This is a genomic window from Neisseria sicca (assembly GCF_003044565.1).
Classification (GTDB): domain Bacteria; phylum Pseudomonadota; class Gammaproteobacteria; order Burkholderiales; family Neisseriaceae; genus Neisseria; species Neisseria sicca_A.
The window spans coordinates 1-57671 of the sequence record NZ_POXG01000003.1 but is presented as its reverse complement, the minus strand read 5'-3'; the positions used below and the strand labels follow the sequence as shown (position 1 = coordinate 57671).

General features: G+C 50.9%; 49 protein-coding genes and 1 tRNA gene (1 of these 50 running past the window's edge). 27 read left to right on the top strand and 23 right to left on the bottom strand.

All coding sequences use genetic code 11. The annotated features are described in order from the left end of the window. From yciA to DBZ16_RS07335, 6 genes are all read right to left on the bottom strand, one after another. Positions 1-147: the 5' portion of an acyl-CoA thioester hydrolase YciA gene (yciA, locus tag DBZ16_RS07360; protein ID WP_107813517.1), read on the bottom strand. It extends 291 nt beyond the left edge of the window; only the first 147 of its 438 coding nucleotides appear in the window; the start codon lies at positions 145-147; the stop codon falls past the left edge of the window. Positions 148-299: 152 nt separating this feature from the next. Beyond that, positions 300-1172 (bottom strand): NAD(P)-dependent oxidoreductase, encoded by an 873-nt coding sequence (locus tag DBZ16_RS07355; RefSeq protein WP_107813516.1) that lies wholly within the window; start codon positions 1170-1172, stop codon positions 300-302. 231 nt (positions 1173-1403) lie between these two features. Beyond that, positions 1404-2702: an adenylosuccinate synthase gene (locus DBZ16_RS07350; protein WP_167390273.1), complete on the bottom strand. Its 1299-nt coding sequence runs from the start codon at positions 2700-2702 to the stop codon at positions 1404-1406. A gap of 105 nt (positions 2703-2807) precedes the next feature. Beyond that, positions 2808-3959 (bottom strand): ATP phosphoribosyltransferase regulatory subunit, encoded by a 1152-nt coding sequence (locus DBZ16_RS07345; protein ID WP_107813514.1) that lies wholly within the window; start codon positions 3957-3959, stop codon positions 2808-2810. 422 nt (positions 3960-4381) lie between these two features. Further along, positions 4382-5230 (bottom strand): RnfABCDGE type electron transport complex subunit B, encoded by an 849-nt coding sequence (locus tag DBZ16_RS07340; protein ID WP_107813513.1) that lies wholly within the window; start codon positions 5228-5230, stop codon positions 4382-4384. A gap of 147 nt (positions 5231-5377) precedes the next feature. After that, positions 5378-6499, bottom strand: coding sequence for a porin (locus DBZ16_RS07335; RefSeq protein WP_107813512.1), 1122 nt, complete (start codon positions 6497-6499; stop codon positions 5378-5380). 497 nt (positions 6500-6996) lie between these two features. Here DBZ16_RS07335 and DBZ16_RS07330 point away from each other — a divergent pair, with 497 nt between their 5' ends. From DBZ16_RS07330 to DBZ16_RS07300, 7 genes are all read left to right on the top strand, one after another. Then, positions 6997-8133 carry a polyamine ABC transporter substrate-binding protein gene (locus tag DBZ16_RS07330; protein ID WP_070493298.1) on the top strand — a complete coding sequence of 379 codons (1137 nt, stop codon included), beginning with the start codon at positions 6997-6999 and terminating at the stop codon, positions 8131-8133. 604 nt (positions 8134-8737) lie between these two features. Next, positions 8738-11014, top strand: coding sequence for a NosR/NirI family protein (locus DBZ16_RS07325; RefSeq protein WP_205836786.1), 2277 nt, complete (start codon positions 8738-8740; stop codon positions 11012-11014). A gap of 153 nt (positions 11015-11167) precedes the next feature. After that, positions 11168-13138 carry a TAT-dependent nitrous-oxide reductase gene (gene nosZ, locus DBZ16_RS07320; RefSeq protein ID WP_107813511.1) on the top strand — a complete coding sequence of 657 codons (1971 nt, stop codon included), beginning with the start codon at positions 11168-11170 and terminating at the stop codon, positions 13136-13138. A gap of 208 nt (positions 13139-13346) precedes the next feature. Continuing rightward, on the top strand, positions 13347-14702 hold the full coding sequence (locus tag DBZ16_RS07315) for a nitrous oxide reductase family maturation protein NosD (protein WP_107813510.1): 1356 nt from the start codon (positions 13347-13349) through the stop codon (positions 14700-14702). Between the two features lie 277 nt (positions 14703-14979). Continuing rightward, complete coding sequence (locus DBZ16_RS07310) at positions 14980-15876, top strand: ABC transporter ATP-binding protein (protein WP_107813509.1); 897 nt, start codon at positions 14980-14982, stop codon at positions 15874-15876. Continuing rightward, positions 15873-16703, top strand: a complete 831-nt coding sequence (locus DBZ16_RS07305) for an ABC transporter permease (protein ID WP_003759052.1) — start codon at positions 15873-15875, stop codon at positions 16701-16703. Before DBZ16_RS07310 ends, DBZ16_RS07305 begins: the two co-directional genes overlap by 4 nt. Beyond that, the gene (locus DBZ16_RS07300; protein WP_107813508.1) at positions 16700-17194 is read left to right on the top strand and encodes a nitrous oxide reductase accessory protein NosL; all 495 of its coding nucleotides are present in this window, start codon (positions 16700-16702) and stop codon (positions 17192-17194) included. The genes DBZ16_RS07305 and DBZ16_RS07300 overlap by 4 nt, the downstream gene beginning before the upstream one ends. Positions 17195-17286: 92 nt before the next feature. On the opposite strand, the gene cysE is transcribed toward DBZ16_RS07300, so the two are convergent. Beyond that, positions 17287-18105, bottom strand: coding sequence for a serine O-acetyltransferase (gene cysE, locus DBZ16_RS07295; protein ID WP_107813507.1), 819 nt, complete (start codon positions 18103-18105; stop codon positions 17287-17289). A 331-nt stretch (positions 18106-18436) separates the two neighbouring features. Between cysE and grpE the strand changes: the two genes are divergently transcribed. Both grpE and dnaK read left to right on the top strand, forming a co-directional pair. Then, positions 18437-19009 (top strand): nucleotide exchange factor GrpE, encoded by a 573-nt coding sequence (grpE, locus tag DBZ16_RS07285; protein ID WP_205836783.1) that lies wholly within the window; start codon positions 18437-18439, stop codon positions 19007-19009. A 303-nt stretch (positions 19010-19312) separates the two neighbouring features. Continuing rightward, positions 19313-21244, top strand: a complete 1932-nt coding sequence (dnaK, locus tag DBZ16_RS07275) for a molecular chaperone DnaK (RefSeq protein WP_107813505.1) — start codon at positions 19313-19315, stop codon at positions 21242-21244. Between the two features lie 386 nt (positions 21245-21630). On the opposite strand, the gene alr is transcribed toward dnaK, so the two are convergent. From alr to DBZ16_RS07255, 3 genes are all read right to left on the bottom strand, one after another. Further along, positions 21631-22689: an alanine racemase gene (gene alr / locus DBZ16_RS07265; protein ID WP_107813504.1), complete on the bottom strand. Its 1059-nt coding sequence runs from the start codon at positions 22687-22689 to the stop codon at positions 21631-21633. Positions 22690-22940: 251 nt separating this feature from the next. Continuing rightward, on the bottom strand, positions 22941-23690 hold the full coding sequence (gene gloB / locus DBZ16_RS07260) for a hydroxyacylglutathione hydrolase (protein WP_107813503.1): 750 nt from the start codon (positions 23688-23690) through the stop codon (positions 22941-22943). A 177-nt stretch (positions 23691-23867) separates the two neighbouring features. Next, a complete protein-coding gene (locus tag DBZ16_RS07255) occupies positions 23868-24995 on the bottom strand; it encodes a PilT/PilU family type 4a pilus ATPase (RefSeq protein WP_003742946.1) in 1128 nt (375 codons plus the stop codon). 187 nt (positions 24996-25182) lie between these two features. Here DBZ16_RS07255 and DBZ16_RS07250 point away from each other — a divergent pair, with 187 nt between their 5' ends. The 3 genes from DBZ16_RS07250 (at position 25183) to lepB (ending at position 28838) form a co-directional block, all read left to right on the top strand. Continuing rightward, positions 25183-25884, top strand: a complete 702-nt coding sequence (locus DBZ16_RS07250; protein ID WP_107813502.1) for a 5'-methylthioadenosine/adenosylhomocysteine nucleosidase — start codon at positions 25183-25185, stop codon at positions 25882-25884. A 141-nt stretch (positions 25885-26025) separates the two neighbouring features. Beyond that, a complete protein-coding gene (lepA, locus tag DBZ16_RS07245; protein ID WP_107813749.1) occupies positions 26026-27819 on the top strand; it encodes a translation elongation factor 4 in 1794 nt (597 codons plus the stop codon). Next, entirely contained in the window at positions 27819-28838 is a 1020-nt protein-coding gene (gene lepB / locus DBZ16_RS07240) for a signal peptidase I (protein ID WP_107813501.1), read from the top strand. Before lepA ends, lepB begins: the two co-directional genes overlap by 1 nt. A gap of 610 nt (positions 28839-29448) precedes the next feature. On the opposite strand, the gene DBZ16_RS07235 is transcribed toward lepB, so the two are convergent. Together DBZ16_RS07235 and DBZ16_RS07230 are read right to left on the bottom strand one after the other, a co-directional pair. Beyond that, the gene (locus DBZ16_RS07235) at positions 29449-30471 is read right to left on the bottom strand and encodes an SPFH domain-containing protein (protein WP_107813500.1); all 1023 of its coding nucleotides are present in this window, start codon (positions 30469-30471) and stop codon (positions 29449-29451) included. A gap of 86 nt (positions 30472-30557) precedes the next feature. Next, a complete protein-coding gene (locus DBZ16_RS07230; protein ID WP_003765161.1) occupies positions 30558-30956 on the bottom strand; it encodes a DUF350 domain-containing protein in 399 nt (132 codons plus the stop codon). A gap of 70 nt (positions 30957-31026) precedes the next feature. Here DBZ16_RS07230 and DBZ16_RS07225 point away from each other — a divergent pair, with 70 nt between their 5' ends. After that, positions 31027-32598 carry a polyamine aminopropyltransferase gene (locus DBZ16_RS07225; protein ID WP_276308306.1) on the top strand — a complete coding sequence of 524 codons (1572 nt, stop codon included), beginning with the start codon at positions 31027-31029 and terminating at the stop codon, positions 32596-32598. A 58-nt stretch (positions 32599-32656) separates the two neighbouring features. On the opposite strand, the gene DBZ16_RS07220 is transcribed toward DBZ16_RS07225, so the two are convergent. Together DBZ16_RS07220 and DBZ16_RS07215 are read right to left on the bottom strand one after the other, a co-directional pair. Then, positions 32657-33685 carry a T6SS immunity protein Tli4 family protein gene (locus tag DBZ16_RS07220; protein ID WP_107813498.1) on the bottom strand — a complete coding sequence of 343 codons (1029 nt, stop codon included), beginning with the start codon at positions 33683-33685 and terminating at the stop codon, positions 32657-32659. 267 nt (positions 33686-33952) lie between these two features. Next, a tRNA-Leu gene (locus DBZ16_RS07215) sits at positions 33953-34037 on the bottom strand. A 289-nt stretch (positions 34038-34326) separates the two neighbouring features. On the opposite strand from DBZ16_RS07215, the gene DBZ16_RS07205 reads away from it, so the two are divergent. From DBZ16_RS07205 to DBZ16_RS07170, 7 genes are all read left to right on the top strand, one after another. Beyond that, complete coding sequence (locus tag DBZ16_RS07205) at positions 34327-35040, top strand: SCO family protein (RefSeq protein ID WP_205836782.1); 714 nt, start codon at positions 34327-34329, stop codon at positions 35038-35040. 281 nt (positions 35041-35321) lie between these two features. After that, positions 35322-35975 carry an ATP phosphoribosyltransferase gene (gene hisG / locus DBZ16_RS07195; protein ID WP_016688026.1) on the top strand — a complete coding sequence of 218 codons (654 nt, stop codon included), beginning with the start codon at positions 35322-35324 and terminating at the stop codon, positions 35973-35975. Between the two features lie 103 nt (positions 35976-36078). Continuing rightward, positions 36079-36975: an endonuclease gene (locus tag DBZ16_RS07190; protein WP_107813497.1), complete on the top strand. Its 897-nt coding sequence runs from the start codon at positions 36079-36081 to the stop codon at positions 36973-36975. Beyond that, complete coding sequence (gene hisD, locus DBZ16_RS07185; protein WP_107813496.1) at positions 36972-38264, top strand: histidinol dehydrogenase; 1293 nt, start codon at positions 36972-36974, stop codon at positions 38262-38264. Before DBZ16_RS07190 ends, hisD begins: the two co-directional genes overlap by 4 nt. Before the next feature lie 91 nt (positions 38265-38355). Further along, entirely contained in the window at positions 38356-39114 is a 759-nt protein-coding gene (locus DBZ16_RS07180) for a nucleotidyltransferase domain-containing protein (protein ID WP_107813495.1), read from the top strand. 52 nt (positions 39115-39166) lie between these two features. Further along, on the top strand, positions 39167-39613 hold the full coding sequence (locus DBZ16_RS07175; RefSeq protein WP_107813494.1) for a hypothetical protein: 447 nt from the start codon (positions 39167-39169) through the stop codon (positions 39611-39613). Positions 39614-39812: 199 nt separating this feature from the next. After that, the gene (locus DBZ16_RS07170) at positions 39813-40874 is read left to right on the top strand and encodes a DNA polymerase beta superfamily protein (RefSeq protein ID WP_107813747.1); all 1062 of its coding nucleotides are present in this window, start codon (positions 39813-39815) and stop codon (positions 40872-40874) included. Positions 40875-41038: 164 nt separating this feature from the next. Here DBZ16_RS07170 and DBZ16_RS07165 read toward each other — a convergent pair whose 3' ends face one another. Next, complete coding sequence (locus tag DBZ16_RS07165; protein ID WP_107813493.1) at positions 41039-42079, bottom strand: zinc-dependent alcohol dehydrogenase family protein; 1041 nt, start codon at positions 42077-42079, stop codon at positions 41039-41041. Between the two features lie 162 nt (positions 42080-42241). Here DBZ16_RS07165 and mutY point away from each other — a divergent pair, with 162 nt between their 5' ends. The 3 genes from mutY (at position 42242) to DBZ16_RS07150 (ending at position 45653) form a co-directional block, all read left to right on the top strand. Beyond that, a complete protein-coding gene (gene mutY / locus DBZ16_RS07160) occupies positions 42242-43321 on the top strand; it encodes an A/G-specific adenine glycosylase (RefSeq protein WP_167390272.1) in 1080 nt (359 codons plus the stop codon). 78 nt (positions 43322-43399) lie between these two features. Next, the gene (locus DBZ16_RS07155; protein ID WP_107813491.1) at positions 43400-44869 is read left to right on the top strand and encodes a protein adenylyltransferase SelO; all 1470 of its coding nucleotides are present in this window, start codon (positions 43400-43402) and stop codon (positions 44867-44869) included. Between the two features lie 160 nt (positions 44870-45029). Next, positions 45030-45653 (top strand): phosphoribosylanthranilate isomerase, encoded by a 624-nt coding sequence (locus DBZ16_RS07150; RefSeq protein ID WP_107813490.1) that lies wholly within the window; start codon positions 45030-45032, stop codon positions 45651-45653. Positions 45654-46250: 597 nt separating this feature from the next. On the opposite strand, the gene DBZ16_RS07140 is transcribed toward DBZ16_RS07150, so the two are convergent. The 4 genes from DBZ16_RS07140 to DBZ16_RS07125 all read right to left on the bottom strand — a co-directional run bounded on the left by DBZ16_RS07140 (position 46251) and on the right by DBZ16_RS07125 (position 49667). Beyond that, entirely contained in the window at positions 46251-46715 is a 465-nt protein-coding gene (locus tag DBZ16_RS07140; RefSeq protein ID WP_107813488.1) for a ProQ/FINO family protein, read from the bottom strand. Between the two features lie 288 nt (positions 46716-47003). Next, positions 47004-47597, bottom strand: a complete 594-nt coding sequence (locus DBZ16_RS07135; protein ID WP_107813487.1) for a type II secretion system protein GspG — start codon at positions 47595-47597, stop codon at positions 47004-47006. 103 nt (positions 47598-47700) lie between these two features. After that, positions 47701-48792: a chorismate synthase gene (gene aroC / locus DBZ16_RS07130; protein WP_107813486.1), complete on the bottom strand. Its 1092-nt coding sequence runs from the start codon at positions 48790-48792 to the stop codon at positions 47701-47703. A gap of 104 nt (positions 48793-48896) precedes the next feature. Then, positions 48897-49667: a sulfite exporter TauE/SafE family protein gene (locus DBZ16_RS07125; protein WP_107813485.1), complete on the bottom strand. Its 771-nt coding sequence runs from the start codon at positions 49665-49667 to the stop codon at positions 48897-48899. 420 nt (positions 49668-50087) lie between these two features. Between DBZ16_RS07125 and DBZ16_RS07115 the strand changes: the two genes are divergently transcribed. From DBZ16_RS07115 to DBZ16_RS15390, 4 genes are all read left to right on the top strand, one after another. Next, positions 50088-50552 carry an Lrp/AsnC ligand binding domain-containing protein gene (locus tag DBZ16_RS07115; protein ID WP_003764370.1) on the top strand — a complete coding sequence of 155 codons (465 nt, stop codon included), beginning with the start codon at positions 50088-50090 and terminating at the stop codon, positions 50550-50552. Positions 50553-51155: 603 nt separating this feature from the next. After that, on the top strand, positions 51156-51866 hold the full coding sequence (locus DBZ16_RS07105) for a phosphoglycolate phosphatase (protein ID WP_107813484.1): 711 nt from the start codon (positions 51156-51158) through the stop codon (positions 51864-51866). 200 nt (positions 51867-52066) lie between these two features. Next, entirely contained in the window at positions 52067-52537 is a 471-nt protein-coding gene (recX, locus tag DBZ16_RS07100; RefSeq protein WP_107813483.1) for a recombination regulator RecX, read from the top strand. 74 nt (positions 52538-52611) lie between these two features. Next, positions 52612-52773: a hypothetical protein gene (locus DBZ16_RS15390; RefSeq protein ID WP_167390271.1), complete on the top strand. Its 162-nt coding sequence runs from the start codon at positions 52612-52614 to the stop codon at positions 52771-52773. A gap of 379 nt (positions 52774-53152) precedes the next feature. On the opposite strand, the gene DBZ16_RS07095 is transcribed toward DBZ16_RS15390, so the two are convergent. The 4 genes from DBZ16_RS07095 to DBZ16_RS07080 all read right to left on the bottom strand — a co-directional run. Continuing rightward, entirely contained in the window at positions 53153-53755 is a 603-nt protein-coding gene (locus DBZ16_RS07095; RefSeq protein ID WP_107813482.1) for a DUF4112 domain-containing protein, read from the bottom strand. Between the two features lie 176 nt (positions 53756-53931). Next, positions 53932-54981, bottom strand: coding sequence for a T6SS immunity protein Tli4 family protein (locus DBZ16_RS07090; protein ID WP_240600275.1), 1050 nt, complete (start codon positions 54979-54981; stop codon positions 53932-53934). A 16-nt stretch (positions 54982-54997) separates the two neighbouring features. Then, complete coding sequence (locus DBZ16_RS07085) at positions 54998-57262, bottom strand: hypothetical protein (protein WP_107813481.1); 2265 nt, start codon at positions 57260-57262, stop codon at positions 54998-55000. After that, positions 57259-57671, bottom strand: a 413-nt coding sequence (locus DBZ16_RS07080; protein WP_159070312.1) for a DUF2345 domain-containing protein, incomplete at its 5' end; no start/stop codon positions are given. The genes DBZ16_RS07080 and DBZ16_RS07085, both read right to left, overlap by 4 nt.

Sequence of the window (57671 nt, the reverse complement as noted above, 5' to 3'; positions counted from 1 at the left end):
CGCCAAAATACCGCCGCCCAGATCCATTTGCGACATAATCCAGCCGCCGAAAATATCTTGATTGGGATTGGTATCTCGCGGCATAGCAACGGTGCGCAGTAGAAGCTCGCCTTGTGGTTTAGCATGTTGTTTTTCATTTTGCGTCATGGGAAATATCCTTTTAGAGGTGCAGCTTTAGTGTGAAGTTGAGAAACTGATTGAAGCAGTATGGGGTTATTGCCTGCGATCACAAGGTCGTCTGAAAACTTCAATACCGTTTTCAGACGACCTCAAACCGATATTCTGAGATAAGGCTATTTCTAACATTCTGCAAATTTCAAATAAACACCGGTAACGTCCTGTTCTCCATAACCTGCTGTTACTGCTTGGCGATAGTTCTCAGCAACGGTTTCGACAGCAGGCAGCGACTTACCGGCCTGCTCCAGCTCTTTAACAGCCAGATTAAGGTCTTTGGAAGCATGTTTGAGTGCGAAGGCAGGTGGGAATTCACGGTTTGCCCACAGCGATTTTTTGGTTTGGAACATAGGCGAATCCATAGCGGAATTACCAATGGCTTCGATGATGGTACCCGTATCGACACCGAATTGTTGGGCCATCAGCATAGCCTCGCTGTATGCTTCGCCGAAAATACCCAGCAGGGAGTTGAGCACGAGTTTTGCGCCCGAACCTTTCCCTACCCCGCCAAAATGGAAAGTTTGTTTGCCAACAATGGAAAATACTTTTTCCAAAGGCGTTAAAACGCTTTCTTCTCCACCAAACAAAATCAGCAACGTACCGTTGGCAGCAGGACCGACCGAACCGGAAACAGGCGCTTCTGCAAACTGCCCGCCCGCAGCTTCGACCAATTCTTTAACGGCAAGATTTTCAGACGGAGCAATAGTGCTCATGTTGACAATGATTTTGCCCGCAAGCTCCTTGCGAACTTCCTCACTCAAAATATCGCGCACAGCTGCGAAATCCGAAACCATCAGAAAAATAACGGGAAAAGCGCGGATAAGTTCGACGGTGCTTGCGTACACTTTCGCACCTTTATCGGCAAGGTCAGCGGTTTTATCGGGCGAACGGTTGTAAACACCGACTTCAATACCGGCGTTCAAAAGCCGCGTTACCATCGGATTGCCCATTTGACCTAAACCTATCCAGCCGATTTGCGTGTATTCGTTTGTTGACATTGAATTTGCTCCTCTGTTTGTATCGCCGTGCAATCATATAGGTTTACAGGTCGTCTGAAAAGTTTTTCAGGCGATTGGATGAGATGTTTATATTGACGTGAACAAAATCGCCTTTCGTTTGCTGAGGTATATGCGCATGTTTTTCATATTAACACTGCCGATTAAGCCCGCTTAATGGCAAAAGGTCGTCTGAAAACCCAAGTTTTCAGACGACCTTTTACAATCAAACCATTATGCGAACGGATGATGCAAAACGATGGTTTCTTCGCGGTCGGGGCCGGTGGAGACGATGGCTACCGGCGCGCCGCAGACTTCTTCGATACGTTTCAAATATGCTTTGGCATTGACAGGCAATGCGTCGTAGCTTTTCACGCCGAAAGTGGATTCGCTCCAGCCGGGCATAGTTTCGTAAATCGGTTTGCAAGTTTCTACCGCATCGGAACCGCAAGGCAGGATGTCAGTTTTGCTGCCGTCGGGCAATTCGTAGCCGACGCAGATATTGATGGTTTCAATACCGTCCATCACGTCCAGTTTGGTGATGCACATACCGGAAATGCCGTTGACTTGGATGGAGCGTTTCAACGCGGCGGCATCAAACCAACCGCAACGGCGGGCGCGGCCGGTTACGGAGCCGAATTCGTGTCCGCGTTCTGCCAAACCTGCGCCTACTTCGTCAAACAATTCAGTCGGGAACGGACCTGAACCGACGCGCGTGGTATAGGCTTTGACGATACCCAAAACATAATCCAGCATTTGTGGACCTACGCCCGCGCCTGCGGAAGCGGCTCCCGCCAAGCAGTTGGACGAGGTAACGAAGGGGTAAGTGCCGTAGTCGATGTCCAACAGCGTACCTTGCGCGCCTTCAAACAGCAGTTTTTCGCCGTTTTTGTTTTTCTCGTTCAACACGCGGGATACGTCGGTAATCATCGGCGTAATGCGCGGCGCGACTTTTTCGATAACCGCCATCACGTCTTCCACTTGAACCGGCTCGGCATTGTGCAGATGTTGCAATTGAACGTTGTAATAAGCGAGGATGGCATCCAGTTTTTCACGCAGTTTTTCAGGATGCAGCAAATCGACGACGCGGATGGCGCGGCGTGCCACTTTGTCTTCGTAGGCTGGGCCGATGCCGCGGCCTGTGGTACCGATTTTGCCTTTGCCGCGCGATGCTTCGCGGGCTTGGTCAAGCGCGATGTGGTAAGTCAGGATCAGCGGGCAGGTCGGCGCGATTTTCAGACGACCTTCGACGTTTTTCACGCCTGCTGCGTTCAGCTCGTCGATTTCGCCCAACAATGCTTCGGGGGATACGACAACGCCGGAACCGATGAAGCAATCCAAGTTTTCATGCAGGATGCCGCTCGGAATCAGGCGCAAAATGGTTTTCTTGCCGCCGACGACCAAAGTATGACCCGCATTGTGGCCGCCTTGAAAACGTACGACACCGCTGGTTTCTTCCGCCAGCCAGTCAACGATTTTACCTTTGCCTTCATCGCCCCACTGGGCGCCGATTACTACAACATTTTTAGCCATAGCCATATAACCTATTAATATTAAAAAATTATCGTGAATCAATTCCAAACCAAGACGGCTTTGCGCCCTACCCTGATTTGCCTTTAATCCGCTATGAATGGGTATTTAAAGTTTCTCAACCTGCCAAACGCCGTCCGACTTTTTCAGACGACCTGTAATCTCTTCCGAAGCGTTGTGTCCGATACCGTAGTCAATCACGACACACTGCCCTTGTTCACGCAAGGCTTCGACTGCTTCACGAGCCGCTTCGGCATCATCCGCATCGACCAACACGACGGGTTGCCGCTCAATGGCGGGCAAACGTCCGATAAAGCTGCGCAAGTCGAAACTGAATCCCGTTGCCGGACGCGCACGGCCAAAATATTCGCCCAATCCGTCATAACGACCGCCCCGTGCAACCGCGTCATGGAAATTGGAACCGTATGCCGCATACAGTAAGCCCGTGTGGTAATTGTCCACACGCAGTTCGGATAAATCGATATGGACTTTCTGATTCGGGAAGGCGTCGCATACTGCCTGCAATTCATCCAACGCGCTGCCGACCGCAGACAAATCCGGCAATCGTTCGCGTGCGGCGGACAACACTTCACGTCCGCCATACAGACGCGGCAGCAGCGAGAATGCTTTTGCCCACATACCGTCCAGCTTCCAAGCCTTAACCTGCGCTTCGACCGCCTCGGTATCTTTATCCTGCATCAAAGCAAGCAGCGTTTTGGACTGCTCCGCATCCAAATGCGCCGCATCGGACAAAGCGCGGAATACGCCGATATGACCCAGCGATAGCAAAACCTCGCCCATATCGGCAATCTTCATGCTTTTGAGCATCAAGTCAATCAATTCGATATCCGCCTGAATGTCGGCGAAACCATACATCTCCGCCCCCGCCTGCAAAGGTTCGCGCATATTGAGCAAACCTTCCGGCCGCGCGTGCAACACAGGACCTGCGTAACACAATCGGTTAATCCCTTGATTGGCGGACAAAAGATGCGCATCGATACGCGCCACTTGCGGCGTAATATCGGCGCGGATGCCCAACTGCCGACCGCTCAGCTGATCGACCACCAAAATGGTTTTCAAAGACAAACCCGCGTCAATGTGCGTCAGCAGGGAATGGCTGTATTCCATCAGCGGAGGCTGTACCAGCTCGTAACCGTGCACTCGGAACAAAGTCAACAACTGCTCTCGCGCGCTTTCCAACTGTCGGGCGTTGGTCGGCAACACATCGGCAACATGTTCGGGAAGCTGCCAAGATTGCATGGAAATCTACCTTCTATCTGTTTTTGTAAACGCAAAGGGCTGCTTGAATTTAAAACCAGACAGGCAAATAGCCCGTTTCTCGAAATACGCCGCGCAAACGATGCAGCGTTTCCAACAAATCTGATTTTAAATTCAAACAGCCCCTGAATGACGGCTTTAAACCGCCGAGTTATTAAAAGCAAACTTTACCATACAAAACAGTTTTGTGCAGCCTGTTTTCATACGGGACAGCACGAGACTTCGCGCAAATCAGGTTTTGTGTGCGGGAAATGATAAGTTTAGAAGGCGTACCGGCAACTGGGGATTTCACAGTAAAGATGCTGCTTATTATTCCTCGATACCTCATCAATCCCATACTTGATTTAGCTTAAAGGTCGTCTGAAAACCTATTTCAGACGACCTTTAAAGTCTATCCACCAAAATCACCGTATTTCTTTGGCTGCTTCCTGCTCCGCTTTATAACGGCGCAGATAGGCAAGTGCGGCGGCTTTTTCTTCTTCGTTGCCATATTTGACATCGCGTTGGGCGCGGCGCAATTCAGCGCGCTCTTTGGCTTCTTCGATTTGTCGGTTTTTGAATGCTTCACGGTTGTCGGAAGCAACCAGTTTGTCTTGCTGGGATTGGGCTTTCGCCATGGCTTTGGCAATTAAATCCATGGGATTGAAGGCAGGTTTGGCGGCAGCTTGGGTTTCGGCTTGAATTTGCGCCTGCTTGGCTTTAACGGCGGCTTCGCGCTCGGCAAGCATGGCTTTGCGTTCCGCCTCGTCGCGCGCTTTGCGCTCGGTGTGCCAATCAAAGCGGCTTTGCGCGTGTTCGGCGGCGGCGAAACGCGCTTCGGAAGAGCGGCTCAGGCTGCGTGCAGCGGGAAGGTATTCCTGTTCGGAAGGTATCATGTCGATACAATCCACCGGACAAGGCGGGAGGCAGAGTCCGCAGCCTGTGCATTCGTCGCTGATGACGGTGTGCATGAACTTGCTTGCGCCCATAATCGCATCGACAGGGCAAGCGCGGATGCAGGCGGTACAGCCGATACAGGCGGCTTCGTCTATCAAGGCGACGGCTTTGGGCTGCGTTTTGACCGGTGCAACGCGCGGCTTGCCCAATAAGGCGGCAATGTCTACCATCACCGCTTCTCCTCCGGGTGCGCACAGATTAACAGGCGCATCCTCGTGCAGCAAAGCTTGTGCATAAGGCAGGCAGCCTTGATAGCCGCATTCTCGGCACTGGGTTTGCGGCAGCAGGCGGTTGATGGCTTGAAGGTCGGTCGGCATGGCAGATAGAGTCAAAATCGAAAGCGTGTATTTTATCGGGAAACGGAATACAGGGAAACAAAAGACCAAATTAAGAAAGGTCGTCTGAAAACCCAAACTGAGTTTTCAGACGACCTTTTATATTTTCTGACTACTTGTCCTGCTTAATCAGAATTTATGTGCCAAGCCGAAAGAAACGGCTTTTTGCTCAACAGAGCCTGTGTGATCAGGAGTCAGGCGGGTTTTGCTGCCCAGTTTCATATAGCCGGCATGAGCAAGCATAGAAGTGCGTTTGCTGAATTTGTATTTGGCACCAACCACAACTTGGTCGAATTTATCAACCAGTTTCTCACCGCTGTTCACGCCTTTTGCCGCCCAACCGTGAGCGTAGCTGATTTGCGGGGTCAAGTTACCGAAGGTATAGCCTACGGTAACGGCTGCATCTACAACCTTAACAGCTTCTTCTTTACCTGAATCTTTGGTGATGTCCACACCTTTGTAGGTATTGAAATCATCGGTAAAGTGCGCCAAATATTTGTTCGCGCTTTCATGGCCTTTGGCGTATTGCGCACCTACGCCGACAAACAGGTTGTCTTTGTCGTAGTAGCTTTCAATCTTCGCGATTTGGGCGGCTTTGACTTTGCCGTCTTTGTTGGTGTACGCGCCTTTATAATGACCGTAGCCCAGTTTGGTGGCGAAACCGTTGTTTTCGTAGATCAAACCGGCAGTATATTGCTCTTTGCTCGGTTTTTCGTGTACGTATTTATCGTCCGGATTGCGGTTGTCGCGCGGAGCGTAGGAGGCATTGAACTTGAATCCGCCGAACGAAGGGCTGTCATAACGCAAAGAGGTCGTACGTACGCCGGTGCGGGTGTTGATACCCAAACCCATGGCGTCGGTTTTGTACATCCACGGATCAATGGTGTCCATCTCGTTAAGCATGTTGTCGATGTTACCGGCACGGACTTTACCGAACTTGCCTTCCAAACCGATAAAGGAATTGCGGTTGCCGAAACGTTGGCTGTTGGATTCGCCTAAAATAGAGGTACGCTGTTCAACCTGCCAAATGACTTTGAGGTCGTCTGAAAGTTTCTCGTTGCCTTTGAAGCCGATGCGCGAAGTATTGTCGTTGATGCGGGTTGAAGTCGCGCTTTTTTCAGTACCTTCACTGCCTTTGATTTTCACTTGTCCTGCGGTAATGCTGCTTTTCACTTGTCCATAAAGAACAACTTCAGCGGACGCTGCAAAAGGTAGGGCTGCTGCGGTTAAAGTAATCAATATTTTCTTCATGAGTCCTCCTTAAATTTAAAAATTGAGTAAAAGTACCAGACTCAATCATAATGATTTTAGGATTATTAGACAACTCTTTTTATCTTGAGAAAAATTATTATTCATTTCAAATAAAATGTGTATTTCTGCAACCCGATATCGGGACAATCCTTAACATTCATTTGTTCTACGATTTTGCTGATTCAAACTTCGTTTTCCTCCGTTTGAAAATGGAAATATAAAGTGAGTGCAGCTTTTTTCAGACGACCTTTTCGGGTCGTCTGAATATTTTTTTGTTTATGAAGAAAACCATAGCTGAAAACAACGAAAAAAAGAAGAAATTTTCCCGTCTAACCTATTGCGCCGACAGGGATTTTGCCGTTTAATGCGAACCTGCTGAATCAAGGGCCTGAGGCATATGCCGGCCGCCCCCACAGTTAACCTTTTGCATGTGGTCAGTTTGTATAAACCGCTGCCACCGCTGCAATGTTTTCCTCTTTCGCAAAAGGACTGTATCCATGAAAAAAACTTCAATGGCGGCGGCACTCATCGGCCTCGTCTTGACTGCGTGCAGCGGCGGACAACAAACCGCCGCAGAATCTTCCGCCCCTTCTTCCCATACTGCGTCCGACAAGCTCAATATTTACAACTGGTCGGACTACGTCGATCCCGCCACGCTCAACGCGTTTGAAAAAAATACGCGCATCCACGTCCGCTACGACTACTACGACAGCAACGAAGCCCTCGAAGCCAAGCTCTTAACCGGCAAATCCGGTTACGACCTCGTTGCCCCGTCCATTGCCAATGTCGGACGCCAAATCAAAGCCGGTGCGTATCAAAAAATCGACAAAAGCCAAATCCCGAACTACGCCAACATCGATGCCGACCTGCTTGCCATGATGGCAAAAGTCGATCCGGGCAACCAATACGCCGTCCCTTATTTCTGGGGCATCAACACGCTTGCCATCAACAAAAAACTGGTTCAAAAAGCTTTGGGAACGGAGCAGCTGCCCGAAAACGAATGGGATTTGGTGTTCAATCCCGAATACACCAAAAAACTTAAATCCTGCGGCATCAGCTATTTCGACAGCGCCATCGAACAAATCCCGCTCGCGCTGCATTATTTGGGCAAAGACCCGAATACCGAAAACCCCGACGACATCAAAGCCGCCGTCAACATGATGAAAAAAGTGCGTCCCGACATCAAACGCTTCACTTCGTCAGGCTATATTGATGACATGGCGGCAGGCAACCTTTGCGTCTCAGTCGGTTACGGCGGCGACTTGAACATCGCCAAAACACGCGCACAAGAAGCGAAGAATGGCGTCGAAATCGAAGTTTTAGCACCCAAAAGCGGTGTCGGCATCTGGGTAGATTCCCTGATGATTCCGCGCGATGCCCAAAACACCGCCAATGCGCATAAATACATCAACCACACGCTCGATCCCGAAGTCGCGGCGCAAAACGGCAATTTCGTTACCTACGCTCCAGCCAGCCGCCCTGCACGCGCATTGATGGACGAGAAATATACCGGCGATGCGTCTATTTTCCCAACCAAGGAATTGATGGATAAAAGCTTTATCGTATCGCCCAAATCAACAGATGCAAGCCGCCTGAGCGTCCGTTTGTGGCAATCGCTGAAAGCTGGCAAATAACAGTTTGACTTTGAGAATCCAAAGGTCGTCTGAAAAATTTCAGACGACCTTTTTGACTGCTATTGAACAGGTTATCAACCCACTCAATCCAACTTGAAGATATCAAGCAAATCAGTGTTACCTCATCTGTTCATATACAGATTGAGACCTTTGCAAAAATAGTCTGTTAACGAAATTTGACGCATAAAAATGCGCCAAAAAATTTCAATTGACTAAAACCTTCCTAATATTGAGCAAAAAGTAGGAAAAATCAGAAAGGTTTTGCATTTTGAAAATGAGATTGAGCATAAAATTTTAGTAACCTATGTTATTGCAAAGGTCTCAGATTGCCACCTTATATCGAAAACATATCAATACGCCACAAAACCAAGATTTATTTAATTACTCGATTTTCTATTCCATCAGCAACAAAATTTGCACTATCTTCATATAATCACAAAGTATTACTTACCGCCAAAACCAGGTTTTAAGATTTGTAAATTTGATATAAGTCAAACTATCGCATTTTGTAGATTCATATAATATTAATGTTTAGAGTATCGAATAATCGGGGATAGTCATGTCCTGCCTTAAAACGAAACGCACATCCGGCATCTTGAATACGATGCTGGCAATGTTTGCCGTATTTGTCCTATTGTTTTCGACACTGCCCGCCTATGCCGAGCGTTTGCCGGAATTCCTGTCAAAAATCCAGCCTGCGGAAATTTTTCCGGGTGCAGACCGCTATGGCAAGCCTGAAGGTAAACCTATGGTTGCTCGTGTTTATAAAGGCGACGAGCAGGTGGGCTTGGTGTATATCACAACGGACGTGGTCAACACGCGCGGTTATTCGAGCAAACCGATTGATACAATGGTGGCTTTGGCCAACGACGGAACGGTCGCCGGTGCGAAGCTGGTCGATCACCACGAGCCGATTATGCTTATCGGTATCCCGCAGTCGCGCGTGGATAAATTCATCGATAAGTATATCGGTTTGAATTTCATTAAGAATCCGCCTACTCCGGGCATTGCTCCCGGAGACATCATCAGCGGCGCAACCGTTACGCTGATGGTAATTAACGACAGCATCCAGCGTTCGTTTAAAGTGGTTGCCGGTAAATATGGTTTGGGTACCGACAAAGCCGTTCAGACGACCTCTGCCAATACTGCGGATACGCAACAGGCTGCCGAACCTGCAACTCAAACCCGCCCTCGCCGCGCTGTCAATCCTGACAAACAGGACATCCAATCTTGGAATGCCCTTTTGGAACAAAAAGCCATCGGTCATCTGCATATTTCAGTGGATGAAATTAACAAGCTGTTTGAAAAAGGCGGCAAAGCCGGTGTTGCCGACCACGCCGAACAAGGCGCAGGCGACGATACCTTTATCGATTTGTATACTGCCGTAGTCAGCCAACCCTCCATTGGTAAAAGCCTGCTGGGCGAACAAGGATGGAAAAACCTGCAAAGCCGTCTGCAACCAGGTCAACAAGCCGTCTTGGTCGCCGGTGAAGGTCGCTATTCTTGGAAAGGTTCGGGTTATGTCCGCGGCGGTATTTTCGACCGTATCGAGATGATTCAGGGTGAAAACAGCTTCCGCTTTACCGACGCAGAACACGAACGCTTGGTCAGCCTGGCTGCCGAAGGTGCACCCCACTTTAAAGAAGTATCATGGTTTACCATTCCTGCCAATGTGGAATTCGACGCTGCCGAACCTTGGCGTTTACAGTTGATGGTTCAACGCGTATTGAGCGTAAACGACAAAGCATTCATCACTGCCGACTTGGATTACGAACTGCCTAAAGGTTACTATGTCGATGACCCGAAAGCACCGCCCGTTGAAATCAGCGCACCGGTAGAACCTGCTGCCGCAGCCGATACTGCCGATACCGGCAACGGCATTGCCGACCAAGCCAGTGCCGACGACGGCGCATCCAACCAACTTTGGAAACAAGTCTGGAAAGCGAAACAGGGTCAAATCATCGTAGTCGGCATCGCATTGACCATCCTGCTTTTGGTATTCCTGTTCCAAGACTGGATTGTCCGTTACGAAAAATGGTACGACCGTTTCCGCTTGGTATTCCTGACATTTACTCTGATTTATATCGGCTGGTACGCTCAGGCGCAATTGTCGGTCGTGAATACGCTGACCTTGTTCTCCGCCATCCTGACCGAATTCCGTTGGGACTTCTTCCTGATGGATCCGATCGTGTTCATCTTGTGGCTGTTTACCGCTGCAACCATGCTGTTGTGGAACCGCGGTACATTCTGCGGCTGGCTCTGCCCCTTCGGTTCGCTGCAAGAGCTGACCAACCGCATCGCCAAAAAATTGGGGGTGAAACAAATTATCGTACCGCACCTGCTGCACACACGCCTGACCGCGATTAAATATGTGATTTTCTTCGGTCTGCTGGCAATTTCGCTGTACGACTTGGGCACTGCTGAAAAATTTGCTGAAGTAGAACCCTTTAAAACAGCGATTATTTTGAAATTCGTCCGCGAATGGTGGTTTGTCGCATTTGCCGTTACCCTCTTGGTTGCCGGCTTGTTCATCGAACGCTTCTTCTGCCGCTATCTGTGTCCGTTGGGCGCAGGCATCGCCCTACCCGGCCGCTTCCGCGTATTCGACTGGCTGCGCCGCTACAAAATGTGTGGCAACCCTTGCCAAATCTGTACGCACGAATGCCCCGTTCAAGCGATTGCACCGGAAGGCGACATTCATCCGAACGAATGTATCCAGTGCCTGCACTGCCAAGTCATGTATCACCATGACACACGTTGTCCGCAAGTTGTGGCAACCAACAAGAAAAAACAAAAACAGGCGGCGGCGAAAGCCGAACCAGAAACCGCATCTGCAACACAACAGCCTACCGAACAGGTTGTGCAGTTTGTGAAAAAATAAACCGCCCCATGGCCGGCAAATAATCTAAACCCCTAAAGAACCCTGAAAAAATGCCGGCCCACCCGTAACCATACTTATAAACATAAATTCGTTTTTTTGATCGGCAGGTCGTCTGAAAACGCCGGCTGCCGAATTTTATCCAAGGAGTGTTGTATGTCAGACGAAAAATTAGAACAAAACGGTTTAAGCCGTCGTTCATTCTTAGGTACTGCCGCCGCTTCCGGCGCAGGTATTGCCGGCGCCGGTCTGTTGGGATTAGCAGGCTGCTCCAAAGAGGGTGGCGACAAAGCTGCTGCTTCAGGTGCGGCGCCCGCTTCCAAAGCCGAAGCCCAAGCCCCTGCCGAACCGGGTAAACAGACTTCCGAAGTCGGTCCGGGCGAGCTTGACCAATATTACGGTTTGCTCTCCGGCGGTCAGTCAGGCGAAATGCGCTTGATCGGTGTGCCCTCCATGCGCGAACTGATGCGTATCCCTGTGTTCAACATGGACAGCGCGACCGGTTGGGGCCGTACCAACGAGAGCTTGCGTATTTTGAATGAAAAAAATACGCCGGAAACCAATAAATTCTTGAAAGATGCCGGTTTGCGCTGCCTTCCTAACGGCGACTTGCACCACCCGCACTTGTCGTTTACCGACAAAACTTACGACGGTCGCTACGCGTATGCCAACGACAAAGCAAACAACCGTGTTTGCCGCGTCCGCTTGGACTTCATGAAAACCGACAAAATCACCGAAATCCCTAACGCTTCCGGTATTCACGGTCTGCGTCCGCAACGTTATCCGAAAACCGGCTATGTATTTGCCAACGGCGAACACATCGTACCGGTAAGCGGTGTGGGTACTTGGAACGATCCTAAAACTTGGAATGCCGTTTACACCGCAATCGACGGCGAAACCATGGACATCGCATGGCAAGTATTGGTGGACGGCAACTTGGACAACGGCGATGCCGACTACCAAGGCAAATACTCCTTCTCCACCTGCTACAACTCCGAACGCGCCCTGACCGTACAAGGTGCTTCTTCCAACGAGCAAGACTGGTGCGTAGTCTTCAATCTTGCTGCCATCGAAGAAGGCATCAAAAAAGGCGACTTCAAAGAAGTCAACGGCGTGAAAATGCTGGACGGCCGCGCAGAAGCCAATTCCCCTTACACCCGCTACATCCCCGTGCCGAACTCTCCGCACGGCTGTAACGCCTCCCCTGACGGCAAATACATCATGCTCAACGGCAAACTGTCTCCGACCGTTACCGTATTGGACGTCAGCAAACTGGACGATTTGTTCGCAGGCAAAATCAAAGAGCGCGACGTGGTTGTCGCCGAACCCCAACTGGGTCTCGGTCCTTTACACACCGCGTTTGACGGTCGCGGCAACGCCTACACCACGCTGTTTATTGACAGCCAAATGGTTAAATGGAACATCGACGACGCGATCAAAGCCTACAAAGGTGAGAAAATTGATCCGATCAAACAAAAACTCGACGTTCACTACCAACCAGGTCACAACCATACAACCATGGGTGAAACCAAAGACGCCGACGGTAAATGGCTGGTATCCTTGAACAAATTCTCAAAAGACCGCTTCCTCAACGCTGGCCCACTGAAACCGGAATGCGACCAGTTGATCGACATTTCCGGCGACGAAATGCGTTTGGTTCACGACAATCCGACCTTTGCCGAGCCGCACGACTTATGTCTGTTTAACGCATCCTCCATCAACCCGAAAAAAACTTGGGACCGCAACGACCCATGGTTCTGGCAAGATGCTTTGGAACAAGCGAAAAAAGACGGAGTCGAGCTGGAAAAAGCCGCCAAAGTCATCCGCGAGGGCAACAAAGTCCGCGTGTACATGACCGCGATTGCGCCTGCATTCAGCATCCCGCAATTCGAAGTGAACCAAGGCGACGAAGTAACCGTATATGTTACCAACGTCGAGACCATCGAGGACTTGACTCACGGCTTCACTTTGGAAGGCTACGGCATCGCCATGGAAATCGGCCCGCAAGCTACCCAATCGGTAACCTTCAAAGCCGTCCGTCCGGGCGTACACTGGTACTACTGCCAATGGTTCTGCCACGCCCTGCACATGGAAATGTCCGGTCAAATGATCGTTAAACCTCGATAATCGGGTTTGACGGTTTATCACCGACTTAACGAAAGGTCGTCTGAAAAAACTTTCAGGTCTTAGCGAAACCCGCTACCCTCGTTTTCAGACGACCTTTTATAGCAGAACCGTTTGGACGCAACAGACTGTTCCGCTATAAAACAAAAACACGGCCCTTACAGGCAGGCATCACCGTGCCGACGCACACCGCACGAATCAGAGGAACTCCATGCACACACCCCAATTCAAAACATGGCGACGCGCTGCCCTGACGTTTATGTTCGGCAGTATGATTCAGACGACCTTTGCAGCCACCATCGACGTTTCCCCGACCGACAACCTGCCCGAAGTCATCGCGCGTGCGCAAGCAGGCGATACGCTCAAACTCGCCTCCGGCACTTACAAAACCAAACTGCTTATCGACAAACCCATCACCATCGAAGGCCCTGCCGACCGCTCCGCCAAAATCGAAGGCGACCGCACCGGACGCACCATCGCCGTCATTGCCCCCGACGTTACCCTGCGCAACCTCACCGTCACCCGTTCCGGCATGAGCCTGCCTGCCATGGACGCCGGCATCTACCTCGAAGAAACTGCCCCCCGCGCCCTGATCGAACACAACAACATCCTTGACAACTCCGTCGGCGTGTATATCCACGGTTCTGCCGAATCCATGGTGCGCGAGAACAAAATCGTCGGCGACGCCACTTTGCGCGTCAACGAACGCGGCAACGCCGTAACCGTCTGGAACGCCCCCGGCGCGCAAGTTATCGGCAACGACATTTCCAAAGGCCGCGACGGCATTTTCTCCAACACCAGCAAGAACAACACCTACAAAAACAACCGCTTCAGCGACCTGCGTTTCGCCGTCCATTATATGTACACCAACGACAGCGAAGTCAGCGACAACATTTCCGTCGGCAACAACATGGGCTACGTCTTGATGTTCTCCGACCGCCTCAAAGTACACGGCAACATCGCCGTCGGCAGCCGCGATCAAGGCATCATGCTCAACTACGTCAACTATTCCGAAATCAACGACAATATCATTAACAAAGCCGGCAAATGCGTTTTCGCCTACAACGCCAACTACAACAAAATTGTCGCCAACCATTTTGAAAACTGCGAAATCGGCATCCACTTCACCGCCGCCATCGAAGGCACCTCCCTTTCCGACAACGCCTTCATCAACAACGAAAGCCAAGTCAAATACGTCAGCACACGTTTTCTTGACTGGGGTGAAGGCGGACGCGGCAACTACTGGAGCGACAACAGCGCATTCGACCTCGACGGTGATGGCTTCGGCGACAGCGCATACCGTCCCAACGGCATCATTGACCAAATCGTCTGGCGCGCCCCTGTTGCCCGCCTCCTGATGAACAGCCCCGCCATCAGCATCGTCAAATGGGCGCAATCGCAGTTCCCCGCCATCCTTCCCGGCGGCGTGATCGACAGCAAACCGCTGATGAAAGCGGGCAGCAACAAAACCACCACCAAATACGAGGCAATGAAAGAACAACTGTTGCAAGAAGCCAAAACCAATCAATCCAAATGGGGCGATGCCGAAAACGGCGCATTAAACTGAGCGGAACGCCGTGAACACATCCTGCAAGGTCGTCTGAAAACTTTTCAGACGACCTGATCGACAAACCGCAGCAAAGCTTTGCCCCATCATTTCCGTATCGATGGGAATCCGCCGGAAATACGGTGCAACCCGCGATGCAGGCAATAGTCAAAAACATAAGCCCATAACAAACGTCGTCTGAAATCCCTCTCCCCTTTTTCAGACGACCCCATACGAAGAACGCCCTTTCAGACGACCCTCAACGTCGTCTGAAACCCATCCACACAAGGAAGCACTCATGAGCGCACACCATGTCGAATTGAGAAACGTAACCAAACGCTTCGGCGCACAAAAAGCCGTCAACCAAGTCGATTTAGTCTTGAAGGCGGGCGAAAGTGTCGGTCTTGCCGGACACAACGGCGCAGGCAAGTCCACGCTCATCAAACTGATACTCGGGCTGATTACCCCCACCGAAGGCGAAGTCATGCTGCTGGGTGAGCGCACCGGCAGCAAAGCGGGCGCGCAGTTGCGCAGCCAAATCGGCTATCTGCCCGAAACCGTCGCCCTGCACCCTTCCCTCAGCGGCATTGAAACCCTCAATTTCTACGCCAAACTCAAAAAACAGCCGCTCACCAAAAACCACGAACTCCTCGAGCGCGTCGGCATTTCCCAAGCCGCCCGCCGCCGCGTCGGCACCTACTCCAAAGGTATGCGCCAACGCCTCGCCCTCGCCCAAGCGCTGCTGGGCGAACCCAAAGTATTGCTGTTTGACGAACCCACCACAGGCCTCGACCCCGCCTCGCGCCAAATGTTTTACGAAGTCGTGCGCGAACTCAACGGACGCGGCGCCACCGTCCTTCTCAGCACCCACGCCCTCGCCGAACTCGACGGCCACGCCGACCGCATCGTCGTCATGAAAAACGGCGTCAAAGTCGCCGACGGCAGCATGGACGAGTTGCACGTCCAAAGCGGACTCCCCCTCACCGTCAACATCCGCCTCAAAGCCCCGCGTCCGTTAAGCGAACACTGGCAGCCGCTTTCAGACGACCTCAGCTATCGGGCGCAATGTCAGGCTGAAGAACGCATGGCATTACTCAGCGAACTGGGCAACCTGTCCGACCTCGCCTACCTCGACATCCACACACCCACACTCGACGACATGTACGCACAATTCTTAAAAAGGGAGGACGTATGAACCCCGTTTGGATTATCACCGGAAAAGAAGTCCGCGACAGCCTGCGCAACCGCTGGGTACTCGCCGCCTCCGTCCTGCTCGCCGCCCTCGCCCTCTCATTGGGCTTCCTCGGCAGCTCGCCCACAGGCTCGGTTAAAGTCGATCCGCTGACCGTAACCGTTGTCAGCCTCTCCAGCCTGTCCATCTTCCTGATCCCGCTCATCGCCATGCTCCTCTCCTACGATTCCCTTATCGGCGAAATCGAACGCGGCACCATGGCGCTGCTGTTGAGCTACCCCGTTTCCCGTAACCAAATCCTTGCCGGAAAATTCATCGGACACCTCATCATCCTCGCACTTGCCACCACCGCAGGCTACGGAATCGCGGGCATCACACTCCAACTCGCCAACGGCAGCTTCGACATCGCCGCATGGAAACCCTTCGCCCTCCTGATTGCCGCCAGCGTCATTTTGGGCGCGGCATTCCTGTCCATGGGCTACCTCATCAGTGCGAAAGTCAAAGAACGCGGCACCGCCGCCGGTATCGCCATCGGCGTTTGGCTGTTTTTCGTCGTCATCTTCGACATGGCGCTTTTGGGCATCCTCGTCGCCGATACCCAGCAAACAATCACCGCGCCGGTCGTCGAAACCGTCCTCCTGTTCAACCCCACCGACATCTACCGACTGCTCAACCTGACCGGTTACGAAAACACCGCCATGTACGCCGGCATGGCAGGCTTAAGCGAACAAATCAGCCTGACCATGCCCGTATTGCTGACCGCGCAGATATTATGGGTTATCATTCCCCTTATCTTGGCAGCAAGAATTTTCGGAAAGCGACAAATATGAAAAAGATCTTACCCGCACTCCTCGCCACCCTACTCCTGAGTGCCTGCCCCAAAGCAGAAGAGACTCCGCCGCCCGCGCCGCAGCAAATCAGCGACCGCTCCGTCGGACACTATTGCAGCATGAACCTGACCGAACACAACGGCCCCAAAGCCCAAATCTACCTCAACGGCAAACCCGACCGCCCCGTCTGGTTCTCCACCATCAAGCAGATGTTCGGCTATACCAAGCTGCCCGAAGAGCCTAAAGGCATCCACGTCATCTACGTTACCGATATGGGCAAAGTCAAAGACTGGAGCAAACCCAATGCTGACGCCGCATGGATAGACGGCAAAAAAGCCTACTACGTCATCGAAAGCGGCTTCATCGGCGGCATGGGTGCAGAAGACGCCCTCCCCTTTGCCGACAAAGCCCAAGCAGAGAAATTTGCCAAAGAAAAAGGCGGTCGCGTCGTCAGCTTCGACGAAATGCCCGATTCCTACATCTTCAAATAATCTCTTCCCATCAAAAAGGTCGTCTGAAAACCTTATCCACTAGGTTTTCAGACGACCTTTTCGTATCTGCGGTCTTAATCGGGCGATTCAGTTCAAATCACAAAATCCATCGCCGTTCCCTGTAAGCTCTGGTCCATGTCCGCCGACGGGGTTTTGACCGACCGCCCCACCGGTTTGGCAGGCACGCCGACGACGGTAATCGAAGACGGTACGTCGGCAACGACCACACTGCCTGCGCCGATTTTGGAATTGTCGCCGATGCGGATATTGCCCAATATCGAAGCGTTCGCACCGATCATCACGCCGTCGCCGATTTTCGGGTGGCGGTCTCCGCATTCCTTACCCGAACCGCCAAGCGTTACGCCGTGTAGGATGGAAATATTGTTGCCCAACACGGCGGTTTCGCCTGCCACGAAACCGGTGGCGTGGTCGAGCATCAGACCATGACCGAAACGGGCGGCGGGGTGAATATCGACGCCGAACACTTCCGACATGCGGTTCTGCAGGAAATACGCCAGCGTTTTGCGGCCGTTTTGATAGAGCCAGTGGTTGATGCGGTGCGCCTGAATGGCGTGGAAGCCTTTGAAATACAGAAGCGGCAGCGAATATTCATCGCAGGCGGGGTCGCGTTCGTAAATGGCTTTCAAGTCTGCCTCGACGCAGTTGCCGATGCGCGCATCGCTGCCCAATGCCTGCTGGTAAATTTCAAACAAGGCGCGTACGTCCATAATCGGGCTGCCGAGTTTGCTGGAAAGATGATAGGCGAGGACGGAATCGAGCGAATCGTGGCGCAACACGGTTTGATGCAAAAAGCTCGCCAGCATCGGTTCGGCTGCGGCTGCGGCTGCGGTTTCTTCGCGGATGGTGTGCCAGAGGTTGAAATCGGTTGTGTTCAGGTGGTCTTTTTTCATGTCGGAGGTCGTCTGAAAACAGGATGGTATCGGCGTATCTTACCTTTTATCAACGATTTGCGATAGCGCATCGCGGAATATGTTTATTACATCGACTTTTATAGTGGATTAATTTAAATCAGGACAAGGCGACGAAGCCGCAGACAGTACAGATAGTACGGAACCGATTCACTTGGTGCTTCAGCACCTTAGAGAATCGTTCTCTTTGAGCTAAGGCGAGGTAACGCCGTCCTGGTTTAAAGTTAATCCACTATATATGCTTGAAGTTTTTTCAGACGACCTTATATAAAGTTGCATTGAATACCAACCCCTATTTAAAAGGATGTCCGACATGACGGAGCATAACGAACCGCAACAAACCGAAACTGAAATCGAAACAGCGGCAGAAGTGGAAACCGCCGAAGCCGTCGAAACCGAGCAAACCGAAACACAACCGGAAGCGCCGACTTACGAAGAATTGCAGGCGCGTATCGCCGAGTTGGAAGGACAGTTGAAAGACAGCGAACTGCGCGGTCTGGCGAACGAGCAAAACCTGCGCCGCCGCCATCAGCAGGAAATTGCCGATACACACAAATTCGCCGGACAAAAATTCGCCGCCGAAATGCTGCCGGTCAAAGACTATCTCGAAATGGCGCTGCTCGACCAAAGCGGTAATTTCGACGCGCTGAAAATGGGCGTGCAAATGACGCTGAACGAATTGCAAAAAGCGTTCGACACCACGCATATCAAAGAAATCAACCCGCAGCCCGGCGACAAACTCGACCCGCACCAACATCAGGCGATGCAGACAGTCGTCAGCGAGCAAGAGCCGAACACCATCGTCAGCGTCATGAAAAAAGGCTACACCCTGTCCGACCGCGTACTGCGCCCCGCGATGGTTATCGTAGCGAAAAAAGAAGCCTGAAGGCACCGCTTGATGAAGTTTATCAAGCATAAAATTTTCAGACGACCCTTCCCAGTTCCTCAAGCCTCAATCCCGCTTTTGGAAAATCATTCCGATGATGCCCAATTGGAAAACAAAGGCTAGGTCGTCTGAAAAATAAAATACCGACCTGTGGATAAATAGTTTAATCCATTGAATTTTATATTTAAAAAATTTCAACAAAACCCTTGAAAAAATATCGGACAACCCTATTTACAGGTCAACGGAACAAAATGTTCCACACAATTATTAATTTAGAAAAATCTTTTTAGGAGCAACATCAATATGGCAAAAGTAATCGGTATCGACTTAGGTACAACCAACTCTTGTGTATCCATCTCTGAAAACGGTCAAACCAAAGTTATTGAAAATGCAGAAGGCGCACGCACTACGCCGTCTGTCGTCGCTTATCTGGACGGCGGCGAAGTCCTCGTCGGCGCACCAGCAAAACGCCAAGCCGTAACCAACGCTAAAAACACCATCTACGCTGTAAAACGTTTGATCGGTCATAAATTTGAAGACAAAGAAGTCCAACGCGACATCGAATCCATGCCTTTCGAAATCATCAAAGCCAACAACGGCGACGCATGGGTGAAAGCGCAAGGCAAAGAGCTGTCTCCGCCGCAAGTTTCCGCAGAAATCCTGCGTAAAATGAAAGAGGCCGCAGAAGCTTACTTGGGTGAGAAAGTAACCGAAGCCGTGATTACCGTTCCCGCCTACTTCAACGACAGCCAACGCCAAGCTACCAAAGACGCAGGCCGCATTGCCGGTTTGGACGTAAAACGCATCATCAACGAGCCGACCGCAGCCGCTTTGGCATTCGGTATGGACAAAGGCGACAACAAAGACCGCAAAGTAGCCGTATATGACTTGGGCGGCGGTACCTTCGATATTTCCATCATCGAAATCGCCAACCTCGACGGCGACAAACAATTCGAAGTATTGGCAACCAACGGCGACACTTTCTTGGGCGGCGAAGACTTCGACCAACGCCTCATCGACTACATCATCGCCGAGTTCAAAAAAGAACAAGGCATTGATTTGAAACAAGACGTGATGGCATTGCAACGCCTGAAAGAAGCTGCCGAAAAAGCCAAAATCGAATTGTCCAGCGGCCAGCAAACCGAAATCAACCTGCCGTACATCACCATGGACGCAACCGGCCCGAAACACTTGGCAATGAAAATTACCCGCGCCAAATTCGAGAGCCTGGTTGAAGACCTGATTGCCCGCTCTATCGAACCTTGCAAAATTGCATTGAAAGATGCCGGCTTGAGCACCAGCGACATCGACGACGTGATTTTGGTCGGCGGTCAGTCCCGTATGCCGAAAGTACAAGAAGCCGTTAGAGACTTCTTCGGCAAAGAGCCGCGCAAAGACGTGAACCCTGACGAAGCCGTTGCCGTAGGCGCAGCGATTCAAGGCGAAGTATTGAGCGGCGGCCGCAGCGACGTATTGCTGTTGGACGTAACCCCTCTGTCCTTGGGTATCGAAACCATGGGCGGCGTGATGACCAAGCTGATTCAGAAGAACACCACCATCCCGACCAAAGCGTCGCAAGTGTTTTCTACCGCCGAAGACAACCAAAGCGCAGTAACTATCCATGTACTGCAAGGCGAACGCGAACGCGCCTCCGCCAACAAATCTTTAGGTCAGTTCAACTTGGGCGACATCGCACCCGCACCGCGCGGTATGCCGCAAATCGAAGTAACCTTCGACATCGACGCCAATGGCATCCTGCACGTTTCCGCCAAAGACAAAGGCACAGGCAAAGCCGCCAATATCACCATCCAAGGTTCTTCAGGCTTGAGCGAAGAAGAAATCGAACGAATGGTGAAAGATGCCGAAGCCAATGCTGAGGAAGATAAAAAACTGACTGAATTGGTCGCTTCCCGCAACCAAGCCGAAGCCCTGATTCACTCCGTGAAAAAATCTTTGGCCGACTACGGCGACAAACTCGACGCAGCCGAGAAAGAAAAAATCGAAGCCGCGTTGAAAGAAGCCGAAGAAGCCGTGAAAGGCGACGACAAAGCCGCCATCGATGCCAAAGCCGAAGCACTGGGCACAGCCAGCCAAAAACTGGGCGAAATGGTTTACGCACAAGCGCAAGCCGAAGCCCAAGCAGGCGAAAATGCACAAGCCGAGCCGTCTTCTGCCAAAAAAGACGATGACGTGGTCGATGCCGACTTTGAAGAAGTAAAAGACGACAAGAAATAATTGAGGCCGTCTGAAAAAAGCGCGAATCGTAAGGTTCGCGCTTTTTTGTTTTTTGCTTGGTGCTTTGTGTTTTATAGTGGATTAACTTTAAACCAGGACGGCGTTGCCTCGCCTTAGCTCAAAGAGAACGATTCTCTAAGGTGCTGAAGCACCAAGTGAATCGGTTCCGTACTATTTGTACTGTCTGCGGCTTCGTCGCCTTGTCCTGATTTAAAGTTAATCCACTATAAAAGCCCTCGATGTTTTCAGACGACCTCTTGAGATGCGGCATTTCCATTTAAGAGCAAAACACATCCAACATCCTGCCTTACTGCCTTAAAAACCAAAAGGTCGTCTGAAACCAAATACCATGATTTCAGACGACCTTTAAACAAAACAATCTGGTCTTATTCCGAGTATGTAAACTTCGCGCGCTTGACGTTGCAAAAAATTTCATACGGAATCATACCGGCAACTTCGGCGACTTCGTTGATATTAACAACGTCACCCCACAATTCGACTTCCGCGCCCAAACCTTCTTTGGAAGCGTCGAGTTCAACGGTAATCATGTCCATAGACACCCTGCCGATGATGCGGCTGCGTTTGCCTTCGACGGCAACGGGCGAGTTGGTCGAGGCGCGGCGCGGATAACCATCGGCGTAGCCGCAGGCAATCAAGCCGACGCGGGTGGATTTGCTGGTGTAAAACGTCGCGCCGTAGCCGATGGGAGAATGAGGTTGCAGAACGCGTTCGCCGAATACGCGGGAAGTCAGGCGCATGACGGGCTTCAGGCGTTTGTCCACGCCGCCGAACGGAGAAATGCCGTAAAGCGCTAGACCGGCACGCCCCCAATCGCGGCGCGCTTCGGGCACGTTCAGGATGGCGGCGGAGTTAGCGAGGCTTTCTTCGCCTTCCAAGCCTTCACACGCCAAATCAAAGGCTTCAAGCTGCATTTCGGTCATGCCGTTGTCGAGTTCATCGGCGCAGGCGAAGTGGCTGAATTTGACGATGCCGTCGACGTGTTTGCATTGCTTCAGCGCTGTGTAGGCGGAAGTGTAATTGTGCGGAAAGAAGCCGGCGCGGTGCATGCCGGAGTCCATTTTGAGCCAGACTTTGACGGGATTCTGCCAATGATGGGCGATTAAGGCTTCGAGTTGCCATTGGCTGGCGACGCCCGGCCACAAATTGTATTTATCGACGGCGGCGTATTCCGATGCTTCAAACACGCCTTCAAGCAATACGATGGGATTGGTAATGCCGCTCTCACGCAATTCGACGGCTTCGTCCACAGTGGCGACGGCAAATCCGTCGGCAAGGTCGGACAATGCGTGGGCGCACCGTACCGCGCCGTGTCCGTAAGCGTCTGCTTTGATGACGGCAAGCATCTTGCCGCCGTGAATCTGTTTCAGGGTTTGATAATTGTGGCGCAGATTGTCCAAGCGGATTCGGGCATTTAATGGACGCATGATTTGTTCTTTCTGTTAATGAAGGTCGTCTGAAAATGGATATTCACGTTTTCAGACGACCTTAAAATATGGCTAATGCTTATAATTATAGGCTTAAAGACGCATTTTTTAAATATCCGATGCGTCACACCCAATCAATTATCTTATTAACAGACAAGCATCAAGCCGACAGATCAAGATAAAAATTTTCAAATATTGGATGTTTGAACGTATTGCTTAGACGGAGTTCCTAGAACCTAGCCGAACCGAACTCAAAACCGGTTTTTCAATTCCCGCAGCGCGGCAAATACTTCCAAACCGCTGTCCAGTTGCTTCCCTACCAAATCTTCAACCCGTTCGCGGACATGGGGCAAATCGACCCGCAAAAACGGATTGATTTTGCGTTCATGTGCGAGGGTAACGGGCAGGGTCGGCGTATCTTCCGCCGCGCGCAAAGCCGCTTGAATATCGGGATTTTCCGGTTCGATAAATTCGGCAAAACGCAGATTGGCGGCGGTATATTCATGCGCAGGATAAAACAGCGCTTCTTCGGGCAACTGATTGAACCTTTGGAAACTGTCATACAACTCTTCTATCGTTCCCGTAAACACCCTGCCGCAGCCGGCGGAGAATAAGGTATCGCCGCAGAAAACGTGCAAACCTTCGGCGTTTTCCAAAAGATAGCTGATGTGGCGGTCGGTATGGCCGGGCGTCGCCCACACGGTAACCAGCCCATCGCCGAAGGGAAACTGCGTACCTGCCGTCACCGTATGCGTTGCCACATCGATATCCGTCTCACCGTACACAGGCGATTCCATAAAGCCGTTTTTGAGGGATTGAACTCCGCCGATATGGTCGTGATGCAAATGGGTAATCCACGTTTGCGCCAGCATCAGGCGGTTACGGACGAGGAATATCAAAACGGGAGTAGCATCGGACGGATCGACGCAGGCGGCGTGGTTACCGGCTTGAATCATCCAGATGTAGTTGTCGTTTAAGGCTTTGACGGGGGTAATTTTCATAGGATTTCTTTTTTGGTTCAGTGATTTGGAATGCGGTTTGAAATGAAACCGCATTGTATTTTCAAAACAGTTTAACAGAAATCGCTTGAAGCTTATTGGTATGCTTTATCGGCACAGATAAAAAAAGGTCGTCTGAAAAGTGATTTTCAGACGACCTTTGCTCATTTCCGACAACTTTTAAATCAGTTCCAAATCCGGGCCGGCGTTTTGGGCGCGGCGGCTGCGCAGTTGGATGTCCAAACGCAGGTCGTGGGCGGAGTCGGCGTTTTTAATGGCGTCTTGGAAGCTGATGTCGCCGCGTTCGTACAGCTCGTAGAGCGCTTGGTCGAAGGTTTGCATGCCCATTGCGGTAGATTTTTTCATCATTTCTTTAATGCCGTGAATTTCGCCTTTTTGAATCATCTCGGAAATAATCGGCGAATTGAGCAAGATTTCCACAGCGGCTACGCGCCCCTTGCCGCCCTCACGGGGAATCAGGCGTTGCGAGATGAAGGCTTGCAGGTTGAGCGACAAGTCGGTCAAAAGCTGGGTGCGTCGCTCTTCGGGGAAGAAGTTGATGATTCGGTCGAGCGCTTGGTTGGAGTTGTTGGCGTGCAATGTGGCGAGACAGAGGTGGCCTGTTTCGGCGAACGCCAAGGCGTAGTCCATGGTTTCGCGGTCGCGAATCTCGCCGATGAGGATGACATCCGGCGCCTGACGCAGGGTGTTTTTCAGTGCGGCAAACCAGTTTTCGGTATCCACGCCGACTTCGCGCTGGGTAATGATGCTTTTTTTGTGTTGATGGACGAACTCAATCGGGTCTTCGATGGTGATAATGTGGTCTTGGCAATTCTCGTTGCGGTGGTCAACCATCGCAGCGAGCGAGGTCGATTTGCCTGAGCCGGTACCGCCGACAAAAATCACAAGGCCGCGTTTTTTCATCACCACGTCTTTCAAAACGGGCGGCAGATTGAGGCTGTCGAAATTAGGGATTTTGCTGGTAATGGAGCGGAACACCAACGCCGTTGCGCCGCGCTGCACCATCGCATTGACACGGAAGCGGCTGGTGTCGGGCAGGCTGATGGCAAAGTTGCATTCGTTGGTAGAGGAAAACTCTTCAATTTGTTTGGTGGACATAATCGAAAAAGCGATTTCCATACATTTTTCGGAGGTCAGCGGCTCGTCGGTAATCGGCGTGATTTTTCCATCCACTTTCATAGCGGGCGGGAAATTGGTGGTGATAAAGAGGTCGGAGCCTTTGTATTTGTTCATATGGCGCAGCCAAGTGAACAATTCGTCTTTTGCGCTGGGAGGATTGGTCATCATGATATTTGATAATTTCGGTGGTTATTTTATTAAAATGGATTATATCAAATAAATTATGATACATAAAAATAGCATGATTACCGTATCGAATAATAAGATAGGCGTGCAATACGGCGAATTCAATACGGATATGGAATGCCGCCGCTGCTGTTATAATACCGCCCACAATTTCATGGAAAGGTAAAAAATGTCTGTACAAACAGTAGCAGTCATCGGCGCGATGGAACAGGAAATCGAGCTTTTGCGTGAAGCAATGGATAATGTCAAAAGCGTGTCTTTCGGTAAGTTTACCGCTTACGAAGGCGAAATGGCGGGCAAGCGCATGGTGTTGGTATTGAGCGGCATCGGTAAGGTCAACGCGGCGGTTTCAACAGCTTGGGTTATCCATCAATTCGCGCCTGACTGCGTCATCAATACCGGCAGCGCGGGCGGCTTGGGCAAGGGTTTGAAAGTCAGCGACGTAGTAGTCGGTACGGAAATCGCGCACCACGATGTCGATGTAACGGCGTTTGGTTATGTTTGGGGACAAGTGCCGCAACTGCCCGCCGTATTCGTTTCAGACGACCTCTTGGTCGGCAAAGCGAAACAGGCGGCGGAAGTGTTTGAAGGCGCAGCGGTAGAGCAAGGTTTGATTGTCAGCGGCGACCGCTTTGTCCACAGCAACGAAGGCGTGGCGGAAATCCGCAGCCATTTTCCCGAAGTCAAAGCGGTGGAAATGGAAGCGGCGGCGATTGCGCAAGCCTGCCACCAATTGAACACGCCTTTCGTCGTGATCCGCGCCATGTCGGACTCAGCAGACGAAAAAGCGGACATCAGCTTTGAAGAGTTTTTGAAAACGGCGGCGGCAAGCTCGGCGAAAATGGTGGAAAAGATTGTCGCGTCGCTGTAAAACACGCATAAAATCATGCGGAAACAGTAAATTTCCGCTAGAATGTCAGGCTATTTCACTTTACCTGAAGGTCGTCTGAACGGTCTATTTGATTTTCAGACGACCTTTTCAGAATCACTGCTTATCTTTCAAAATAACAATATGAAAAATATCCGAAATTTCTCCATCATTGCCCACATCGACCACGGCAAATCGACGCTTGCCGACCGCTTCATCCAATACTGCGGCGGCTTGGATTTGCGCGAAATGAGTACGCAGGTACTCGATTCCATGGACATCGAAAAAGAGCGCGGCATCACCATCAAAGCGCAAACCGCCGCGCTCAACTACAAAGCACGCGACGGGCAGGTGTATCAACTCAACCTGATTGACACGCCGGGACACGTCGACTTCTCTTACGAAGTCTCCCGCTCCTTGTCCGCCTGCGAAGGCGCACTTTTGGTCGTTGACGCATCGCAAGGCGTGGAAGCGCAAACCGTGGCGAACTGCTATACCGCGATTGATTTGGGCGTGGAAGTCGTGCCTGTCTTGAACAAAATCGACCTGCCCGCCGCCGACCCCGAGCGCGTGGAACAGGAAATCGAAGACATCATCGGCATCGATGCCGTCGGTGCGGTGCAATGTTCCGCCAAAAGCGGCATCGGCGTGGAAGACGTTTTGGAAGAAATCGTTGCCAAAATCCCCGCGCCAACCGGCGACGAAAACGCGCCGCTGCAAGCCGTTATCGTTGATTCGTGGTTTGACAACTACGTCGGCGTGGTCATGTTGATCCGTGTGAAAAACGGCACCATCAAGCTGAAAGACAAAGTGCGCTTTATGAGCACCAAAGCGGAAACGCAGGTCGAGCAACTGGGCGTATTCACACCGAAATCGGTTCAAAAACAAGAACTCAAAGCCGGCGAAGTGGGCTTTTTAATTACCGGCGTGAAAGAATTGGGACAGGCAAAAGTCGGCGATACGGTTACTTTGGTTGCCAACCCCGCTTCTGAGCCGCTGCCCGGTTTCCAAGAGGTACAAAGCCAAGTATTCGCAGGCCTCTACCCCGTAGAAAGCCACGATTACGAAGCCTTACGCGACGCTTTGGAAAAATTGCAGCTTAACGATGCTTCGCTGAAATTCGAACCTGAAGTTTCTCAAGCATTGGGCTTCGGCTTCCGTTGCGGCTTCTTGGGTCTGCTGCACTTGGAAATCGTGCAGGAACGCTTGGAGCGCGAGTTCAATATGGATTTGATTACCACCGCGCCGACGGTGGTTTACGAAGTCGTGTTGAAAAGCGGCGAGAAAATCGAAGTCGAAAATCCGTCCAAACTGCCCGAAATCGGTAGTATCGAAACCATTCTCGAGCCGATTATTACCGCGACCATCCTCGTGCCGCAGGAATACGTCGGCAACGTCATGACTTTGTGTAACCAAAAGCGCGGCGTGCAAGTCAATATGCAGTACATGGGCCGTCAAGTCATGCTGACTTACGATTTGCCCATGAACGAAGTCGTGATGGACTTTTTCGACAAACTCAAATCCACTTCGCGCGGCTATGCCTCGCTGGACTACCATTTCAAAGAATTCCAACCGTCTGATTTGATTAAGCTCGACATCATGGTCAACGGCGAAAAAGTTGATGCCCTAAGCCTGATTGTGCACCGTCAAAGCGCGGTTCACCGAGGCCGCGAGCTGGCAACAAAAATGCGCGAGCTGATTCCGCGCCAAATGTTCGACATCGCCGTCCAAGCCGCCATCGGCAGCCAGATTATCGCCCGCGAAAACGTCAAAGCCCTGCGTAAAAACGTCTTGGCGAAATGTTACGGCGGCGATATTACCCGTAAGAAAAAACTTCTCGAAAAACAAAAAGCAGGCAAACGCCGCATGAAACAAGTGGGCAACGTGGAAATCCCGCAAAGCGCGTTCTTGGCGATTCTGCAAGTGAGCGACAAATAATGAGCACAAATTTAATCTACGGCGCGATTGCCGCCATCGTTATCGGCATTTTCCTTTATTTCATAAGCAGCAAAGAACGTCAGGAAAACGGAGAATGGAGCTCCGGCCTGCAATGGGCGTATCTTTTGTGCATGATCGGCGTTTTCGGCATCCTGTCTTTTTACATGAGCTTTACCGCCGTATTGCTGATATTTGTCGTATTCACCGGCATCGTTTGGGTAATCCACAAAGGTCGTCTGAAAAAAGACCCGTCGCATCAGGACAAAGCCCACTTTACCGACTACATGAGCGGCTTTTTTCCGATCATTCTCGTCGTCTTCATCCTACGCACCTTTATTGTCGAGCCTTTCCAAATCCCGTCAAGCTCCATGCGTCCCGGCTTGGTTAAAGGCGACTTCATCCTCGTGAACAAATTTGCCTACGGCATCAGAACCCCGATTATCAACAACGTCCTGATTCCGACCGGACAAATCGAGCGCGGCGACGTCGTCGTGTTCAATTACCCCGTCCAGCCTGAAATGAACTACATCAAGCGCATCGTCGGACTGCCAGGCGATACCGTCGAATACCGCGACAAAGTCCTGACCGTCAACGGACAAGTAGCCCCCGACCAACCGAACGGCACCTACTCCTACCCTGATGATACCGAGCCGTCCGCGATTCACAACCCCGAACTTTTTCAGACGACCCTCAACGGCAAAACCTTCAACATCCTGAAAGAACCCGGACAACCCTCCGTCTTCATTCCTTCGCTCGACAACTACCGCATGAAAATCATGCCTGAAAACGGTTATTCCGTCGAACAAAGCGGTTTGGAACACTGCCAATACGCCGAAGACGGCAGCGGCTTTACCTGCAAAGTGCCCGAAGGCCGTTACTTCGCCATGGGCGACAACCGCGACAACAGCGCCGACTCCCGCTACTGGGGTTTTGTGGACGACAAACTTATCGTCGGGAAAGCCTTCTTCGTGTGGATGAACTTCGGCGATTACAGCCGCATCGGCAGCAGCATCCACTAAGTTGCCCGTTTCATTTCGATAAAACACAAGGTCGTCTGAAAACTGATTTTCAGACGACCTTTTTTTGCTCTAAACAAAGCTCAAATCAGAACAAGGCGACGAATCGTCTAAACATATAGATGGAGACCTTTGCAAAAATAGTCTATTAACAAAATTTGACGCATAAAAATGCGCCAAAAAATTTCAATTGACTAAAACCTTCCTAATATTGAGCAAAAAGTAGGAAAAATCAGAAAGGTTTTGCATTTTGAAAATGAGATTGAGCATAAAATTTTAGTAACCTATGTTATTGCAAAGGTCTCAGATGATACGCAAATGATCCACTACCTTAGAGAACTGGTTATCTTTAAATATAGTGGATTAAATTTAAACTAGTACGTCGTTGCCTCGCCTTGCCGTACTATCTGTACTGTCTGCGGCTTCGTCGCCTTGTCCTGATTTAAATTTAATCCACTATACAAACAAAATACACCGCCCCTTTCAAACTTAACCCATAAAAAAGCTGAGTCCTGTGATATACAGAACTCAGCTTTTTATCAACCCGTCCAAACAGGCTTTTATGAGCGTCCAATATTTTGGCGCATTCCGTGTTTTCAGACGACCTCTTTCATCAGCCGATCAACTGCTTCAACACTTCCGCTTTGGCTTTATCGTAATCGTCTTGAGCAATCAAACCGCCGTCCAGCAAAGATTTGAGTTTCGCCAATTTTGCCTGTGGGTCTTCGGAGGTCGTCTGAACGCTTTGCGCAGGTTGGGCTGCCGGTTGAGCTGCGGGCTGCATCATGCCCGCCATCGCGCCAGCCATTGCCTGACCGACACCTGCGCCCACGCCCAAGCCTGCGCCAATTCCGGCAAGTCCGCCTTCGTTTTGCGCGGCGAGCGGGATGGATTCGGCGGTTTGGTATTGGGTGTAACGTCCCAAGTCGCCGATGACGCCCATGGAAATTTTCTTATCCAAGGCTTCTTGGATGGCGGCAGGCAGAGTGATGCTTTCGACTGTGAAGTTTTCCAGCGTCAAGCCGAGTTTGGCAAATTCTGCGCCGAGCAGTTCGCCGATTTTCTGTGACAGCAAAACTTGGTTTGCCGCCATATCCAGAAACGGAATGCCGGAGCTACCGAACGCCGCCGCGAGTTGAGTGACGGCGATATTGCGCAACTGGGTTTCCAACTCGACACCGCTGTATTCTGCCGCCACACCACTGACTTCTTTGAAGAATTTTGCCGGATCGCTGATGCGGTAGGCGTACATACCGAACGAGCGCAACTGCACCGCGCCGAACTCTGCATCGCGTACGGTAACGGGTTGCGACGTACCCCATTTCCGCGCAAGCTGTTGTTTGGTATTAAAAAAGTAAACGTCGGATTTAAACGGGGATTCAAAGAGTTTGTCCCAGTTTTTCAGGTTGGTCAGCAGCGGCAGCGTTTGCGTGTTGAGCGTGTAACGTCCTGGTCCGAACACGTCGGCGGTTACGCCTTCATCGACAAACATCGCCATCTGCGCCTCGCGCACGGTCAGGCTCGCACCGTTTTGGATTTCCTCATCGGCAATCGGGAAACGCCACATCAGCAGGCTGTCGTCGGGATTCGGCCATTGGATGACGTCGATAAACTGTTTCTTGATAAAGTTGAACATTGCGGTTCCTTATTTTGAAGAATGGGATAACACGGAGCGGAGCGGAAATGCGACCAGCCGTATATTTTGTAAACCGGTTATATAAATCAGGTCAAACAAGCGGCATTCAAGATGCCGATGGACACGGACACCGCGCCAAACAGCGCGCCGACGGCGACGTTGTTGCCAATGAGTTCTTCCGTTGCGCCTTTAATCATCATCGTGGCGGCAAAATACACCAAAATCTGAATCACCGCCGCCGCGAGACCCCACAGGATAAAATCAACGAAACTGACGCTGTGGGCAATGCTGGATGCGAGCGTCAAACAAAATCCAACCAGCGCGCCGCCGAACGACAAGGCGCAGGCAAGGTTGCCGTTTTTAATCAGCCGCAATTCTTCCGCAGGCGTAATCCGCAGATACACCGCGCCGAAAACGGCAGTCATTGCCACGCCCGCAAGCATATATTGCAGGTAAAGCAGGTATTGAGGCAGAGAAATACTCACGATATGAAGTCCTTAGGATTTGATATAATGGATTATGCCATAATTTGCGCACCGCTTGAAATTCAAGAGCTTGCAGTATCGGCGGCAAGCATTTTTTCAGACGGCCTCAAACCCACTCCCCAATACCATGACCGCCAACCGCACCCTCATCATCTCCGTCTTTATCGTCGCCAGTTGCGGCCTCGCCTACGAACTCATCATCGCCGCGCTGGCGAGCTATCTTTTGGGCGACAGCATTTTGCAGTTTTCTTCCGTCATCGGACTTTATCTTTTCTCGATGGGCATAGGCGCACACCTGACCCGCTACATCAAAGACGAAGACGTGCTGCACCGCTTTATCGAAATCGAACTTTTGGTCGGCATCATCGGCGGCATTTCCGCGCTGGCATTATTCGTCGCCTTCGGTCTTTCCGCCGCCCCGTTCCGCACCCTGCTCTACGCCTTCGTACTGATTGTCGGCGCAGTCGTCGGCATGGAAATCCCGTTGGTGATGCGCGTGTTAAACCGCAAAGGCGCGGAGTTTAAAGAACTCGTTTCCAAAGTCCTGACTTTCGACTATTTGGGCGCACTCGCCGTTTCCTTGCTCTTCCCGCTTCTCCTTGCCCCCAAACTCGGCATGGCGCGATCAGCCCTCTTATTCGGCATCCTCAACGCCGCCGTTGCCTACCTGACCGCACGCGTCTTCAAAGCCGAACTGCCCCGCTACCGCGCCATCCGCCTGCGCGCGCTGATTGTCTTGTCCGTCCTCGCCGCCGCCTTCGCCTACGCCGACCGCATTTCCTTCAAAGCCGAACAAAGCTATTTCGGCGACCCTGTCGTCTATCAAAGCCACTCGCCCTACCAGCGGCTCGTCGTTACCCGCTGGAAAGACGACACCCGCCTCTACATCAACGGCAACCTGCAATTCTCCTCGCGCGACGAAGCCCGTTACCACGAAGCCCTCGTCCTGCCCGCCATGCAGATGGTTTCCAACGCCTCCCGCATCCTCATCCTCGGCGGCGGCGACGGTCTGGCAGCGCGCGAAGTCTTGAAATACCCGCAGGTCAAACACGTTACCTTGGTCGATTTAGACCCTGACATGACCGCCACTTTTAAAACCTCCGCCGCCTTAAGCGCGCTCAACCAAGGCTCGCTGTCCCACCCCAAAATGCACGTCGTCAACGACGATGCCGCCAAATGGCTGGAGGGGTCGTCTGAAAAATTCGACGTCATCATCATCGACCTGCCCGACCCGTCCAATTTCTCGCTGGGCAAACTCTACTCCGTCCCCATGTACCGCCTCGTCGCCCGCCATCTTCAGCCGCAGGGTAAAATTGTCGTCCAGTCCACCTCGCCCTACTTCGCCCCCAACGCCTACTGGTCGGTCGTCGCCACCCTCGAAGCCGCCGGCCTTTCCACCGCGCCTTATCATGTTTACGTCCCCTCCTTCGGCGAATGGGGATTTGTATTGGCAGGCTTCGATAAGCAATTCCCCGTTCCGCAGAAATTCGACGTTCCCACACGTTATCTAAACGCCCAAACCGCTGCCGAAATGTTCCGCTTCCCGCCCGACATGGCAAGGCGCAAGGTTGAGCCGAACTATCTGAACAACCAAATCCTCGTCAGCTATTTCGAAAGCGACTGGCGCAACGTAACCCGTTGAGCTTTTTCCCAAAACAAAGGTCGTCTGAAAATTTTCAGACGACCTTTGTCTATTGCTGCTATTGCCTCACCGGTTTCAGAGTCGGCAAAACCGTATCCCAAATCGCCAGCACTTCGGCTTCGCTGCGCTTCGTCCCGTCTTTTTTCTCAGTGCCGAACTGCATCATGATGCGCGGGTCGCCGCCGTCGCGTTCCCAAAAGAACATATATTTGTTGCCGTCCCATTTCACCAGTTTTTCCTCGCCCGACATACCGTTGATGTCGCGTTTGCCTTGGCGGATGGTGCGGGTTAAGGCTTTAACCATTGCGCCTTTCCCAAGATTTACTTTACGGTCTATCAGCGTTGGCGCACCTGTCTCCAGCACGTCGCCGTGTATGATTTCCAAACTCATATCGCGTTGTTTGTCAAATTCGACAGTGCTATGAACTTCAAACGGTTTTTTGCCGTCGTCCGCAATGAAACCGCCTATCAGGCAGATGCCGTGTTTATTTGGTACTTCAAATTCCTGCCTGGTTTTCAAGCCGCTGAGGATTTCTTGGCGGAATTTTTTCTCCATGGTGTTTATCGCTTCTTTCTCTTGGGCTTTCCAGTTGGCAGGGGCTTTGCCATGATCAGAAGGAATGCGGAAATAGCTGCGTACGATATAAGCGTCATCATTATCCAGCTTGAAATATAAATCGGCTTCGTAGGGCATACCACGATCCCTGATAATATGCTCCCATTCAAAATCCCTACGTGTTACCTGCATCATTGCCCGATCCGGAATCAGAGTATGGGTATCAACAACAATTTTTGTTCCTGCTCTACCCCTTTGCTTAAACTCATTGATATTCCTAACGTTTCTATTCCAATCATTAAACATAACCATCACGCTCCAGCCGTTGTAATCAAGGTGCGTACTGCCATGACGGCGTTTGGACGGCAGGTGCAATTGATAGCGGCCACTGCAATAGGGTCGTTCGGTCCAGTAGGCAGTGTCGATGGCGATTTTGGTAACGGTCGGCGAGGTTTCTGCCGATGGGGAAACGGTGGGCGTGCAGGCTGTGGCTGCGAGAATAAGCGACAGCGTAGTCAGACGGATAGACATAAATAAGCTCCGTGATTGAATAGAGGTCGTCTGAAAGTATAGTTTGATTCAGACGACCTTTGTCATAAAACGGGCTTGGCGGTATTTATTCAACATAAACGGAGGAATAAGAGGTAAATGAATCCGACTTTCGCTGAACCGCGTGTTTGGTTTGATCCAATATCGAGAACATGGCAAAACCAACAAAAATCCTGATTGATCAAAATGTTGGTTCCTAATATGAGCATTCGATAGGCAAAAAAATAACCGCTGATAAGCGGTTTTTTGTGGTGCCCAGGGTCGGACTCGAACCGACACACCTTGCGGCGGGGGATTTTGAGTCCCCTGCGTCTACCAATTTCGCCACCTGGGCTGGTGAAGAAGTCGCTATTATAGCGGCGTATTCGGGCTTGTAAAGAAAAATCTTGCCTTGTTTGCAGATATATTGCTTATATTTTTGATTTTTAAAAATATTAAATTCATTTTATTTTGTTCCCGACGCACCCTACTCTTTCCACTTATATCAAACATCATTCATTTTCAGCCGAAAAACGGCATAAACCGCTATATTAAATGTTGCAAACGCGCTAAGATGACGGCGTTCGTTTCATTTTTTATTTTCAGACGACGTTCACACACCATATTTGCATTGGAGAATTTTTATGATGCCTACTGCAATCCGTACCGCCATTTTGGGCGCATTCGCCCTTACCGCACTTGCTGCCTGCAAACCTGAAGCCAAAGCGCCGGAACAAAATCCCGCGACTGCTTCAGCCGCCTCTTCAACAGCATCCGCCCCAGCTGCAACGCCTGCTTCTTCTCCTGAAACGACCTCGCTTAACGCTGCTGCCGCTCCCAAACCGCAAGGTCCGGGAACAGATATGCGTAAAGAGGACATCGGCGGCGATTTCACGCTGACCGACGGCGACGGCAAGCCGTTCAGCTTAAGCGACCTGAAAGGCAAAGTCGTGATCCTGTCCTTCGGCTATACACACTGCCCCGACGTTTGCCCGACCGAATTGCTGACTTACAGCGACACATTGAAACAATTGGGCGATCAGGCGAAAGATGTGAAAGTAGTGTTCGTCAGCATCGACCCCGAGCGCGACACGCCTGAAGTCATCAGCAAATACGTCAAGCAGTTCAATCCTGAATTTATCGGTCTGACTGCGACAGGCGACCAAAGCCTGCCGGTCATCAAACAGCAATACCGCGTGGTTTCCTCCAAAGTGGTTCAGAAGGAAGACAGCGAGAACTATCTGGTTGACCACTCTTCCGGCGCGTATCTGATAGACAAAAACGGCGAAGTGGCGATTTTCTCGCCTTACGGCAGCGAACCGGCAACCATTGCCGCCGACATCAAAAAACTGCTTTGATCCGCATGGGGTCGTCTGAATGCCGGTCGCGGTTTTCAGACGACCTTTTTCCCATCTGAAACATATAGTGGATTAACTAAATCAGGACAAGGCGACGAAGCCGCAGACAGTACAGATAGTACGGAACCGATTCACTTGGTGCTTCAGCACCTTTAGAGAATCGTTCTCTTTGAGCTAAGGCGAGGCAACGCCGTACTGGTTTAAAGTTAATCCACTATACAACGGAGAAAGTCAGGCTGCCTGCTTGGTACGGGTTTAAAGTCTGACGGCACACAACAACAATGACTGAAAACACACTGACCATCGCCCTGTCCAAAGGACGCATCTTTGAAGAAACGCTGCCGCTTTTGGCGGCAGCAGGCATTGTTCCTGCCGAAGCGCCCGAGAAATCGCGCAAGCTGATTATCGGCACCAACCATGAAAACATCCGCCTCGTCATCGTCCGCGCCACCGACGTGCCGACTTACGTCCAATACGGTGCGGCAGACTTCGGCATTGCGGGCAAAGACGTTTTAATCGAACACGGCGGCAGCGGGCTTTATCAGCCGCTGGATTTGCACATCGCCGAATGCCGCATGATGGTTGCCGTCCGCAAAGGGTTCGACTACGCCGCCGCCTCGCAGCCCGGAAGCCGCCTGCGCATCGCGACGAAATATCCCAACATCGCCGCCGAGCATTTTGCCGGCAAAGGCGTACACGTTGACATCATCAAACTCTACGGCTCGATGGAGCTTGCGCCGCTGGTCGGCTTGAGCGACGCCATCGTCGATTTGGTCTCCACCGGCAACACGCTTAAGGCAAACGGTTTGGAAGCGGTCGAACACGTTGTCGATATTTCCAGCCGTCTGGTGGTCAACAAAGCCGCATTGAAAACGAAACACGCGCTGCTGGAGCCGATTATTCAAGCGTTCGGCAGCGCAGTGAAGGCGGGGTGAATGTTCCTTTGAATGAAGATGCGTTTTCAGACGACCCCATCCGTTCCCGCCGACAGGTCGTCTGAAAATTTCAACGGCAGTAAACTGTATAGGAGAAGTTAAAATGGTTGCAAAAATAAAAAAATTTTCAGATTCAACCCTTTCCGTTTTGAATAACGGCGAGCGTCGGTTTTACGTCTATTGTCTGACCGACCTGAAAAAAGACAAAATCCTCTACATCGGCAAAGGCTGCGACAACCGCATCTTCGAGCATGAACAAGCCGCCCGTTCACAAGACGGCGAATTCGGCGATATTGACGTACCAGAACGCAAAGCCATCGCCAAATGCAAGAAAATCGGCCGCCATATCATCAGCTACCATTTGACCGAAGCCGAAGCGCAAGCCGCCGAAACTGCCCTGATTCATTTCGTCAAATCCGTTGTCGATAAAAAGTTCAAAAACAAATCTGCCGGATGCGGCGCAGGCGGCATCAGCGCGGAAGAACTCGACGAACGCTTCAAATTCACGCCCTGCCCGCTCGACGAATTCAACCCCGACGGACTCGTTCTCGCCGTAAAAATCCAAGACGCTTTGGACTTGGATACCGACGAAGAAGCGGACTACCTCTTCGACAACCAAGACGATGCCAACCTCAAATCGCGCACGCTAGGCAACTGGATTGTCGGCAAAGATGCCGCCTCCAAAGTGAAATACGTTATCGGCGTTCACGCGGATTTACAAAACGCCGTGGTCAGCGCGTATGAAGTGGACGGCTTTGAAACGATGGCTGAAGAAACCAAAAACGGCAGAACACAAACCCGTTACCGTTTCCATACCGCCTCGTCCAGCAAAAAAGTGCTGTCCAAACTCGGTCTGCACCAAAAATGCCTGCCCGAATTGAAGTTCGGCGGTGCGGGCGAAAAAGCGTATATCAGACCTAAAACAGAGACAGAGACTGAACAAGAGGATATTCAGACGACCCCCAGTCCAAAAATAAAAAAGGAGAAAACCAAGTCATGAAAAAACTCAATACCCAATCGCCTGATTTCCAAGCCGAACTCAAAGCCCTGCTGGCCTTTGAGACCGCGCAGAATCCCGAAATCGACCGCATCGTCGCCGACATCTGCGCCGACGTGCAAAAACGCGGCGATGCGGCACTCATCGAATACACCAACCGCTTCGACGGCACGTCCGCCCAAACCATAGCCGACCTTATCCTCACCCAAGAGGATTTGCAGGCAGCGTTTGAGCGGTTGCAGCCCGAAATTCAAACCGCCTTGAAAACCGCCGCCGCACGCGTTGAAAGCTACCACCAACGCCAAAAAATGGAATCGTGGGCGTACGAAGACGAAGACGGCACGCTGTTGGGACAACAAATTACACCGCTTGACCGCGTCGGCATTTACGTTCCCGGCGGCAAAGCGGCGTATCCGAGTTCCGTCATTATGAACGCCATGCCCGCCCACGTCGCAGGCGTGAAAGAAATCATCATGGTCGTCCCCACGCCCAAAGGCGAACGCAACGACATCGTACTTGCCGCTGCCTTCGTCGCGGGTGTCACCAAAGTCTTCACCGTCGGCGGCGCGCAGGCGGTTGCCGCCCTCGCCTACGGCACCGAGTCCGTACCGCAGGTCGATAAAATCACCGGCCCGGGCAACGCCTTCGTCGCCGCCGCCAAACGCCGCGTATTCGGCGTAGTCGGCATCGACATGGTGGCGGGGCCGTCTGAAATCCTCGTCATCGCCGACGGCAGCACGCCCGCCGACTGGGTGGCGATGGATTTGTTCAGCCAAGCCGAACACGACGAAATCGCCCAAGCCATCCTTATCGGCACGTCGCAGCCCTATCTCGACGAAGTCCAAGCCGCCATGACCCGCCTCATCGAAGCCATGCCCCGCCGCGACATCATCGAAGCCTCACTCGGCAACAGGGGCGCGATGATACTCGTCAAAGACTTGGACGAAGCCTGTACAATCGCCAACTACATTTCCCCCGAACACTTGGAATTGTCGATAGAAAACCCGCAGGAATGGGCGAAAAAAATCCGCCACGCCGGCGCGATTTTCATGGGACGCTACACCAGCGAAAGCCTCGGCGACTACTGTGCCGGTCCCAACCACGTCCTGCCCACCAGCCGCACCGCCCGCTTCTCCTCGCCGCTGGGCACTTACGACTTCCAAAAACGCTCCAGCCTGATCCAAGTCTCCGAACAAGGCGCGCAGAAACTGGGCAAAATCGCCAGCGTATTGGCACACGGCGAAAGCCTGAACGCCCACGCGCGCTCTGCGGAATTCAGGTTGAAAGACTGATTCGGTCGAACCCGCCATCCATCAAAAAGCAAAGGTCGTCTGAAAACCTGTTTTTTAGGATTTTCAGACGACCTCTATTAAAAGAAACATCATGAAACAAACGATTCAAGAAAAACTTACCCACATCGCCCATACCGAGCCGCTGCATTTCCTGCTGGCGGTAGAGAGCGGCAGCCGCGCATGGGGCTTTGCCTCGCCCGACAGCGATTACGACGTGCGCGCCATTTATATCCGTCCGCAGGAATATTATCTGCAAATCGACGAAGCGAAAGACACCTTTGAATTTATCGAAAACCAATGGTTTGACGTTGGCGGCTGGGACATCCGCAAGGCGTTGCGTTTGCTGCGGAAAAGCAATGCCACGCTGCTCGAATGGCTGCGTTCGCCGATTGTTTATACGCAGGACGATGATTTCACAGGTCGTCTGAACGCGCTTGCGCCGCAATACGTCCAAGCCGCCGCACTGCTGCACCATTATCGCGGCATCGCGGGCAACGCTTTGAGAAACATGGATTTGGCGCACCCTGTCAAACTGAAAAAATGGTTTTACATCCTGCGTCCGCTGCTCGCAGCACGGTGGGCAGTGAAACAAGGCGGCATCCCGCCGATGACGCTGGTTGAGCTGATGAGCGAATGGCAAACGGACTGCGCCGCCCAAATCGCTGATTTAGTGGCCATCAAAGCGGAACAGGATGAAAGTTACCTACATACGCTGCCGCCCGAATTGCAGCGATTGACCGTTGATTTATATAACGAAGTTTCCGAATTATCCGCACATGCCGCCCAAGCTGCCGACAGCGCGCCGCTGAATGAATTGTTCCGCGAAACTTTGGCGGCGGTTTATCCGTAAAAGAAAAAGCAGCCTGCAATCTCCCCCTCTTTTTTATTTTAGAGAAAACACCATGAATATCAAAATATTACTAATTTCCGCATTATTTCTATCCGGTACTGCCTTTTCCGCACCCATCGACAAAGACACCTTGTTTTATTGCCGATTCAACAACGGCAAACAAGTCCGCATCCAGCAGCAAGGCGACAAAATCCGCTACCGTTTCGGCAAAAACCTCTCCCGTCCTGAATTGGTGTTCGAGCAGCCCAAAGACCAAGTTTTCCAAAACTATTTGAGACCACTGATGGACAACAACCAACGCGGTGAAATCATCGAAATCCATCTGCGCAACGGCGATGCATCCTATATAGCCGACAAAACCAGTACCATCGGCAAACCCGAATACACCTTGTCCGCCGAACGCGCAGGTAAAAGACAAGAAATGACTTGTAAAAAACGCGGTGCATTCATCAATTTGCATATGGTGTTAGGTTTGCCCGAGCTACCCGATACCTATTGAACAATTGCTGAAACCATTTAAGTAGGGGCAGCGGGTAGGTATGGTCAGCAAATCCGACGTTTTCAGGCAGCCCTTTCCCTTTTTCGGGTCGTCTGAAAAACCGCAAGTCGGATTCCCAGATCCAGCACACACCAATGGCTGCCTGAAAGTGCAGACTGCTTTTTTAATACCCAACCACCTCACAAAAGGTCGTCTGAAAATGCTCACCATCGAAGACTTGCACACACAAAACCTGCTTCTGTTAGAAGCCGTTTCCGGCAGCCGCGCCTACGGTTTGGCGACACCCGAATCCGATACCGACATCAAAGGCGTGTTTTACCTGCCCAAATCCATGTTTTACGGCATGGAATACATCCCGCAAATCAGCAACGAAACCAACGACATCGTTTATTACGAACTGGGGCGGTTTATCGAGCTTTTGCTGCAAAGCAATCCGAACACGCTGGAGCTGCTCGCCTCGCCGCCCGACTGCGTGCGCTACCGTTCGCCGCTCATAGATACCTTCAAAACCGAATGGTTTATGTCCAAAGCCTGCCGTCAGAGTTTCGCCGGATACGCCTACGGGCAAATCAAAAAAGCACGCGGGCTGAACAAGAAAATCAGCAATCCGATGTCGTCTGAAAAGAAAAGCGTGCTTGATTTCTGCCACATCGTAAAAGACGCGCAAACCGTGCCGCTGCGACACTGGCTTTCGCAACGCGGAATGGAACAGCGGCGCGTCGGTTTGGTCAAAATCGCCCACGCCCGCGAACTCTACGCCCTGTTTTACGACCCCGACGGCACGCGCAGCTACCACGGCGTCGCGCTCAAACCCGAAGCCACCAATCTCTCCCTCAGCTCCGTTCCCGAAGGCGAAACCCCGCTTGCCTACCTCTCCTTCAACCAAGACGGATACAGCAGCTACTGCCGTGAATACGCGTCCTATCAGCAATGGTTGGCGGAACGCAACGAATCGCGCTACCAAGGCACGCAGGCACACGGACAGGGCTACGACGCTAAAAACATGATGCACACCTTCCGCCTGCTTGAAACCGCCCTCGACATCGCCCGCCACGGCGAAATCCGCCCACGCCGTCCCAACCGCGACGAACTGCTCGCCATCAAACGCGGCGAATCCTCCTACGAAGACCTGCTAGAAAAAGCAGAACGGCTGATGGCGGAGGTAGAAACGGCGTTTGACGCTTCCGACCTGCCTGAAACAGTAAATGCTACTTCAGCGTTGGCGGCTTTGGTTTCAGTCAGGGAAAGCATTTACGGCTAGATGGCGAAAGGTCGTCTGAAAATGGGAACGGCGAGGTTTATCGTGAATGGACTTTAAAAAATCGCTGCATTTCGACTAAACGTCAGCCCCATAAACAAAAGGTCGTCTGAAAACCTGTTTTCAGACGACCTCTATCTTTTCAAAACTCAATAATCCGCTTCAAATCAATCCGCTTCCAAAACCACTTTCATGGCTTGGTTTTCGGCGGCGTGTTTGAACACGTCGTAGGCTTTTTCCAATTCGCTGAATTTGAAACGGTGGGTCAGCATTTTGGTGTAATCCACTGAGCTGCTGGAAATTGCCTTCATCAGCATTTCGGTGGTATTGGCGTTTACCAAGCCGGTTGTGATGGCGAGGTTTTTAATCCAGAGTTTTTCCAGTTTGAAATCAACGGATTGACCGTGTACGCCGACGACGGCGATATGACCGCCCGGTTTGACGATGTCTTGACACATATTCCATGTGGCGGGGATGCCGACGGCTTCAATGGCGCAGTCCACGCCGTCTTCGCCGACGATGGCAAAGACTTGTTTGGAGACGTCGCCGGAAGCGGGGCTGATGGTATGGGTTGCACCCAATTCTTTCGCCAGTTTCAAACGGTTTTCGTCCATATCGCAAACGATGATGGCGGCGGGGCTGTACAGTTGGGCGGTCAACAGGGCGGACATACCGACAGGACCTGCGCCTGCGATGAAGACGGTGTCGCCGGGTTTGACATCGCCGTATTGCACGCCAATTTCGTGTGCGGTCGGCAAGGCGTCGCTCAACAGCAGGGCGACTTCTTCGTTGACGTTGTCGGGCAGCGGAACAAGGCTGTTGTCGGCATAAGGCGTGCGGACGTATTCGGCTTGTGTACCGTCGATCATGTAGCCCAAAATCCAGCCGCCGTTACGGCAGTGTGAATAGAGTTGGATTTTGCAGTTGTCGCAAGTGCAGCATTTGCTGACGCATGAAATAATGACTTTATCGCCAACTTTGACGTTTTTTACAGCCTCGCCGACTTCTTCTACAATACCGATGCCTTCATGACCGAGAATACGACCGTCGGCGACTTCGGGGTTTTTGCCTTTCCAAATACCCAAATCGGTACCGCAAATCGTGGTTTTGACGATTTTCACCACCGCGTCGGTCGGATCGATAATCTGCGGACGGGGTTTTTCTTCAAAACGGATGTCGTTTGCGCCGTGATAAACCATTGCTTTCATGCTGATACTCCTTGCTTGTTGATAAATGATTTCAATACTGCAATAAAGTCTCTCTATATGAGTTATATACCCCTATAATCTGTATGTCAATAAGAATTACTTTCACAATGTTATACCATAACATACTGTTTTAAATATAAATAAAACCCCCGATTGATATTAATGAACACACCCATCCCCTTCTCCGAACGGCTCATCCGCTGGCAAAAACAACACGGTCGCCACCACCTGCCTTGGCAGGTGCAAAACCCTTATTGCGTCTGGCTTTCCGAAATTATGCTCCAGCAAACGCAGGTCGCCACCGTTTTAGACTACTATCCGCGTTTCTTGGAAAAATTCCCGACCGTGCAAACGCTTGCCGCCGCGCCGCAAGACGAAGTGTTGTCGCTGTGGGCGGGTTTGGGCTATTACAGCCGCGCGCGCAATCTGCACAAAGCCGCACAACAAGTCGTCGAACAATTCGGCGGCACGTTTCCGTCAGAGCGCAAAGACTTAGAAACCCTCTGCGGCGTAGGCAGAAGCACCGCCGCCGCCATTTGCGCCTTCGCCTTCAACCGCCGCGAAACCATTTTGGACGGCAACGTCAAACGCGTACTCTGCCGCGTTTTCGCCCGCGACGGCAATCCGCAGGACAAAAAATTCGAAAACTCGCTCTGGACGCTTGCCGAAAGCCTGCTGCCGTCTGAAAACGCCGATATGCCCGCCTACACGCAAGGTTTGATGGATTTGGGCGCAACCGTGTGCAAACGGACAAAACCCTTGTGCCACCAATGCCCGATGGCGGACATCTGCGAAGCGAAAAAGCAAAATCGTATCGCCGAACTGCCGCGTAAAAAAACCGCCCCCGAAGTACAAACCCTGCCGCTTTATTGGCTGATTGTCCGCGACCAAGACGGCGCAATCTTGCTGGAAAAACGTCCTGCCAAAGGCATTTGGGGCGGGCTGTATTGCGTGCCGTGTTTTGAAAAACTCGACGAAACATACACTTGCGCTGAGAAGTTCGGCATTTTTTCAGAGTGCGCAGCCTCTCCGTGGGACGACCTTTCCGAGCAAGCCTCCCTTACCTACCGCCTGACGCATCGTTTATTGATGATTACGCCGCTTGAAGCGCAAACCAGCTCGCCTGAAAATACAGCATTGCCGCCAAACTGCCTTTGGGTGAAACCCGAAAACTTGACGGATTACGGCTTGCCCAAACCGCTGGCGGATTATTTGAAACAACGACAGCAAGCATTGTTTTGAAAATGCTTGAAAATCAAACACGCAGCATCCAACTCTAAAACACAATAAACATATCCGTACGCCCCCATCAGGAATCCCATGCACACCCTCCCCCTGCTTACCCAACAGTTCGCCGAACTCTCGCCGTTTTTCTATTCCCGCATTTCCCCAGAGCCGCTGACTGCGCCCTATTGGGTCGCCTTCAACACCGATTTGGCGGCAGAGTTGAATCTGGATACAGATTTTCAGACGACCCCCAACCTTGCCTACCTCAGCGGCAACGCGCCGCAATACGCGCCCGCGCCCATTGCCAGTGTTTACAGCGGCCATCAGTTCGGCGTTTATACCCCACGCCTCGGCGACGGGCGCGCACTCCTGATTGGCGATTCCGTCGATACCGCAGGACAACGCCAAGAATGGCAGCTCAAAGGTGCAGGCAAAACGCCCTACTCACGCTTTGCCGACGGGCGCGCCGTCTTGCGCTCCTCCATCCGCGAATACCTCTGTTCCGAAGCCATGCACGGTCTCGGCATCCCCACAACCCGCGCTCTCGCCCTGTGCGGCAGTGACAACCCCGTTTATCGGGAAACCGTCGAAACCGCCGCCGTCCTCACCCGCATCGCACCGAGTTTTCTGCGTTTCGGTCATTTCGAATACTTCTACTACACCGGCCGCGAAGCCGAAATCCAACAACTTGCCGACTACCTCATCCGGCATTACTACCCCGACTGCCAAGATGCCGACAACCCCTACGCCGCCCTGTTGGAACAAATCCGCAACCGCACCGCCGATACCGTCGCCGCATGGCAAAGCGTCGGTTTCTGCCACGGCGTGATGAATACCGACAACATGTCCGCACTGGGGCTGACCATAGACTACGGCCCATTCGGTTTCCTCGACGACTACGACCGCCGCCACGTCTGCAACCACTCCGACACACAAGGCCGCTACGCCTACAATGCCCAGCCCTTCGTCGCCCATTGGAATTTCGCCGCCCTCGCCTCCTGCTTCGACGCCCTCGTCCCACACGACATCCTCGAACAGCTCATCGACGGCTGGACAGAAGTTTTTCAGACGACCTATTTAGAAAAAATGCGTCGTAAACTCGGTTTGCAGCAAGCAGACAAAAGAGACGACGAAAGCCTTATCGCTGACCTCTTCGCCTCCCTGCAAGATCAAAAAACCGACTTCACCCTGTTTTTCAGAAACCTGTCCGAAGTCAGCAATACACACGGCGAACCCCTCCCGCCCAAACTCGAACAAACCTTCAAAAACGGCGTCCCACCCGCCTTCACCCGCTGGCTCGGACGCTACCGCCAGCGCCTGCGCGCCGAAAACAGCGATCCCGCCGAACGCGCAACACGCATGAGCCGAACCAATCCGCTCTACATCCTGCGCAACTACCTTGCCGAACAAGCCATCGCCCAAGCCCGAAACGGCGACTACCGCGAAATCGAACGCCTGCGCCGCTGCCTCGCCCGTCCCTTTGACGAACAGGCAGAGTTCGCCGACCTTGCCGAACCGCCGCCCGAAGGCAGCATTCCGGTTTGCGTCAGTTGTTCAAGTTAAACGTCGAAACAGACAAGTCGAAAACAGACAAAAAGGTCGTCTGAAAATTTTCAGACGACCTTGACCGAAGATAGCGACATCAACAAAAATACGCCCGTTCCCATTCAAGCAAACACATCTTTTGCCGGCAACCAAACAGACTGACCAAAAAGGAAAACAGATGAAAACCATCCGCATCAAAATCTGCGGTATCACCCGCCCCGAAGACGCTCGAAAAGCCGCCGAACTGGGCGTCGATGCCATCGGCTTGGTTTTTTACGCAGCCAGCAAACGCGCCGTCACGCCCGAACAGGCAAAAAAAATCGTAGCAGCCCTACCCCCTTTCGTCTCCGTCGTTGCCTTATTCGTCAATGAAACAGCGGAAACCATCCGCGAAACCCTCCGGCAAGTACCCATCGACATCATCCAATTTCACGGCGACGAAGACGATGAATTTTGCCGTCAGTTTGACCGCCCCTATCTCAAAGCCATACGCGTCCAATCCGGTTCAGACATCGAAGCCGCGCAAACCCGATTCCCCAACGCCCGCGCCCTGTTGTTTGATGCCTACCATCCCAATGAATACGGCGGTACGGGTCTAAGCTTCGACTGGGCGTTGCTGCCGGACAATATGACCAAACCTTGGATTTTGGCAGGCGGCTTGACCCCGCAAAACATTGCAGAAGCCATCCAAACCAGCAATGCGGCGGCAGTCGATGTTTCAGGCGGCGTGGAAAGCGCCGGGGGCATCAAAGATGAAGCCAAAATGGCCGCCTTCATCCAATCCATCCGCGCCATCCGGTAAACCGTTCTTTTGATGACGAAAACCACTGACGCATTTTATGCACCTTATACGGAAACAAGCATCCTGTATCTTATACAACACACAAATTACTCATTGATTTATATAATATTTTTAGGAAAACGAGCGTATTACACAGCACCAATTGGGCAGCAATCTGCCGTTTCCTCAAAAAATAGAAAATTTTTGCATATAAAAAATTGACAAACCGATGCCTTTCATACATAATGACGCCCGTTGAGTTGCTTGATGCAGCTTGATTTTTCTCCTCTATTTCTCCTTTGTAGACTTGGCGCATATCCCAAACGATATGCGCATTTTTTTATCTTGATTTTCCAATTTTCAAAATAAACTCAAATAAAACAATATATTCCTTCCCTACTGTCATTCTCACGCATACAAAAATCCATCTTTAGAAAAGGTGTAATCACTGATAAAAAATCAACGAACACCCACCGTTTGCCTCCCCTGCCAAAGTGGAAATCATGACCGCAAAGCGTGTTCCCTCTACCCCTCCTCCGTTAGTTTGAAATATCCATAAAAAAGGTCGTCTGAAAACAGAAAATCCGTTTTCAGACGACCTTTTAAAATCATTCGATATTATTCGGCGTTGTTTTGTGCCACTTCTTCAGTTTCGACTGCTGCGCCGACTTGTTCGGTTTCTACCGTCTCGGTTTTCGCTGCCTGTTTGGCTGCTTGACGCTCGGCTTGTTCTGCCAAGGCCTGTTGGACAAACGGATGCTGTTGGGCGATGGCTTGTTCTTCCGCGCTGACTTCGCCTTTGAAGCGGTTGTTCAAATCAAAACGTTTTCCACCGCGCGCGAGGGCTTTGAGGTAGCGGGGGCGGCGGCAATGGTTGGCGAGAACGCGGGCGATCAGGGCAGGATCGTATTGGGGCAGCGCGGCAACGAGGTCTTGGTCGATGCCGACTGCCAGCGGTTTGAATCGTTTGAAGACGTCGTATTTGCCGTAGATGTGGTCGGCAATCATGTCGGTCTGTTTTTTCTTGCTCATGGTTTGGACAGCGGATTTCAAAGCTGCGCCCAAAGCGGTTTCTTGTGTCATGTCGTTTGTATTCCTCTAAAATAAAGCCGTGCGTTTCGCTATGGCACGGTAATGGCGATATTTTAGTATAAAGCCTGTGTTTTGGCTAAGTTTTTTTGCGAATGTTCGATTGTAAATGTTTATTTGCGGACGGCGCCGATACACCTGTCGCCATAGCGTTGCGAAAAGGTCGTCTGAAAACGTTCGGCACAATCCGCCATGTTTGTTTTCAGACGACCTCAAGTGCGCAGATGTAGCGTTTCGTATTTTGCCGGCCTGCGAAGAGGGTTTGAAATGCCCATCCAATCTTTACTTGGCTTCTTTTTGCAAGAGCAGGCCGATTTTGCTGTTTTCGGTCTGTTCAATATGAGGCAAGATGTCGTCTGCAGTAAACGCTTTGCCATCATTGCCCACGCTGCGCAAATAATAATGCGCATCGCCGCTGCGTTCGTAATAAAACAATCGGAAAGGTTCGGCACTAAACGGCGTGTTGCTTGTATCGACTATAAATATCGGCTTGTTCGGTTGGGACTCTTGAAGCTGCTCCAGCGACTCCGGATAAGCGCCGTGTTGCAGGCGGTAGAATTCGATTTCGGAAACCAACGTAGACAAGGTATTTACCGTCAGTTGCTGCCTCAGTTCGTCGTACACGCCTCCTCGCTGAACAAAGCCGAAATAAAACAATGCGCCGTATAGCGCGACAGTGCATAACATTCCTAAGGAGGCAATCAAGGCAACGATTTTCGCACCGCGTTTGCGCCATCCCAATATGCTTAACACCAAAGCCGCTATGCCGAAGAGCAAACCGATAAGCGGGATAAAGGAAACGGCGGCAAGGACATAGGCGGCGGTGTGGATTTTGGGCTGCGGCGCGACGGGTGTGTGGTTTTCAGTATTTTCCATTTAATGTTTCTGAATATATAGCGTTAAGGTCGTCTGAAAAATGCCATATCATAATATCATATGAATAGGCATTTTCAGACGACCTCTTTCGATTTTATCCGCACTACTTGGTAATGTCTGGCGTATCGACAACTACGTCGGCATTTTGCGCGCGGTGGCGCAGGGCGTGGTCGATCAAGACCAATGCCAGCATAGCTTCGGCAATAGGAGCGGCGCGCAGTCCGACGCAGGGGTCGTGCCTGCCGTGGGTGGCGAGTTCGACGGGGTTGCCGTTGATGTCTATGCTGCGGCGCGGTGTGGCGATGGAGCTGGTGGGTTTGATGGCGATGTTGACGTGGATGTCTTGTCCGGTGCTGATGCCGCCGAGTATGCCGCCTGAGTGGTTGGACAGGAAGCCTTGCGGGGTGAGTTCGTCGCCGTGTTCGCTGCCGCGCTGGACGACGCTGCCGAAACCTGCGCCGATTTCCACGCCTTTGACGGCGTTGATGCCCATCATGGCGTAGGCGATTTCGGCATCGAGGCGGTCGAAAACGGGTTCACCCAAGCCCACGGGGACGTTGGCCGCTTCGATATGCAGTTTCGCGCCGACGGAATCCAAGGATTTGCGCACGCTGTCCATATAGTTTTCCAGCTCGGCAATTTGGCTTTGGTTGGCGGCGAAGAAGGGGTTTTGGGAAATGTGTTCGTAGCCTTCAAACTGAATTTCTTTTTCGCCGACTTGGGTAACGTAGGCGGTGATTTCCGTGCCGAATTTTTCTTTCAGCCATTTTTTGGCAACGGCTCCGGCGGCAACGCGGGCGGCGGTTTCGCGGGCGGAGCTTCTGCCGCCGCCGCGGTAGTCGCGCGTGCCGTATTTGTGCCAGTAGGTATAGTCGGCATGACCGGGACGAAAGCTGGTGGCGATGTTGCCGTAGTCTTTACTGCGCTGGTCGGTATTGCGGATTAAGAGGGCGATGGGTGTACCGGTGGTTTTGCCTTCGAAGACTCCGGAGAGGATTTCGACTTGGTCGGCCTCGCGGCGTTGGGTAACGTGGCGGCTGGTGCCGGGTTTGCGCCGGTCGAGGTCGGCTTGGATGTCTGATTCGTTCAATGCCAGTCCGGGCGGGCAGCCGTCGATGATGCAGCCCAAACCTGCGCCGTGGCTTTCGCCGAAAGTGGTAACGGTGAAGAGTTGTCCGAAAGTGTTGCCTGCCATGTTTTCCCTCTATCGGTCATATACTGAAAGATGACGGATTTTAGCATACAAAGGTCGTCTGAAACGCTTTCAGCGGGCGAATCTTGCCTGCTGCGCGCCTTCTGTTATCGAATCAAATCCCAAGCGAATTTGCCTATGGTCAGGCACAGCAACACCATAAATCCATAACGCAGAAACTGGGTTCCGCCGCGTATCGCCAATTTCGCGCCGACCACACCGCCGCACAAATTCGCCAGCGCAAGCGGGATTGCCCACGCCCAAACAACATGCCCTTGCGGAATGAAAAATGTCAATGCGGCAAGATTGGTGGTCGAGTTGATGACTTTTGCCGATGCGTTTGCCGTCAGAAAATCGTAGCCGTAAAAACGGACGAACACGAAAGCCAAAAGGCTGCCCGTACCCGGTCCGAAAATGCCGTCGTAAAAACCGATTAATGCGCCAAAAAACAAGCCCCACAAGGTTTCGCGGCGCGTCAATTTTTCGGTGCGCACCGTTTGTCCCAAATCTTTTTTGATAAAGGTATAAACACACATGGCAATCATGATGACCAGCATCGCCGGTTTCATATATTGCACAGGGAAAAAGACCACAGCTTTCGCGCCCAGATAGGAAGCGGCAAAAGCCAGCACGGCGGCGGGCAACAGCATTTTCCACGGCACGGGGATTCTGCGCAGATATTGCCCCGTCGCAGTAACCGTCCCGCAGCAGGAGGCAAACTTATTCACGCCCATCACCGAAGCGACAGGCGTGGAATTCGGCAGCAGGTTGAACAGTCCGGGAATTTGCAACAGCCCGCCGCCGCCAACCGCCGCGTCCATCAGTCCGGCACAAAATCCGGTGAGGAGCAAAAGATAGAAAAACGAATCTACGGGCATAGCCTCTCCCTTGAAAATGCCACCTTATCGGTGTCGCACGATTGTGGCGGAATGCTATCTGAAACAGGCGGTATTTTAACTGAAAACCAATCCGCGACGCATTGCCACACACCCGTTTCAGACGACCTTTCCGTTTAGATTCAGTGACTCACATTGCGGAAGAGGCGTTCCTCCATTAGAATCCGCCCTTTCTTGTTTTCCTGCCTATAAGTACGACCAGGGACAAAACCGTTTTCAGACGACCTGCTTGACCCGATGCCGCAAAAGCGCAATGCCATTGACGCTGACTGACTTTCTTTTCAGCCGCTTTAAAGATATAGTGGGTCAACTTAAAACAAGGGCGGCTTTGCATTATCCAGCCCTGCGTTTTATCCATCTGCCCAAATGATGCGTTTCAGCTCAGTTGAAAGAAACTCCGCGATGAAAGAATTAGACAAAACCGACCTGAAAATCCTGAAAATCCTTCAGCAAAATGCCCGCACACCCATGACGGAGTTGGCAGAAAAAGTCGGATTATCCACCACTCCGGTTACCGAACGCGTCCGCCGACTCGAGCGCGACAATTTTATTACCGGCTATCATGCCCGCCTCAACCCGCACCAACTCGGGCAAAGCCTGCTGGTCTTTGTCGAGCTGAAGCTGCGTTCCAAATCGGGCAATATTTTTGAAGATTTCCGCCGTGAAATCATGCGGATTCCGCAAATTTTAGAATGTCACCTCGTATCCGGCGAATATGATTACCTGATCAAAGTCCGCCTGCCCAATATGGCTGCCTATCGGGATATGTTGGGCAATATCCTGCTGCACCTGCCTGCGGCAGCGGAAAGCCGCAGCTATGTCGTTATGGAAGAGGTCAAAGAAACGGCTGTGTTAGACTTAGAGTGATTTAACTACATTAAAAAAGGTCGTCTGAAAGTTTATAACGTTCAGACGACCTTTTTTCAAAATACCTTTTATACAACCGAGAGGAACGCTATCAACCAAGAGGCTTTAACGCGTTCAAACACATCCCTTCCCCATCAAATCCAAGCATCTTCTCGCCAAACCTGCAAACAAAAAAAATGCACACATCCAACTGAATGTGTGCCAAGTCTACAAAGGAGAAATAGAGGAGAAACTATTAACTGACTACTCGAACCAGCTAACGAATCGGATTATCCATGAAAATAAAATTTTAGGCAAGTATCTTTCTTGTAAAATTTCTAAATTAATTTATTGGAATATTTAAGTTGTAACTCTATTTCATCAATCTTAGTACGCCGCTTCCGAATATAGTGGATTAACTTTAAATCAGGACAAGGCGACGAAGCCGCAGACAGTACAAATAGTACGGCAAGGCGAGGCAACGCCGTACTGGTTTAAAGTTAATCCACTATAAAAGTCACCCGCTGCAAACCAAACACCAAGCCAGCACCAGCATCCTCCAAGCCTTGCCTGCCGAATCAATGCTAAAATACGCGCCTCTTTCATCTACGAGTAAAACACATCATGACCGCCGCCATTGAACACGTCCAAGCCGCCGCCTTTGATTTGGACGGCACATTATGCGATTCCGTTCTCGACCTTGCCGCCGCAGCCGAAGCCATGCGCGAATATCTCGGCATGGAGCCACTGCCCGCCAAAACCATAGAAGGCTACGTCGGCGACGGCATCGGCAAACTCGTCCACCGCGTCATCACCAACGACCGCGACCAAGAAGCCGCGCCCGATTTATGGGAAAAAGGCTTCGTGTTCTACATGAAATACTACCGCGACCACTTGAGCGACTTCACCCGCCCCTACTCCGAAACCGAAGCCGGACTGGCATTGCTCAAATCCCTGGGCATCCCGCTGGTGGTCATCACCAACAAAAACGAAATCCTCGCCGCCGAACTCTTGAAACAGCTTGGACTCGCCGACTACTTCAGCCTGATCCTCGGCGGCGACAGCCTGCCCGAAAAGAAACCCAGCCCTCTGCCGCTGCAACACGCCGCCGAAGTCTTGGGCATTGATCCTGCCAACATGATTATGGTCGGCGACTCCCGCAACGACATCATCGCCGCCAAAGCCGCCGGCTGCCTCAGCGTCGGCGTGACCTTCGGCTACGGCGACATGACCCTGCTCTCGCAAGACAAAGCGACCAAGCCCGACTGGATTATCGGTTCGCTGCCCGAAATCTACGAAAATCTGCAACCGAAAAAAGCGGAGGACGACGAATAATCAGTATCCTTGTTTTCAGACGACCTTTATTCCTGCTTCAAAAGGTCGTCTGAAAATAGAGCAGTGGAAATAAAAAGATTCGTCATTCCCGAACAAAGAGAATGACGGAATGAAAGTTTCTTATCTCTCCTCCATCCTACAACCCGCAAGTCAGATTCAAGAATCTAACCTACGAATCGACCTTTTCAGACGACCTCTGCATGAAACCCCAAAAATCCCTGCGCGCCCGCGCGATGGACATCCTTTCCCGACAGGAAATCAGCCGCGTCGGACTCAAGCGCAAGCTCGCCCCGTATGCCGAAAGCGAAGAAGAATTGGAAAACGTGTTGGACGAATTTGCCGAACGTAACTGGCAATCCGACCAACGCTACGCCGAAGCCTACATCCACAGCAAAAGCCGCCAACACGGCTCCCTGCGTCTGAAACAGGCATTGGCGCAGCAAGGCATAGACGAAACCCTCAGCCGCGAATTTATGCCCGACAAAGCGCGCGAACTGCAAACCGCAATCGCCGTGTTGCGCAAAAAATTCAAACAGCCCGCCGCCGATTTAAAAGACAAACAAAAACAAGCGCGCTTCCTCGCCTATCGCGGATTCGACATGGACACCATCCACGCCGCGCTCAAAAGCAGTTGGGACGAAGACGATATTTTTGAGTACGGAGAAAATTGAAACGCCCCGCTTGAATCTTCATGTCCATCGGCGTACCCTTACGCTTTTGCCAACCATTCACAACCGAGATAACCATGTCTGAAGAACAACGCAACACCCCCAATCCGCTTTTGGAAGACGAACGCAAAAACCCCGTTTACCGACTCGGTCGGGCTGTTGCCGGATTTATGGTTATCGTATGGGCGGGCGTATTGGCTTTAGTGTTCTATTTAGTCTTCCGTTTTTGGTTCAACTAAATTTCTCACGCCCCCTCCATCCCATTTTCTACAACTGTTCTCACCTTGCAGAAAGGTCGAGACCTTTGCAAAAATAGTCTGTTAACGAAATTTGACGCATAAAAATGCGCCAAAAAAATTCAATTGACTAAAACCTTCCTAATATTGAGCAAAAAGTAGGAAAAATCAGAAAGGTTTTGCATTTTGAAAATGAGATTGAGCATAAAATTTTAGTAACCTATGTTATTGCAAAGGTCTCAGGTCGTCTGAAAAATCAAATATCGATTTTTCAGACGACCTTTTCCAATTTATCAAGATGCATTTAAGCTCAGTCTCAACAACACCAAACAGGTTTAAAGCCATTCACAATAAATTGTATATCCGTTCAAATCACAAACATTCAAAACCAACCGGCAACAGCGTGGAACAAATAAGTCATACCGCTCCACGCCCATCTACTTACTACAACCGTTATCCAGCCCATCAACACCAGCACAATCAAACCGAAAAAATCAGGCAGATGCAGATAAAGCCAAGCAGCAACAGGTTTGCACCAAAAGTCTGATTGCTGTTGCTTCTTCTCCAAAGCCGCGTGCATAAACGGACGCTCCAAATGTATGTCGTAGTCGATGCCATACTCACTGCGCACATGTTCATTGATGACTTTCAAAGTACGGCGGCTCGGTTGCAAGAAAATATCGATAAGCGTACCGACAACAGGAATCATGCCGAGCACCATATCCGCAAAAGCAAGATATACAGCCGGACGCATTTTATGATCCGGCACGCCCAACTCCCGTCCCATGCGAAAAGCCTTCATCGTCAACAAAAGCCCGGCAATATCCCCGACAAAAGGAATCAGCGACAATATGGCATCAACGCCGATTCCTTGTTTGGTAAAAGGAATGCAAAACAAACTATCCATAGTATTGGCATATTTAGCCAACTCGCGTTCACGTCGGATGATTTCCTGACGCTCATAAGGTATAGGTGTGTGCTTCATTATGTTTTCTTGTAATGGGTTAATGAATTTTAGAACGGTGCAACGTCATTACTGCTTACGGTCATTCTCTATAAAAGCCAATTGCAGTATGGCTGTTTGTGACGCAAGGTCGTCTGAAAATACGGTTTCAAATATTGAAAACCATATTTCAGACGACCTTCAGTTCGCCGCTTACATTATTTGATTGGTTTTAAAGTTGGCAGAACGGTATCCCAAATAGCAAGGACTTCAGCTTCGCTGCGCTTCGTTCCGTCTTTCTTCTCGGTACCAAACTGCATCATGATGCGCGGATTGCCGCCGTCTCGCTCCCAAATCAACATATATTTGTTACCATCCCACTTGATCAGTTTTTCCGTACCAGACATGCCGTTAATGGTACGCTGGCCTTGGCGGATGGTACGGTAGCCTGTGATTTTAAAGATTTTTGCCAATGCGCTTTTTTCTGGAGCGATATCCCGTTGCAGCAGCGTGGGTTCGCCTTTCTCAAGCTCGTCGCCATGCATGATTTCCAGACTCATATCATGTTGCTTGGCAAATTCGACAGTTGTATGCGCTGTAAACGGTTTTTTGCCATCGTCCGCAATAAAACCGCCTATCAGGCAGATACCATACCGATTCGGTACTTCAAACTCTTGACGTACACGTAAGTTATTCAGGAAATCTTGACGGAATTTTTTCTCCATGCCATCTATCAATTCTTTCTCTTTGGTTTTCCAGTTGGCAGGTGCTTTGCCGTTTTCGGCGGGAATATAGAAATAGCTGCGTACGATATAAGCATCGTTATTATCCAGCTTAAAATATAAATAGGCTTCGTAGGGCATACCATGTTTCTTAACATATCTACCATCCCAATCAAAATCACTACGCGTTACCTGCATCATCGCCCGCCCTGGAATTAGAGTACGGGTGTCAACAACAATATCGGTTCCATCTCGACCATTTTGCTTAGTCTCATTGATGGTACTAACATTTCTATTCCAGTCGTTAAACATAACCATCACGCTCCAACCGTTGTAATCAATGTGTGTACTGCCGTGACGACGTTGGGACGGCAGGCGCAATTGATAGCGACCGCTGCAATAGGGCTGTTCGGTCCAGTAGACGGTATCGATAGATGAAGAAGCGGTGGTCATGGAAGGATTCCTTTCTGTAAGTGTTGAAACGGTAGGGGTACATGCAGCAAGCATGGAAACTGTCAGCAATACACTAGCGATCGGTTTCATCATAAGCTCCTTGAAGAGATTAATCTTCCTGTCCGCGTAAAGCGACAGATTCTAAAACAGCAAACAAGGCATCATGGCGGACTTCATCAAAATTATATGAAGAACCATGCTCGTAGCCGCCTACATTTTTATTTCCGGTTACCAATACATCTTTTCTATCAAAAAAGCCTTGGGTAATCGGTGCTCCTCCCGAAGCAGTAGGGACGGTACCATCTCCTCTGTCTGTCCTCTTTTTTTCAGTAAGATGAAGAAAGTAATCTTCACCCCTCAGTTTCATTTTTACCGTACCTCTAGGTCCGGAATCTTTAGGCTTAGTTAATACCGCCTCGATCAACTCTTGCTTAGTCAAGTCTTCAGGGAAATTCCTATCACTCACCCATTTAATAGTATCCCAGGTGAGATGGTCTTTACTGTCACAAAGACTGATTCGAGTTTTATTGTCATCAGTCAAATAGTAAGTAGCATGCTTTTCTTGAAATTTTTCTACTCTTTCTAAGTTTTTTTCAAAAATATCCTCATCCACTTTGTCTTTTTGAAAAATAGTCTTTGTACCATTCGGATTAAAATTGATGCGGTCTATCTGCTCTTCTTGTTGTCCATCATTAAGATTTTTCGGCTTGGTCGGCCACAAACCAAACCATTTATCATAATTTTGATAGAGTTCCTTAGTATTGAAACTGAAGCGTATATTTTTGCCCTCATCATCTGCCACATGAAGCCAAGCATTGGGATCACTTACATTATCTCCACTAAAGCGACAGGGGGTATAATTCGGCCAAGGAGTCAGCTGCATGGCACCAGGCGAATTGAGCAAAATGGGGGAAGTTGCGCGTGAGGTAAAACCCAATACCACAGCCAATCCCGCCTCTTTCAATGCACTCACCCATAAAGTCGGCATGAAGTATTCATAAAAATGGCGCGGGGGCGGTTCATTACTAAAACCTGCCCTTAACCGTTTATAAAAAGCAGGAGAACCCGTAGCGGGCATAACATTATGAAAAATACCGCAAATTTTATCAGCGTTTTTAGTTTTACCCGGCTCATCGCTGGTTGCCTGCTTTGCATATGCACGCGTTACCAAACCGCCCATGGAATGGGTAAGAATCAAAAATTGTTCACTATTGCATTCTTCCAATGCTCGCTGGATCCTGCTATTCAAGTCACTGGGACCAAAGGGGAAATTGGTACCATCCTCTTTTTTTGATTCCAAATACTCTAAAGACTTCGTATGGTACCCAGTCCCCGATTCAGCATTGTCACGCAACCAGTTGTAACCGCATATATAAACAGGAAACTGATAATTCACCACTTTTTTCAGCCATTCCGCCAACATTTTCTGTGCTTCAACGCTGGACTTCTGTTTAGATAAAGGCTTTTCCAACTTTGGCTGCTCTTTGTCACGATTGATGATATATCGATCTATCCTTGCCAATACGGCTTTCCAAGGCTGCGTATCTATTTTCTTTGTAACAAAATTCGCATAATCACTATCACTCAAGCCATTTGTTCCACTTTGATTTCCATTACTGGTTTTAGCAGCATCTCGAATATCTTGAGCCAAATTATTCAGATTATTTTCTAAAAAAACCGCAAAATCTTGATAAGCATCGGCATTAACCGTTCCCCAGCCTCGAAAACGCAATTGTTCTTTGACTAACTCTTTAGGACGGGGTTTTCCATTTTCCCATCTTTCTTTCCATTCCTCATATTGTTTTTGCTCATCACGAATTTCCGAAGAATCAGAAGAAGGACTTTTCTGCAGTTGTGCCATTTTGAGATTGTGTCGCTGCTCACCGGCCTTTAAAATCTTATTTTTCAAACATTCAGTATTAGTTCTTATAGGATTTTTAGGAATATGTATTATCGGCCCTCGCCAATCGACAGCAGTCAATTCTTGATGAATTTCGCGATGACGTGCTTTTACCCTGCGAAACAGGCCATCTTTAAACACTGCACCTATTGATTTTAATAGACCGTTTGGCGGCATCCATGACTTTTCTACTGTCTCCTTCTTGAGTTCCTCCCAATCCTTGTCCTGATTCTCCTCTCCGTTTTCAACATCTTTAGCCGACTCTCCTGATTCAGATTTTTGACTGGGCTTTACCCAACCGTTTCGATATAGCAGATTGGATCCCATAATACCGGGGAGAAGCATGATCGGCATATAGCGTGCAATCTCCATCTGGCATTTTTGCTGATCTTCCGTAGATGTCATCCTCGCTTGCGCGGTCGGATTGCCGTTTTTATCCAATGTCGGATTTAATTTAATGTTTGGGTCAATCATTTCTTCTTGTCCTTAGGCAAAAGAGTCAAGGTAAATTTTTCCATAGTAGAATCATTGCGCTGAATGCCGGTACTACCATTTGCATCCGTAGTCCCCCGTATTTTGGTACCGTCAGCACGTGTTAGAACAAATCGGCGGTTTACAATCGGGCTTCCATTTAAAGTGGTAACGATTACTTCCTGATCAAATTTTGATTTAGGCATATTATTAAACATATGACTCAAGCTCTGAGACCCAGTCACCTCCAACGGCGCCTTCACCCGCACCAGCTTCGGACTGCCTATCTCAATTTCTCCATTCGAGAATTTGATGTATGCGCCTTTACAGGTAATTAAAACTTCCTCTTGCGCTGCAATATTTACTCTGCCTGAACTACTGGTCAGCACCGCGTCCTTCAGCGCATTCAGCT

Coding starts and splice junctions, on each gene's coding strand:
- DBZ16_RS07355 (WP_107813516.1), bottom strand. CDS start 1,172: ATGTCAACAAACGAATACACGCAAATCGGCTGGATAGGTTTAGGTCAA.
- lepA (WP_107813749.1), top strand. CDS start 26,026: ATGAAAAATATCCGAAATTTCTCCATCATTGCCCACATCGACCACGGC.
- DBZ16_RS07335 (WP_107813512.1), bottom strand. CDS start 6,499: ATGAAGAAAATATTGATTACTTTAACCGCAGCAGCCCTACCTTTTGCA.
- grpE (WP_205836783.1), top strand. CDS start 18,437: ATGACGGAGCATAACGAACCGCAACAAACCGAAACTGAAATCGAAACA.
- DBZ16_RS07330 (WP_070493298.1), top strand. CDS start 6,997: ATGAAAAAAACTTCAATGGCGGCGGCACTCATCGGCCTCGTCTTGACT.
- DBZ16_RS07095 (WP_107813482.1), bottom strand. CDS start 53,755: ATGAAGCACACACCTATACCTTATGAGCGTCAGGAAATCATCCGACGT.
- DBZ16_RS07180 (WP_107813495.1), top strand. CDS start 38,356: ATGAAACAAACGATTCAAGAAAAACTTACCCACATCGCCCATACCGAG.
- DBZ16_RS07140 (WP_107813488.1), bottom strand. CDS start 46,715: ATGACACAAGAAACCGCTTTGGGCGCAGCTTTGAAATCCGCTGTCCAA.
- mutY (WP_167390272.1), top strand. CDS start 42,242: ATGAACACACCCATCCCCTTCTCCGAACGGCTCATCCGCTGGCAAAAA.
- DBZ16_RS07125 (WP_107813485.1), bottom strand. CDS start 49,667: ATGCCCGTAGATTCGTTTTTCTATCTTTTGCTCCTCACCGGATTTTGT.
- hisD (WP_107813496.1), top strand. CDS start 36,972: ATGAAAAAACTCAATACCCAATCGCCTGATTTCCAAGCCGAACTCAAA.
- DBZ16_RS07115 (WP_003764370.1), top strand. CDS start 50,088: ATGAAAGAATTAGACAAAACCGACCTGAAAATCCTGAAAATCCTTCAG.
- DBZ16_RS07165 (WP_107813493.1), bottom strand. CDS start 42,079: ATGAAAGCAATGGTTTATCACGGCGCAAACGACATCCGTTTTGAAGAA.
- DBZ16_RS07170 (WP_107813747.1), top strand. CDS start 39,813: ATGCTCACCATCGAAGACTTGCACACACAAAACCTGCTTCTGTTAGAA.
- DBZ16_RS07340 (WP_107813513.1), bottom strand. CDS start 5,230: ATGCCGACCGACCTTCAAGCCATCAACCGCCTGCTGCCGCAAACCCAG.
- DBZ16_RS07255 (WP_003742946.1), bottom strand. CDS start 24,995: ATGATGACCAATCCTCCCAGCGCAAAAGACGAATTGTTCACTTGGCTG.
- DBZ16_RS07325 (WP_205836786.1), top strand. CDS start 8,738: ATGCTGGCAATGTTTGCCGTATTTGTCCTATTGTTTTCGACACTGCCC.
- DBZ16_RS07090 (WP_240600275.1), bottom strand. CDS start 54,981: ATGATGAAACCGATCGCTAGTGTATTGCTGACAGTTTCCATGCTTGCT.
- DBZ16_RS07315 (WP_107813510.1), top strand. CDS start 13,347: ATGCACACACCCCAATTCAAAACATGGCGACGCGCTGCCCTGACGTTT.
- lepB (WP_107813501.1), top strand. CDS start 27,819: ATGAGCACAAATTTAATCTACGGCGCGATTGCCGCCATCGTTATCGGC.
- DBZ16_RS07250 (WP_107813502.1), top strand. CDS start 25,183: ATGTCTGTACAAACAGTAGCAGTCATCGGCGCGATGGAACAGGAAATC.
- gloB (WP_107813503.1), bottom strand. CDS start 23,690: ATGAAAATTACCCCCGTCAAAGCCTTAAACGACAACTACATCTGGATG.
- DBZ16_RS07190 (WP_107813497.1), top strand. CDS start 36,079: ATGGTTGCAAAAATAAAAAAATTTTCAGATTCAACCCTTTCCGTTTTG.
- DBZ16_RS07220 (WP_107813498.1), bottom strand. CDS start 33,685: ATGTCTATCCGTCTGACTACGCTGTCGCTTATTCTCGCAGCCACAGCC.
- dnaK (WP_107813505.1), top strand. CDS start 19,313: ATGGCAAAAGTAATCGGTATCGACTTAGGTACAACCAACTCTTGTGTA.
- recX (WP_107813483.1), top strand. CDS start 52,067: ATGAAACCCCAAAAATCCCTGCGCGCCCGCGCGATGGACATCCTTTCC.
- DBZ16_RS07175 (WP_107813494.1), top strand. CDS start 39,167: ATGAATATCAAAATATTACTAATTTCCGCATTATTTCTATCCGGTACT.
- DBZ16_RS07155 (WP_107813491.1), top strand. CDS start 43,400: ATGCACACCCTCCCCCTGCTTACCCAACAGTTCGCCGAACTCTCGCCG.
- DBZ16_RS15390 (WP_167390271.1), top strand. CDS start 52,612: ATGTCTGAAGAACAACGCAACACCCCCAATCCGCTTTTGGAAGACGAA.
- alr (WP_107813504.1), bottom strand. CDS start 22,689: ATGCGTCCATTAAATGCCCGAATCCGCTTGGACAATCTGCGCCACAAT.
- DBZ16_RS07310 (WP_107813509.1), top strand. CDS start 14,980: ATGAGCGCACACCATGTCGAATTGAGAAACGTAACCAAACGCTTCGGC.
- DBZ16_RS07205 (WP_205836782.1), top strand. CDS start 34,327: ATGATGCCTACTGCAATCCGTACCGCCATTTTGGGCGCATTCGCCCTT.
- DBZ16_RS07300 (WP_107813508.1), top strand. CDS start 16,700: ATGAAAAAGATCTTACCCGCACTCCTCGCCACCCTACTCCTGAGTGCC.
- DBZ16_RS07150 (WP_107813490.1), top strand. CDS start 45,030: ATGAAAACCATCCGCATCAAAATCTGCGGTATCACCCGCCCCGAAGAC.
- DBZ16_RS07345 (WP_107813514.1), bottom strand. CDS start 3,959: ATGCAATCTTGGCAGCTTCCCGAACATGTTGCCGATGTGTTGCCGACC.
- DBZ16_RS07135 (WP_107813487.1), bottom strand. CDS start 47,597: ATGGAAAATACTGAAAACCACACACCCGTCGCGCCGCAGCCCAAAATC.
- nosZ (WP_107813511.1), top strand. CDS start 11,168: ATGTCAGACGAAAAATTAGAACAAAACGGTTTAAGCCGTCGTTCATTC.
- aroC (WP_107813486.1), bottom strand. CDS start 48,792: ATGGCAGGCAACACTTTCGGACAACTCTTCACCGTTACCACTTTCGGC.
- DBZ16_RS07105 (WP_107813484.1), top strand. CDS start 51,156: ATGACCGCCGCCATTGAACACGTCCAAGCCGCCGCCTTTGATTTGGAC.
- hisG (WP_016688026.1), top strand. CDS start 35,322: ATGACTGAAAACACACTGACCATCGCCCTGTCCAAAGGACGCATCTTT.
- DBZ16_RS07305 (WP_003759052.1), top strand. CDS start 15,873: ATGAACCCCGTTTGGATTATCACCGGAAAAGAAGTCCGCGACAGCCTG.
- cysE (WP_107813507.1), bottom strand. CDS start 18,105: ATGAAAAAAGACCACCTGAACACAACCGATTTCAACCTCTGGCACACC.
- DBZ16_RS07350 (WP_167390273.1), bottom strand. CDS start 2,702: ATGGCTAAAAATGTTGTAGTAATCGGCGCCCAGTGGGGCGATGAAGGC.
- DBZ16_RS07235 (WP_107813500.1), bottom strand. CDS start 30,471: ATGTTCAACTTTATCAAGAAACAGTTTATCGACGTCATCCAATGGCCG.
- DBZ16_RS07085 (WP_107813481.1), bottom strand. CDS start 57,262: ATGATTGACCCAAACATTAAATTAAATCCGACATTGGATAAAAACGGC.